Origin of the sequence: Micromonospora fulviviridis (assembly GCF_014648395.1) — a bacterium.
Classification (GTDB): Bacteria; Actinomycetota; Actinomycetes; order Mycobacteriales; family Micromonosporaceae; genus Micromonospora; species Micromonospora fulviviridis.
Genome location: NZ_BMRA01000007.1, coordinates 269195 through 325451, shown reverse-complemented (window position 1 = coordinate 325451; position 56257 = coordinate 269195). Strand labels below are relative to the sequence as shown.

At 75.2% G+C, this 56257-nt stretch carries 50 protein-coding genes and 1 pseudogene; 18 read left to right on the top strand and 33 right to left on the bottom strand.

Going from position 1 to position 56257, the window contains the following annotated elements:
* The first annotated feature begins 332 nt into the window (after positions 1-332).
* Entirely contained in the window at positions 333-1175 is an 843-nt protein-coding gene (locus IEY96_RS20740) for a flagellar basal body-associated FliL family protein (protein ID WP_189196457.1), read from the top strand.
* 63 nt (positions 1176-1238) lie between these two features.
* On the opposite strand, the gene IEY96_RS20735 is transcribed toward IEY96_RS20740, so the two are convergent.
* Positions 1239-1805 carry a snapalysin family zinc-dependent metalloprotease gene (locus IEY96_RS20735; protein ID WP_189196456.1) on the bottom strand — a complete coding sequence of 189 codons (567 nt, stop codon included), beginning with the start codon at positions 1803-1805 and terminating at the stop codon, positions 1239-1241.
* A gap of 217 nt (positions 1806-2022) precedes the next feature.
* Here IEY96_RS20735 and IEY96_RS20730 point away from each other — a divergent pair, with 217 nt between their 5' ends.
* The 3 genes from IEY96_RS20730 (at position 2023) to IEY96_RS20720 (ending at position 5447) form a co-directional block, all read left to right on the top strand.
* Positions 2023-3909: a P-loop ATPase, Sll1717 family gene (locus tag IEY96_RS20730; RefSeq protein WP_189196455.1), complete on the top strand. Its 1887-nt coding sequence runs from the start codon at positions 2023-2025 to the stop codon at positions 3907-3909.
* 99 nt (positions 3910-4008) lie between these two features.
* Positions 4009-4422 carry a hypothetical protein gene (locus IEY96_RS20725; RefSeq protein WP_189196454.1) on the top strand — a complete coding sequence of 138 codons (414 nt, stop codon included), beginning with the start codon at positions 4009-4011 and terminating at the stop codon, positions 4420-4422.
* Between the two features lie 47 nt (positions 4423-4469).
* Positions 4470-5447, top strand: a complete 978-nt coding sequence (locus IEY96_RS20720) for a DUF2804 domain-containing protein (protein WP_189196453.1) — start codon at positions 4470-4472, stop codon at positions 5445-5447.
* 51 nt (positions 5448-5498) lie between these two features.
* Here IEY96_RS20720 and IEY96_RS20715 read toward each other — a convergent pair whose 3' ends face one another.
* From IEY96_RS20715 to IEY96_RS20695, 5 genes are all read right to left on the bottom strand, one after another.
* Positions 5499-6875, bottom strand: coding sequence for a glycosyl hydrolase family 18 protein (locus IEY96_RS20715; RefSeq protein WP_189196452.1), 1377 nt, complete (start codon positions 6873-6875; stop codon positions 5499-5501).
* Between the two features lie 159 nt (positions 6876-7034).
* Complete coding sequence (locus tag IEY96_RS32780; RefSeq protein WP_229791742.1) at positions 7035-7697, bottom strand: galactose-binding domain-containing protein; 663 nt, start codon at positions 7695-7697, stop codon at positions 7035-7037.
* A gap of 334 nt (positions 7698-8031) precedes the next feature.
* Entirely contained in the window at positions 8032-10293 is a 2262-nt protein-coding gene (locus IEY96_RS20705; protein WP_189196451.1) for a catalase, read from the bottom strand.
* A gap of 121 nt (positions 10294-10414) precedes the next feature.
* On the bottom strand, positions 10415-11080 hold the full coding sequence (locus tag IEY96_RS20700; protein ID WP_189196450.1) for a 4'-phosphopantetheinyl transferase family protein: 666 nt from the start codon (positions 11078-11080) through the stop codon (positions 10415-10417).
* On the bottom strand, positions 11077-11910 hold the full coding sequence (locus tag IEY96_RS20695) for a metallophosphoesterase family protein (RefSeq protein WP_189196449.1): 834 nt from the start codon (positions 11908-11910) through the stop codon (positions 11077-11079). The genes IEY96_RS20700 and IEY96_RS20695 overlap by 4 nt, the downstream gene beginning before the upstream one ends.
* Before the next feature lie 157 nt (positions 11911-12067).
* Between IEY96_RS20695 and IEY96_RS20690 the strand changes: the two genes are divergently transcribed.
* Positions 12068-12826, top strand: a complete 759-nt coding sequence (locus IEY96_RS20690) for a hypothetical protein (protein ID WP_189196448.1) — start codon at positions 12068-12070, stop codon at positions 12824-12826.
* Positions 12827-12832: 6 nt separating this feature from the next.
* Here the strand turns inward: IEY96_RS20690 and pip are convergent, their stop codons facing one another.
* From pip to IEY96_RS20675, 3 genes are all read right to left on the bottom strand, one after another.
* Positions 12833-13789 (bottom strand): prolyl aminopeptidase, encoded by a 957-nt coding sequence (gene pip, locus IEY96_RS20685; RefSeq protein ID WP_189196447.1) that lies wholly within the window; start codon positions 13787-13789, stop codon positions 12833-12835.
* A 43-nt stretch (positions 13790-13832) separates the two neighbouring features.
* Positions 13833-14207 carry a hypothetical protein gene (locus IEY96_RS20680; protein ID WP_189196446.1) on the bottom strand — a complete coding sequence of 125 codons (375 nt, stop codon included), beginning with the start codon at positions 14205-14207 and terminating at the stop codon, positions 13833-13835.
* Positions 14208-14291: 84 nt separating this feature from the next.
* Positions 14292-15161: an alpha/beta fold hydrolase gene (locus IEY96_RS20675; protein WP_189196445.1), complete on the bottom strand. Its 870-nt coding sequence runs from the start codon at positions 15159-15161 to the stop codon at positions 14292-14294.
* Between the two features lie 132 nt (positions 15162-15293).
* On the opposite strand from IEY96_RS20675, the gene IEY96_RS20670 reads away from it, so the two are divergent.
* Positions 15294-18620 (top strand): ATP-binding protein, encoded by a 3327-nt coding sequence (locus IEY96_RS20670; protein ID WP_229791741.1) that lies wholly within the window; start codon positions 15294-15296, stop codon positions 18618-18620.
* Positions 18621-18724: 104 nt separating this feature from the next.
* Here IEY96_RS20670 and IEY96_RS20665 read toward each other — a convergent pair whose 3' ends face one another.
* The 4 genes from IEY96_RS20665 to IEY96_RS20650 all read right to left on the bottom strand — a co-directional run bounded on the left by IEY96_RS20665 (position 18725) and on the right by IEY96_RS20650 (position 23349).
* Positions 18725-20242 carry a coiled-coil domain-containing protein gene (locus tag IEY96_RS20665; RefSeq protein WP_189196444.1) on the bottom strand — a complete coding sequence of 506 codons (1518 nt, stop codon included), beginning with the start codon at positions 20240-20242 and terminating at the stop codon, positions 18725-18727.
* A 111-nt stretch (positions 20243-20353) separates the two neighbouring features.
* Positions 20354-21316: an anti-sigma factor RsbA family regulatory protein gene (locus tag IEY96_RS20660; protein WP_189196443.1), complete on the bottom strand. Its 963-nt coding sequence runs from the start codon at positions 21314-21316 to the stop codon at positions 20354-20356.
* Positions 21313-22140, bottom strand: coding sequence for an MEDS and STAS domain-containing protein (locus IEY96_RS20655; protein WP_189196442.1), 828 nt, complete (start codon positions 22138-22140; stop codon positions 21313-21315). The genes IEY96_RS20660 and IEY96_RS20655 overlap by 4 nt, the downstream gene beginning before the upstream one ends.
* A gap of 105 nt (positions 22141-22245) precedes the next feature.
* Positions 22246-23349 (bottom strand): hypothetical protein, encoded by a 1104-nt coding sequence (locus IEY96_RS20650; RefSeq protein WP_189196441.1) that lies wholly within the window; start codon positions 23347-23349, stop codon positions 22246-22248.
* 220 nt (positions 23350-23569) lie between these two features.
* Here IEY96_RS20650 and IEY96_RS20645 point away from each other — a divergent pair, with 220 nt between their 5' ends.
* The gene (locus IEY96_RS20645) at positions 23570-24028 is read left to right on the top strand and encodes a GNAT family N-acetyltransferase (protein ID WP_189196440.1); all 459 of its coding nucleotides are present in this window, start codon (positions 23570-23572) and stop codon (positions 24026-24028) included.
* Positions 24029-24054: 26 nt separating this feature from the next.
* On the opposite strand, the gene IEY96_RS20640 is transcribed toward IEY96_RS20645, so the two are convergent.
* Positions 24055-24570, bottom strand: a complete 516-nt coding sequence (locus tag IEY96_RS20640; protein ID WP_148431019.1) for a 2'-5' RNA ligase family protein — start codon at positions 24568-24570, stop codon at positions 24055-24057.
* 85 nt (positions 24571-24655) lie between these two features.
* Between IEY96_RS20640 and IEY96_RS20635 the strand changes: the two genes are divergently transcribed.
* Positions 24656-25165: a mycothiol transferase gene (locus IEY96_RS20635; protein WP_189196439.1), complete on the top strand. Its 510-nt coding sequence runs from the start codon at positions 24656-24658 to the stop codon at positions 25163-25165.
* Here IEY96_RS20635 and IEY96_RS20630 read toward each other — a convergent pair.
* The gene (locus IEY96_RS20630) at positions 25149-26123 is read right to left on the bottom strand and encodes a glycoside hydrolase family 88 protein (protein WP_229791740.1); all 975 of its coding nucleotides are present in this window, start codon (positions 26121-26123) and stop codon (positions 25149-25151) included. The two genes, IEY96_RS20635 and IEY96_RS20630, sit on opposite strands and share 17 nt — an antisense overlap.
* Before the next feature lie 155 nt (positions 26124-26278).
* On the opposite strand from IEY96_RS20630, the gene IEY96_RS20625 reads away from it, so the two are divergent.
* Entirely contained in the window at positions 26279-26662 is a 384-nt protein-coding gene (locus tag IEY96_RS20625; RefSeq protein WP_189196437.1) for an SCP2 sterol-binding domain-containing protein, read from the top strand.
* Complete coding sequence (locus IEY96_RS20620; protein WP_189196436.1) at positions 26659-28746, top strand: amylo-alpha-1,6-glucosidase; 2088 nt, start codon at positions 26659-26661, stop codon at positions 28744-28746. Before IEY96_RS20625 ends, IEY96_RS20620 begins: the two co-directional genes overlap by 4 nt.
* 25 nt (positions 28747-28771) lie before the next feature.
* Here the strand turns inward: IEY96_RS20620 and IEY96_RS20615 are convergent, their stop codons facing one another.
* From IEY96_RS20615 to IEY96_RS20605, 3 genes are all read right to left on the bottom strand, one after another.
* A complete protein-coding gene (locus IEY96_RS20615) occupies positions 28772-29500 on the bottom strand; it encodes a Pr6Pr family membrane protein (RefSeq protein ID WP_189196435.1) in 729 nt (242 codons plus the stop codon).
* Positions 29501-29608: 108 nt separating this feature from the next.
* Positions 29609-30427: a hypothetical protein gene (locus tag IEY96_RS20610; RefSeq protein ID WP_189196434.1), complete on the bottom strand. Its 819-nt coding sequence runs from the start codon at positions 30425-30427 to the stop codon at positions 29609-29611.
* Positions 30428-30523: 96 nt separating this feature from the next.
* Positions 30524-31030, bottom strand: coding sequence for a DinB family protein (locus IEY96_RS20605; RefSeq protein WP_189196433.1), 507 nt, complete (start codon positions 31028-31030; stop codon positions 30524-30526).
* Positions 31031-31149: 119 nt separating this feature from the next.
* Between IEY96_RS20605 and IEY96_RS20600 the strand changes: the two genes are divergently transcribed.
* Together IEY96_RS20600 and IEY96_RS20595 are read left to right on the top strand one after the other, a co-directional pair.
* Positions 31150-32040: a DUF72 domain-containing protein gene (locus IEY96_RS20600; protein ID WP_189196432.1), complete on the top strand. Its 891-nt coding sequence runs from the start codon at positions 31150-31152 to the stop codon at positions 32038-32040.
* Between the two features lie 60 nt (positions 32041-32100).
* Positions 32101-32304: a GTPase activator gene (locus IEY96_RS20595; protein ID WP_189196431.1), complete on the top strand. Its 204-nt coding sequence runs from the start codon at positions 32101-32103 to the stop codon at positions 32302-32304.
* Positions 32305-32388: 84 nt separating this feature from the next.
* On the opposite strand, the gene IEY96_RS20590 is transcribed toward IEY96_RS20595, so the two are convergent.
* The 12 genes and pseudogenes from IEY96_RS20590 to IEY96_RS20535 all read right to left on the bottom strand — a co-directional run bounded on the left by IEY96_RS20590 (position 32389) and on the right by IEY96_RS20535 (position 44997).
* Positions 32389-32781 (bottom strand): hypothetical protein, encoded by a 393-nt coding sequence (locus IEY96_RS20590; protein WP_189196430.1) that lies wholly within the window; start codon positions 32779-32781, stop codon positions 32389-32391.
* Positions 32782-32912: 131 nt separating this feature from the next.
* Positions 32913-33542, bottom strand: a complete 630-nt coding sequence (locus tag IEY96_RS20585) for a hypothetical protein (RefSeq protein WP_189196429.1) — start codon at positions 33540-33542, stop codon at positions 32913-32915.
* Between the two features lie 124 nt (positions 33543-33666).
* Positions 33667-34524, bottom strand: coding sequence for an alpha/beta hydrolase family protein (locus IEY96_RS20580; RefSeq protein WP_189196428.1), 858 nt, complete (start codon positions 34522-34524; stop codon positions 33667-33669).
* Between the two features lie 9 nt (positions 34525-34533).
* Entirely contained in the window at positions 34534-35529 is a 996-nt protein-coding gene (locus IEY96_RS20575; RefSeq protein WP_189196427.1) for a glycosyltransferase family 9 protein, read from the bottom strand.
* Positions 35526-36221: an SDR family oxidoreductase gene (locus IEY96_RS20570; RefSeq protein WP_373293613.1), complete on the bottom strand. Its 696-nt coding sequence runs from the start codon at positions 36219-36221 to the stop codon at positions 35526-35528. Before IEY96_RS20570 ends, IEY96_RS20575 begins: the two co-directional genes overlap by 4 nt.
* On the bottom strand, positions 36218-37630 hold the full coding sequence (locus IEY96_RS20565) for a PfkB family carbohydrate kinase (protein ID WP_189196426.1): 1413 nt from the start codon (positions 37628-37630) through the stop codon (positions 36218-36220). The genes IEY96_RS20570 and IEY96_RS20565 overlap by 4 nt, the downstream gene beginning before the upstream one ends.
* Positions 37631-37914: 284 nt before the next feature.
* Positions 37915-38481 (bottom strand): annotated as a pseudogene (locus IEY96_RS20560) (D-sedoheptulose-7-phosphate isomerase); the annotation flags it as partial.
* Positions 38481-39698, bottom strand: coding sequence for a glycosyltransferase (locus IEY96_RS20555; RefSeq protein WP_189196425.1), 1218 nt, complete (start codon positions 39696-39698; stop codon positions 38481-38483). The pseudogene IEY96_RS20560 and the gene IEY96_RS20555, both read right to left, overlap by 1 nt.
* Positions 39683-40657, bottom strand: coding sequence for a glycosyltransferase (locus tag IEY96_RS20550; protein ID WP_189196424.1), 975 nt, complete (start codon positions 40655-40657; stop codon positions 39683-39685). Before IEY96_RS20550 ends, IEY96_RS20555 begins: the two co-directional genes overlap by 16 nt.
* A gap of 44 nt (positions 40658-40701) precedes the next feature.
* Complete coding sequence (locus tag IEY96_RS20545) at positions 40702-42279, bottom strand: HAD-IIIA family hydrolase (RefSeq protein WP_229791739.1); 1578 nt, start codon at positions 42277-42279, stop codon at positions 40702-40704.
* 28 nt (positions 42280-42307) lie between these two features.
* Positions 42308-43348 carry a glycosyltransferase family 2 protein gene (locus IEY96_RS20540; protein WP_189196422.1) on the bottom strand — a complete coding sequence of 347 codons (1041 nt, stop codon included), beginning with the start codon at positions 43346-43348 and terminating at the stop codon, positions 42308-42310.
* A complete protein-coding gene (locus IEY96_RS20535; RefSeq protein ID WP_189196421.1) occupies positions 43345-44997 on the bottom strand; it encodes a carbamoyltransferase family protein in 1653 nt (550 codons plus the stop codon). The genes IEY96_RS20540 and IEY96_RS20535 overlap by 4 nt, the downstream gene beginning before the upstream one ends.
* 202 nt (positions 44998-45199) lie before the next feature.
* Here IEY96_RS20535 and IEY96_RS20530 point away from each other — a divergent pair, with 202 nt between their 5' ends.
* The gene (locus IEY96_RS20530; protein WP_189196420.1) at positions 45200-45529 is read left to right on the top strand and encodes a cupin domain-containing protein; all 330 of its coding nucleotides are present in this window, start codon (positions 45200-45202) and stop codon (positions 45527-45529) included.
* 158 nt (positions 45530-45687) lie between these two features.
* Positions 45688-46365, top strand: a complete 678-nt coding sequence (locus tag IEY96_RS20525) for a YwiC-like family protein (RefSeq protein WP_229791738.1) — start codon at positions 45688-45690, stop codon at positions 46363-46365.
* 511 nt (positions 46366-46876) lie between these two features.
* Here IEY96_RS20525 and IEY96_RS20520 read toward each other — a convergent pair.
* Positions 46877-48085 carry a globin domain-containing protein gene (locus IEY96_RS20520; protein WP_229791737.1) on the bottom strand — a complete coding sequence of 403 codons (1209 nt, stop codon included), beginning with the start codon at positions 48083-48085 and terminating at the stop codon, positions 46877-46879.
* A gap of 160 nt (positions 48086-48245) precedes the next feature.
* Here IEY96_RS20520 and IEY96_RS20515 point away from each other — a divergent pair, with 160 nt between their 5' ends.
* Together IEY96_RS20515 and IEY96_RS20510 are read left to right on the top strand one after the other, a co-directional pair.
* The gene (locus IEY96_RS20515) at positions 48246-48683 is read left to right on the top strand and encodes an RrF2 family transcriptional regulator (protein WP_189196419.1); all 438 of its coding nucleotides are present in this window, start codon (positions 48246-48248) and stop codon (positions 48681-48683) included.
* On the top strand, positions 48683-49315 hold the full coding sequence (locus IEY96_RS20510) for a class I SAM-dependent methyltransferase (RefSeq protein ID WP_189196418.1): 633 nt from the start codon (positions 48683-48685) through the stop codon (positions 49313-49315). Before IEY96_RS20515 ends, IEY96_RS20510 begins: the two co-directional genes overlap by 1 nt.
* Before the next feature lie 69 nt (positions 49316-49384).
* Here the strand turns inward: IEY96_RS20510 and IEY96_RS20505 are convergent, their stop codons facing one another.
* Together IEY96_RS20505 and IEY96_RS20500 are read right to left on the bottom strand one after the other, a co-directional pair.
* Complete coding sequence (locus IEY96_RS20505) at positions 49385-50641, bottom strand: SGNH/GDSL hydrolase family protein (protein ID WP_189196417.1); 1257 nt, start codon at positions 50639-50641, stop codon at positions 49385-49387.
* Positions 50642-50762: 121 nt separating this feature from the next.
* Positions 50763-51422: a class I SAM-dependent methyltransferase gene (locus IEY96_RS20500; protein ID WP_229791736.1), complete on the bottom strand. Its 660-nt coding sequence runs from the start codon at positions 51420-51422 to the stop codon at positions 50763-50765.
* A gap of 202 nt (positions 51423-51624) precedes the next feature.
* On the opposite strand from IEY96_RS20500, the gene IEY96_RS20495 reads away from it, so the two are divergent.
* Both IEY96_RS20495 and IEY96_RS20490 read left to right on the top strand, forming a co-directional pair.
* Positions 51625-53682 (top strand): DNA gyrase/topoisomerase IV subunit B, encoded by a 2058-nt coding sequence (locus tag IEY96_RS20495; RefSeq protein WP_505837514.1) that lies wholly within the window; start codon positions 51625-51627, stop codon positions 53680-53682.
* Positions 53683-53713: 31 nt separating this feature from the next.
* Positions 53714-56203: a DNA gyrase/topoisomerase IV subunit A gene (locus tag IEY96_RS20490; protein ID WP_189196415.1), complete on the top strand. Its 2490-nt coding sequence runs from the start codon at positions 53714-53716 to the stop codon at positions 56201-56203.
* The last annotated feature ends 54 nt before the right edge of the window (positions 56204-56257 follow it).

Sequence of the window (56257 nt, the reverse complement as noted above, 5' to 3'; positions counted from 1 at the left end):
GGCGGTGCGCCGCCCCGCCGGGTCGGCGGTGGGACGCGTCCCATCGACCGGAGGTGATGTCCGTCACGTCGGCGGCCGGGTGGGTGGCGGGGGATCGCACCGGCTCGTCGGGCTGCCGAATCGCGCGCCAGCGCCGGTGATCCGGCCGGTCGGCCGGCCCGGAGCGGCCGTCGGGAACCGCCCTGTCCATCACGGACGGATCGGCTTGCCGACACGCACCGTGTCGCACACCGGCCCGGTGCCGCTCGTCGACCAGCGGTGTAATTTACGCCGCTCACTACCCTGTCCGTGATCATTGCCGGGGTACCCGTCGACAGCGATAAGGGCGTCAGATGACCAACAGTTACCCCCCGTACGGGGGGCAGCAGCCGGACCCGAACGTGAACCCCCAGTGGGGGCAGCCGGCCCAGCCCGGGCCGTACCCCGGCTACGGCCAGCCCGGTCAGCCCCCGCAGTTCGGCGCTCCCGTGCCGCCGCCCAAGTCGAACAAGGGCCTGATCATCGGGCTCTCCGCCGGTGCCGCGGTGGTCCTGCTGGCGCTCTGCGGCGGCGGTGTCGGTCTCTTCCTGGCCGCCGGCGACGACAAGCCCGATCCGGTCGCGTCGAGCAGCGGCAACCCGGTCGGCCCGAGCGCCGACCCGTCCGGCGGCGGGCCGGAGTCGGAGACGCCGGCGCCGGACAACAACGCGGTGACGGCCCGCTACTCCAGTGACATGTCCTCGGTCTGCGACGGCAGCCCGATCCTCAACGCCGCTCCGTACACCGCCGGCTCCCCGGCCAAGGCGTACACGTTCGCGAACTCGCCCGACCGACCGTCGTACTGGTCGTCCAAGTCGATCAGCTCGGCCAAGCCGTACTACAGCAAGAGCGCCGACTTCGAGTCGGTCGCGGTGGTCGGCTGCCTGAAGGTCGTGGAGGGCAGCGAGGGTGCGCCCAAGAAGTGCGACTACAAGAACAACGACGGGAAGATCGTCACGGTCTCCTACATCTCCTCGCGCTACGAGCTGACCTTCTACGCGGCGAAGACCGGCGAGAAGATCGGCGACGGCGGCACGGTGAGCGCGCCGGCGAACCGGTGCCCGAGCTTCATCTCGTACAACAAGCTCACCATGAAGTCGTACGCCTCCCCGGACAGCGGCACCATCGAGGCCGCGCTGGACAAGTTCCTGTTCTGAGCCGGGACCGCCCGGCCGGGTCGGCGTCTCCGCCGGCCCGGCCGGGCTTGTCGTTTCCGCCGGTCAGCGCTGGGCGCCCGCCGCCACAGGTGCCGGCCAGCTGTCGGTGAAGACCTGCGGCGTCGTCGCGCTGCGGGCGGCGAAGCCGAACAGCGAGTCGACCCGGGCGGCCTCGGTGGAGCTGGGGTACGGGTTGGTGCAGCTGGTGCCGGCGCTGCCGCCGGACATCAGGATGGCGCAGTTGCCGTTGTAGTTGTCGGGCAGGCCGAGGATGTGCCCGATCTCGTGGGTCATGATGCGCAGCGGCGAGTACTGCTGCGCCTGGTAGTAGTCGATGACCACGCGGCCGTTGCCGAGGCTGGTGCGCTGGGCGTAGGAGCCGCCGCCGTAGGTGTAGTAGATCATCAGGTTCGAGCCGCACTGGGCCATGTTGATGTTGTTCGTGGCGTTGTTCCAGATCGAGGCGGCCTGCACGGCGTAGCTCGCGAACGGCCCGGCCTGGCTGGTGTTGTAGCAGACGTTGCGGACGGCCGCGGCGGCCGGCGCCGCGTCGACGGTGACGGCGCCCAGCGCCGCCAGTGCCGCGGTGGCGACGGTGGCGAGGAACCGGGTGACCTTGGGCAGACGCATCGCTCACTCTCCTTGTGGGACGGGGTCGAGCGGGGACCGGCCCAGCCTATATATCGGTTGAAGTCGATATCAAGCATCGATCGATATCGCTTTATAGGGCGGGTGGACGGTTGCTGTGCCGGCCGGGCCGCGGGCATGGGGGTCTGGCGCTCCGGCCGTGCACTGCCTACCGTGTGCGGTACCGCACGGACCGTGGCGGCGGTGAGGGAGGGTCGACGTGGACGATCCGACGATCGACCTCACCCGGCTCACCTTCGGCCGCGACGACGCCGAGTCCGACATCGCCAGCGGGCTGCTCCGGCAGGGCTTCCTGCCGACCGCCGCGTACGAGGCCGCCCTGCACGGGCGCAAGAGCCTGGTCATCGGCCGCAAGGGCGCCGGCAAGAGCGCCATCTGCCGGCTGCTCGACGGCGGCCCGGACGGCGGCGTGGTGACCAGCCTGATCACGCCGGACGACGCGACGGGCGAGGAGCTGCGCCGCTTCGAGTTGCAGGGGTTGAACCCGGAGACGGCCAAGTCCCTGGTCTGGCGGTACGTCTTCGCCGTGCAGATCAGCCGGCACCTGGTCGGGCACGCCCGGCATCGGCACCGCCGCCGGCTGCGCCGCGCGCCGGAGAACGTCCGCCGGCTGCGGCGCTTCCTCCGCCGCCACCACGAGAGCGGCGACCAGAAGCTGTACGACCGGGTGCTGTCCGGCATGGGCCGGCTGCGCGCCTCCTCGATCGGCGTGGGGGCGCTCGGCGTGAACGGCTCGGTCGAGGTGCAGGCGTCCGAGGGTGCCCGGGCCGCGCGGCAGCTCGACGTGCTGGAGGAGGTGATCGGGCGGGCCATCGCCGAGCTGGCCTGCCCGGCCGACCACCCGACCCTGCTGCTCGCCGTCGACCAGGTGGAGCAGATCTGGTCCAACGACCCGGCCTCCGACGCCATGGTGGTCGGGCTGCTGCTGGCCAGCAAGCACGTGCGCAGCCTGTTCGGCGGCGCGGTCCGCTGCACGCTGTTCCTGCGCAGCGACATCTACGACTCGCTCCAGTTCACCGAGAGCGACAAGTTCCGCGGGGAGGAGGAGCGCATCGACTGGACCCCGGAGCTGCTCGGTGAGGTGCTGCTGCGGCGCGCCTCGGCGTCGCTGGGCCGCCCCGTGCCGGCCGAGGAGCTGTGGGGCCGGGTGCTGCCCGAGGCGGTCGACGGCGAGCCGATCCTGGACTACCTGACCTCGCGGACCCTGCTGCGCCCCCGCGACGTCATCCAGTTCGTCACCCTCTGCCGGGACACCGCGGTGCGGCACGGCCACCGGACGATCTGGACGATGGACGTCCGGGCGGCCGCCCGGGACTTCTCCCGCTGGAAGCTCCAGGACCTCGGCAACGAATACCTCGTCAGCTACCCCTTCCTGACCCGGCTCTACGCGCTGTTCCAGAACACCGGCTACCTGGTCACCCGCAAGGCGCTCCGGGCCCGCTTCGCGGAGGTGCGCGACAGCCTCGTCGAGCAGTTCCCCGAGTACGCGCACGTGCTGGACGCCGACACCGTGATCGACATCCTGTTCGGCCTCGGCTTCCTCGGCGTGCGGCGCGGCGGCGACACGGTCTACGGCGGCACCCGGCGGGAGGTGCTGGAGCCGCACGAGGACGAGTTCCACGTCCACCCGTGCTTCCGGGCCGGGCTCAACGCCCAGGCGCCGGTGAACCTCGGCCACTTCGTGCCGCCGCAGCTCGCCCGGTCGGTCACCGGAAACGTGGGCTACCAGCTCGGCGTCATCGGCAACGTGGTCGGCGCCCGACCGAGCCGCGAGTTCGCCGTGGTCGGCGAGGTCCGCCGCGCCTACCAGCGGGTCCGGGCGGCGTTGGGCGCGGCGGAGCTGCCGGAGAGCGCCCGCCGGGAGGTCTCCGAGCGGTTGTCGGTCATCGAGTTCGTGCCCGGGCGGTCCAGCGTCGGCCTGGCGATCGGGTGGGCCAACGAGGTGGCCGACTTCTTCGAGCAGATCGCCCGTACCCTCGCCGGCAACGGCCTGGCCGACAGCGCGACCGGCGCGGCCCTGGTGCACACCCTGCGGGACGAGGCGACCCGGGTCCGGCGGGCGGTGGCCCGCTCCAGCGACACCTGACGGCGCCCGCGCCGGCCGCCCCCGCGTCCCGGGCATAACCTGCCCGGATCGGGGGTAGAAGGACGTCACTGCACTTCGACCGCAGGAAGGAGGGCGGTCATGCCGTTCCCCAACGGAGCCGACGGTCACCGGAGGCCCACCCCCGCACCGGCCGGCGTCCCGCCCACGTACGTGCGGTACCTGCGCGACCGCCTGTTGGAGGCCGAGGCCGGCCTCACCGCGATGAACGAGCGGTACGAGCGGACCAAAGCAGGTTTCGACCGCTGCTACGCGCGCCGGGGCATCACGCCGGACACCGACATCGTCGGGTACATCAACGCCAAGGCCATGAACCCGGAGCTGAAGTTCTGGTACGCCAAGGTGGAACACTTCCAGCGTGAGCTGGCCGCTTACGGCGCCGCGCTGACCGGGTTGGCGGCGGCCGACCGGATGCTCGCCGTGGACGGCCCGCGGGTGCCCGCGGACCGGCAGCGGGCCCGCACCGGACGCCCGAACCTGAACCGGGTCGGCTGACCGCCGCGGGCGGATCGCGGGCGTGGCCGAGCCGGTAGCCTGCGTCGATGACGCACGAGCGGGAGATCACCGAGCCGGTCGACCTGTGCCGGCCGGACGGGCGGTTGAACCCGGCGGCGGTGGGCTGGAGCCGACGTCCGCTGCACCGGGCGAACCTGCGCGGCTGGGGCCGGGCCAAGCGCTGGGAGTACTGGGGCGTGGTCACCCCGACGCACATCGTCGGCCTGGTCGCCTCGTCGCTGGACTACGCCGGCGTGCACAGCGTCTACCTGCTGGACCGTCGTACCGGTGTCGAGCGGACCACCGAAGCGGTGGTCCCGTTCGCCCGCGGCGCGGTGCTCCCGCCGGTCAGCGGCGCCGGCGAGGTCCGGGCCCGCGGCGGCGGCCTGGTCATCGACGTCGACCAGCGCCCCGACGGCAGCACCATCCGGGCCACCGCGCCCGGCGTCGAGGTCGACCTCGTGGCGCCGCTACGGCCCGGGCACGAGTCGCTGGGCGTGGTGGTGCCGTGGAGCACCCGGCGGTTCCAGTACACGCTCAAGGACGTCGGCCGGCCCGTGCGGGGCACGCTGCGGGTGGACGGCGCGGCGCACCCGGTCGACGCCGAGTCGTTCGCGGTGCTCGACCACGGGCGTGGCAAGTGGCCGTACGCGGTGCGCTGGAACTGGGCGGCCGGCAGCGGGCCGGGCCGGGCGATCCAGCTCGGCGGCCGGTGGACCGACGGGACCGGCGCGACCGAGAACGCGGTCTTCGTCGACGGGCGGCTGCACAAGATCGGCGCCGACCTGGCCTGGCGCTACGACCGCGCCGACTGGCTGCGGCCGTGGCGGATCACCGGCGACCGGGTGGACGTGACGTTCCACCCGTTCCACGAGCGCGTGGCACGCACCAACCTCGTCGTGCTGGCCGGCGAGACCCACCAGTGCTTCGGGCACTTCTCCGGTTGGGCCGCCACCGACGACGGGGACCGGGTGGACCTCGACGGCCTGGTCGGCTGGGCGGAGGAGGCCCGCAACCGCTGGTGACGGCGGAGCCCCGCCGCGCCGGGCCGGCACGGCGGGGCTCCCGGCCGGTGCTCAGGCCGGCAGCCGCCAGACCTGGTTGGCGCCGCCGAAGCAGTCCCAGATCTGCAGCCGGGTGCCGTTGGCGGAGCTGTTGTCGGTGGCGTCCAGGCACTTGTTCGACTGCGGGTTGCGCAGCGTGCCGTTGGACTGGGCCTGCCAGACCTGGGCGCCGGTGCCGTTGCAGTCCCAGAGCTGCACCTTCGCCCCGTTGGCGGTGGAGCCGCTGGTCACGTCGGCGCACTTGCCCAGCGCCCGCAGCGTGCCGTCGCCGGCCACGGTCCAGCTCTGCGCGGCGGTGCCGTTGCAGGTGTACAGCTGGATCGCGGTGCCGTTGGCGGTGCCGGCCGCGGCCACGTCGACGCACTTGCCGCCGATGCCGGTGATCGGGCCGGTACGCCCGCTCGGCGGCGGGGTGCCGCCGCCCATGACGGTGTCGTAGATGGCGCTGACCAGCGAGGTCGCGCCGGTGGTGTCCTGGGACAGCTCCCAGTTCATCATCCCGCCGGCGTTGGCCAGTGCCCACTGCGTCTTGCGCTTCACGGTCGGTACGCCGTTGTAGCACTGCTGCGTGCCGCTCACCGTGGTGCAGTCGCGGTTGGCGTTGGCCGGGTCCATGCCGACCAGCGCGGCGTAGGTGTAGTAGCCGGGCCGGCTGTAGAAGGGGACGCCGAGCACCGCCTTGGCGGCGGGCAGGCCACGCGACTTCCAGAGGTTCACGCTGTTGACCGACCAGTCGTAGTTGGCGTGCGGGCTGCCGCCGTCGTACGCCATGATGTTCAGCCAGTCGACGGAGCCGAAGACCGCCGGCGGCACGCCGTCGACGTAGTAGCCCTCGGAGACCACGGCGGCGGTGAGCAGCTTGCCGCGGCTGTGCAGCGCGCTGCCGAGCTGCTGCATGAGCAGCGTGTAGTTGTTGGCCGAGGCGCCCGGGTCGGGATACTCCCAGTCGATGTCGACGCCGTCGAGGTTGTACTGGTTGACGAAGTTGACCACGTTGGTGACGAACGCGCCGCGGGCGCCGGAGTTGGCGGCGAGCGCCTCGAACGCGGAGTCGTCGCCGTCGTTCCAGCCGCCGATCGCGATCGACACCTTGACGTTGTTGGCGTGCCCGAGCGACACGAGCGAGGAGAGCTTGCTGGGGTTCTCCACCGGGCGCAGGCTGCCGTCGTTGTTGGGCAGCGCGAACGCGTAGTTGACGTGGGTGAGCTTGCCGTACTGGATGCTGTTGACGCTGCCGCTCCAGGACGGCATGTAGCCGACGCTCTTGAAGTTGTTGGGCAGGACGACGGCCTGGGCGGCGGCCGGCGTCAGGGCGAGCGTCGCGGTGGCGGTGGCCAGGGCGAGCAGGCCGGCGGCCACGGCTCGGCGGCGGGGGCGCGGTGTGGACATCGAGGGCCTTCCCGGTGCAGGGGGCGCCGTACCGCCCGGCCGGCGCTGGTCGGGGCCGGCGCCGGCCGGGCGTACGGGTCGGACAGGGGATGGTCTTCCTCGAGGTAGGCCAAATATTAAAGAGCATTAACTAAGCCGTCAATGATGTGTTTCGATGGATCAGCCGGCGTGGACCTCCAGCTGGGCGAGCTGGCCCGCCGGCCAGCCGGTGTTGCCGGTGAAACGGACCTGCACGTAGCGGGCCGGGGTGGCCGTGAAGGTCAGCGTGACCTGGTTGCCGGTCGCCGGGTCGAACAGCCGGCCGCCGCCGGCGACCAGGGTGCTCCAGCTTCCGCCGTCGGTGCTGCCCAGCACGGAGAGGGTCTGGGTGCGCGCCTGCCAGGCCGGGGAGGGTGGCAGGCGGAGCACGACCCGCCCGACCGGGGTGGCCGCGCCGAGGTCCACCTGGACCCACTGGGGGAAGGCGTTGTTGGCGCTCTCCCAGTAGGTGTCGGGGTTGCCGTCCACCACGTTCCCGCTGCCGTAGCTCTGGGTGTGGCTGCTCTCGGCCGTCGGCCGACCCCGGGCCAGGTCGGTCTGCGCCGCCGGGTCGGTGGTCACCGTGACCGCGTTCGACGGCGCCGAGACGGCCCCGGTGGTGTCCCGGGCGACGACCGTGAAGGTGTACGCGGTGGCGGGGCTGAGCCCCGTGACGGTGGCCGAGGTGCCGGTGACCGACGCGACCGTGCTGCCGCCCTGGCGTACCTGGTAGCCGGCGATCCCGTCGGCGTCGGTGGCCGCCGTCCAGGCCAGCGACACGCTGGTGGCGGTCCGCCCGATCACCGCCAGGGCGCCCGGGGCGGTCGGCGGGGTGGACGTGCCGGTGGCCGCGTACGCCTCGACCTGCGCGAGTTGGCCGCGGGCCAGGCGGTGTTGCCGGCGACGGTGACCCGGACGTGGCGGACCGTGGTGGTCGGCACGGCGACGGTGGCGGTGTTGCCGGACGCCGGGTCGAACCGGACGCCGGCCGGTGCGGCCAGGGTGGTGAAGGTGGCGCCGTCGGCGCTGCCCTGCGGGTGGCCGGCGCCGGGGACGGCGGGTGGGGGCCCGTACCCGGGCGGCCCGTACCGGCGGAAGGGCGGCCCCCCACTCGGGGGACCGCCCTTCCGGCGTTGGTTCAGGCGACCGAGGCGGGGAACCGCTCCCACACCCGGTGCGCCGCCATCAGCTGCTGCACCGCGCCGAAGACCTCGCCGCCGGAGTCGCCGGTGACCACGCCGGGCGAGCCGGCCACCCCGGCCTGCCGGAGCACCTCGGCTCCGGCGCCCCAGGCGCCGATCGCCTTCGCGTGCCGCCAGGCCTCCTCGACCAGCAGCAGCACCCGGGGGTCGAGGGTGGCGGAGTCGGCCGCGCCCGCCTTGGCGTCCCGGGCGGGCAGCGCGTCCGGCGCCGGCGCCGGGGCCCCGGCCAGCAGGATCGCGTCGAACTCCACCGACCGGCCGGTGGCGAAGGTGCGCTGCACGGGCAGGTCGCCCACCGTGCCGCCGTGCGCGGCGATCAGCAGCGGCACCATCCCGGCGGCGAACACCGCCCGGCGGACCTGGCCGACCCCGTCGAGGTCGCTGTCCGCATCGACCACGATGCCGACCATCCGGCCGTCGGCCGGCCACTCCCGGCCGACCTGCGACAGCGCCGGGCTCGGCTGCACCTCGGCCAGCGGCACGGTCGGCTTCGGCGCGGGCAGGCCCAGGCCGGTGGCGACCTGCTCGCACAGCACCGGGTCGATGTTGGCCAGGCACTGGAGCTGCCGCTCCTTGATCGCCTGGTGGTAGCACTTGCCCAGCTCGAAGGTGTACGCCCGGATGATGTGCTCCTTCTCCACCGGCGACATGCTCAGCCAGAACAGCCGGACCTGGCTGAAGTGGTCGTCGAACGAGGCCGGGGCCGCCCGTACCTTCGGGGCCTCCGCGACCGTGACCGGCGTGTCGACGAACGCGTTCTCCCGGTCGCCGGCGGGGAAGGGGTTGCCGCCGTCGAGCGAGTTCGGCCGGTAGGGCGCCACGCCCGCGTGCACCGCGTGCTGGTGGAAGCCGTCCCGGAGCATGTCGTTGACCTCGGCGTGCGGCCGGTTGACCGGGATCTGGGTGAAGTTCGGCCCGCCGAGCCGGGTGAGCTGCGTGTCGAGGTACGAGAAGAGCCGGCCCTGCAACAGCGGGTCGTTGGTGACGTCGATGCCCGGCGGCAGGTGCCCGAGGTGGAAGGCGACCTGCTCGGTCTCGGCGAAGAAGTTCCGCGGCGTCCGGTTGAGGGTGAGCCGGCCGACCGGCTGCACCGGCGCCAGCTCCTCCGGCACGATCTTCGTGGGGTCGAGCAGGTCGATCCCCGCGAAGGTCTCCTCCGGGGTGTCCGGGAAGACCTGGATGCCCAGCTCCCACTCCGGGTACGCCCCGGACTCGATGGCGTCGTAGAGGTCGCGGCGGTGGAAGTCGGGGTCGACGCCGCTGATCATCTGCGCCTCCTCCCAGGTCAGGGAGTGCACGCCCAGCTTCGGCTTCCAGTGGAACTTGGCCAGCACCGTCGCCCCGGCCTCGTCGACCAGGCGGAACGTGTGGACGCCGAAGCCCTCCATCGTCCGGTAGGAGCGGGGGATGCCGCGGTCGGACATGTTCCAGATGGTGTGGTGCTGCGCCTCGGTGTGCAGGGAGACGAAGTCCCAGAAGGTGTCGTGCGCGCTCTGCGCCTGCGGGATCTCCCGGTCCGGGTGCGGCTTGCCGGCGTGGATGATGTCCGGGAACTTGATCGCGTCCTGGATGAAGAACACCGGCATGTTGTTGCCGACCAGGTCGAAGGTGCCCTCGTCGGTGTAGAACTTGGTGGCGAAGCCGCGGGTGTCGCGGACCGTGTCCGCCGACCCGCGCGAGCCGAGCACGGTGGAGAACCGGACGAAGACCGGCGTCTCCCGGCCCTTCTTCAGGAAGCCCGCCCGGGTGACCTCCTCGGCGGTGCCGTAGGCGACGAAGACCCCGTGTGCGCCGGCGCCGCGCGCGTGCACCACCCGCTCCGGGATGCGCTCGTGGTCGAAGTGGGTGATCTTCTCGCGCAGGTGGTGGTCCTGGAGCAGCACCGGGCCGCGCGGCCCGGCCTTGAGCGAGTGGTCCGTGTCGCGCAGCCGCGCCCCGTTGGCGGTGGTGAGGAAGGCTCCCTGCTGCCCCTTCGCGATCTTCGGCACGCCGGTCTCGGCGCCGGTCGGGGTACGGGTGTCCGGGGCGCCCTGCTCCTCCTTCGGCGGCAGCGGGCCGTGCGGCGTCGTCGGCTCCTCGAGCGGCGGTGGGGCGCTGCCCGGCGCGCCGGGCACATCCGGGGTCAGGATGTCGGTGACCTTTTCCGTGGCGGCCTCCACGACATCCTTGACGACCTTGGCGGGCTTGCTGGAATCCATCGGGACCTGTCCTCCGTGGGGCAAAATGACCGGGCCCTCTGGGCCCTACCCTCGGCAGGAGCGGGCAAACGCGGATCACTCGGGCGGAAGCCGTCATGCCCGGCCCTCGAACGCAACCGGGTCAGGGCTGTCGGGGCACGGCCACCGCCGTGACGACCAGCCCGTCGGCGACCAGCCAGCGGCCGTGCAGCGCGGCCAGCGGCGAGCCGCCGTCCACGCGGGTGGCGTCGACCAGCACCCGGGCCGTGAAGCTCCCCGCGGCCGGGTCGACGGAGAGTTCGGCGTCCTCGAAGCCCAGCCAGCGCCCGGTCAGCGGATACCAGGCCTTGTAGACGGACTCCTTGGCGCTGAACAGCAGCCGGTCCCAGTGCAGCCCCGGACGGGCGGCGCGCAGCCGGGCCAGCGTCTCCGGCTCGCCGGCCGTCGTGACCACCTCGGCGACGCCGTCCGGCAGCGGCTCGTGCGGCTCGGCGTCGATGCCGAGTCCGGCCAGCGCGGTGTCCCGGGCGACCGCCGCGGCGCGGTAGCCGGCGCAGTGGGTGATGCTGCCGACCACGCCCGCCGGCCACAGCGGCTCCCGCTTCGGGCCGGGGCGGATCGGCGCCGGGGCGTACCCGAGGCGGGCCAGGGCCTCCCGGGCGCAGCGGCGGGCCGTGACGAACTCGCGGCGGCGGGCCTCCACGGCGCGGACGAGCAGGTCCTCCTCGCCCGGGTACGGGGCCTCGCCAGGGATGTCGGAGAACGCCTCGACGGGCACCGCCGTCGACGGGAGCAGGATCTCGATCACGCGGCGCCGCCCAGGATGCGCCGCATCGGCCGCGGCTCGCCGCCCCGCCGGCCCCACTCGCGCGGGTAGCCCAGCGACACCTCCTCGAAGCGCACCCCGTCGTAGTGGGTGGTGCGGGGGATGTGCAGGTGCCCGTAGACCGCCACCGCGGCGCGGTGCCGCAGGTGCCAGTCGGCCGTGCGGTCGGTGCCGCACCACTGGGCGAACTCGGGATACCAGAGCACGTCGGTGGGCTGGCGGACCAGCGGCCAGTGGTTGACCAGCACGGTCGGCAGCGCCGGGTCGACGGCGGCCAGCCGCCGCTCGGTCACGGCGATCCGCTCCCAGCACCACGACTCCCGGTCCGGGTGCGGGTCGGGGTGCAGCAGCATCTCGTCGGTGCACACCACCCCCGCCGCGTACGCCGCGCGCAGCGACTCCTCCTTGGAGTTCGTGCCGGGGGCGCGGAACGAGTAGTCGTAGAGCAGGAACAGCGGCGCCACGGTGACCGGCCCACCCTCGCCGTGCCACACCGGATAGTCGTCCTCCGGGGTGAGCACGCCCAGGTCGCGGCACATGCCGACCAGCGCGTCGTAGCGGGCCCGGCCGCGCAGCGTCACCGGGTCGGCCGGGTGGGTCCACAGCTCGTGGTTGCCGGGCACCCAGACGACCCGGGCGAAGCGGTCGCGGAGCTGCCGCAACGTCCGCTCGATGTCCGCGAACACCTCGCCGACGTCGCCGGCCACGATCAGCCAGTCGTCCGCCGACTCCGGCCGCAGGCCGTCGACGACCGCGCGGTTCTCGGCGTACGACACATGGAGGTCACTGACCGCGAACAGCGCACCCGTCACCCCGTCGATCTTGCCAGCGCCGCACCGGGATGGACAGCCGCGACTTGAGCGGTGTCGGGGGTCCGACGCAGAATGGCCGGCATCGGTGTCGCGACCCCGGCGGCGGTGCAGGGCCGCACGGGCTGAAACGTCGACTCTTCACGGAAGGGACGACGGCATGCACCCGATGCTGCGTCGGCTCGACGACCTCGCCGCCCACCTCGCCACCCGGCCGGACGCCGTGGCGCTGCTCGGCCTCGGCTCCGCCGGTGTCGACCGGGACCGGCTCGACGACCACTCCGACCTGGACTTCTTCCTCGTCGTCGCCGACGGCGCGGTGGGCCGCTACGTCGACTCGATCGACTGGCTGGCCGCGCCCTGCCCGGTGGCGTACAGCTTCGCCAACGAGCGCAACGGCCGCAAGGCGCGCTACGCCGACGGGATCTTCGTCGAGTACGCGGTCTTCACCGTGGCCGAGCTGGCCCGGTTGCCGTTCACCGGCGCCCGGGTGGTCTGGCAGCGCCCCGACGCGCCGGCCGGGCTGGCCGGCAGCGGTGCGCCGCCGCGCCCCGCCACGCCGTACGACACGGTGGAGTTCCACCTCAACGAGGCGCTCACCAACCTCTACGTGGGCCTGCACCGGGAGGTGCGCGGGGAACGGCTGACCGCGGCGCGGTTCATCCAGTCGTACGCGGTGGACCGGGTGCTCGCCCTCCTGCGGCTCACCGAGCCGTCGGCCGCGCACCGGCGGGACCCGTTCGACCCGAGCCGCCGGGTCGAGCAGGCGTACCCGCCGGAGGTGCTGCCGCTGGCGGCCATGGTGCCCGGCTACCGGCACAACCGGGCGGCCGCCCGGGCCACCCTCGACTGGCTGGCGGCCCGGTTCCCGCTCGACCCGGCCATCGCCGACCCGATCCGGGCGCTGCTCGCGGCGTAGGCCGGCTCAGCCGAGCAGGTCGGCGAAGCGGTCGGTGGCTCGGAGCAGCTCGCGGGCGATGCCCGGCTCGGCGGCGGAGTGGCCGGCGTCGGGCACGATCCGCAGCTCGGCCTCGGGCCAGCGCCGGGCCAGGTCGTACGCGGACACCGGCGGGCAGCACAGGTCGTAGCGGCCGTTGATGATCACGGCCGGCAGGTGGCGGATCCGGTCCACGCCGTCGAGCAGTTGCGTCTCGGTGAGGAACCCGCCGTGCACGGCGTAGTGCGACAGGATCCGGGCGATCGGCAGCGCCTGCTCCTCGGCGGTGAAGTGGGCGAGCACCCCGGGGTCGGGGCGCAGCGAGGAGTTGACCGCCTCCCAGCGCCCCCAGGCGACCGCGCAGGCCCGCGCCTCGGCCTCGTCGGGCCCGTGCAGCCGCCGGTGGTACGCGGCCAGCACGTCGTCCCGCTCGGCGGCGGGGATCGGGGCGACGAAGCGTTCCCACTCGTCCGGCTGGAGGTGGCGCAGGCCGCCCTGGTAGAACCAGTCCCGCTCGCTGCGCCGCAGGAGCAGCACCCCGCGCAGGATCAGCCCGGTGACCCGGTCCGGGTGGGCCTGGGCGTACGCCAGGCCGAGGGTGACCCCCCACGACCCGCCGAACACCAGCCAGGAGTCGATCCCGAGCCGTTCCCGGATCGTCTCCAGGTCGGCCACCAGGTGCCCGGTGGTGTTGGCCCGCAGCTCACCGAACGGGGTGCTGCGCCCCGCGCCGCGCTGGTCGAACAGCACGGCGCGGTAGCGTCGCGGGTCGAAGAACCGCCGCGCCGCCGGCACCAGGCCGCCGCCGGGCCCGCCGTGCAGGAAGACCACGGGTACGCCGTCCGGCGTGCCCACCTCCTCCACGTAGAGCTGGTGGCCGTCGCCGACGGCGATCCGGTGGGTGGCGTACGGCTCGACGGGCGGGTGGAGGCGCGGCTCGGTCATGCCGCACCATCCTGCCCGCCCGCCGCCGATCGTGCGGGGACGGTCAGCAGGCGATGTTGCTGCCGAGGTTGTCCAGCAGGGCGTCGGCGACCCAGCCGGACACCCCGGTGGTGGTGTCCTTCAGGTAGGTCCAGGTGTAGGTGGTGTGCCCGTTCGCGCTCACCCGGTCGCCGCTGGCGAAGCAGTGGAAGTCGACGCTGTGGCTGAGCTGGCCGTAGCCGAGCGAGCCGCAGGTGGTGTGCGGGCCGGTGCGGATGTTGACGTTGGTCGCGTTGAAGAGCGTGCCGAACTTGGTGTCGATGTTGGAGTGCGAGTGGCTGCAGGTCGCGCTGGCCGGGCCCGCCACGCTCACCACCGCGACACCGGTGCAGCCGACCGTCAGTGTGACCGCTGCCGCGATCGAGGAAACCTTCCGCATGCCGATCAACCCCCCGAACCTCAGACCACACGTAAAGTGATCCGAATATTTACATCTTTCACGGTGCTGGGCAAGGGTGCTCCCTCACCGGGCCAGCAGCGCGCGCAACTCCTTCACGACCTCGGCCGGCGCCTCCTCGGCCATGAAGTGGCCGTACGACACCGGCACGTGCCGCAGGTCCGGCGCCCAGGCCCGCCAGCGCGCCGCCGCGTCGAAACCGAGCGCGGCGCCCCAGTCCTGCTGGAGCACGGTGACCGGCATCCGCAGCACGGTGCCCGCCGCCCGGTCCGCCTCGTCGTGCGCGAGGTCGACGCCGGCCGACGCCCGGTAGTCCGCCACGATCGAGGGCACCGCCGCCCGGCAGGCCCGCAGGTACGCGGCCCGCACGTCGGCGGGGATCGCGTCCGGGTCGCCGGCCCACAGGTCGAGGAAGTGCCCGAAGAACTCGTCCGGCGCGGCGCCGATGAGCCGCTCGGGCAGGCCCGGCGGCTGGGCCATCAGGTAGAGGTGGAAGCCGACGGCGGCGGTGACGCCGTGCAGCACCTCCCAGGAGTCGAGGGTGGGCAGCACGTCCAGCGCGGCCAGGTGGGTGACCGTCTCCGGGTGGTCCAGGCCGGCGCGGATCGCCACGAGGGCGCCCCGGTCGTGCCCGGCCAGGGCGAACCGCTCGTGCCCCAGCGCCCGGGCCAGCGCCACCACGTCGGCGGCCATCGTCCGCTTGGCGTACGCGGTGCCGTCGGTGTCGACGGGCTTGTCGCTGTCGCCGTAGCCGCGCAGGTCGGGGCAGATGACCGTGTGGTCGGCGGCGAGGTCCGCGGCGACGTGGCGCCACATCAGGTGGGTCTGCGGGAAGCCGTGCAGCAGCACCACCGGGCTGCCGCTGCCGCCCACCGCGGCGTGCAGGGCGACGCCGTCGGCGACGGTGACGCGGTGCTGCGCGAATCCGTTGATCATGAGGGGTCCTCTCCGGGTGTGATCGGGTACCCGTCGAGCCTGCCCGGGGCCGGTCAGTGGCCGATCAGCATCGGATGAGTGCCCTGGTCGGGCCGCCGGTGCGGGCGCACCGGGCTGCCTAGAGTGGGCGGGGTGACCAGCCCGCCGCGCGTACCCGGAGTGACCTTCGGGGTGCTCGGGCCGCTGGTGGCGGCCGGCGACCGCGGCCCGGTGGCGCTGCGGGGCGCCCGCCAGCGCGCGGTGCTGGCCCGCCTGCTGGTCGCCGGGGGCCGGGTCGTGCCGGTCGACCGGCTCGTCGACGACCTGTGGGCGGAGCCGCCGCAGGGCGCGGTCGGCGCGGTCCGGACCTTCGTGGCCGACCTGCGCCGGGCCCTGGAGCCCGACCGGCCGCCGCGACAGCCGGCCCGGCTGCTGGTCACGGCCCCACCCGGGTACGCGCTCGCGGCCGCCCCCGAGGCGGTCGACGCGGGCCGGTTCGAGGCGGCCGTCGGGGCGGCGGGGGAGCTGCTGGCGGCCGGGCGGCCCGGCCCGGCGCTGGCCGCCCTGGACGACGCGCTCGCCCTCTGGCGCGGCCCCGCCTACGCGGAGTTCGCGGGCGAGCCCTGGGCGCGGGCGGAGATCGACCGGCTGGACGAGCTGCGGAATCTCGCCGTCGCGCGGCGCGCCGAGGCGCTGCTGGCCCTGGGCCGGGCCGCCGAGGCCGCCAGCGACCTGCGCGCCCAGGCCGCCGCCCAGCCGCTGCGGGAGGAGAACTGGCGGCTGCTCGCGGTCGCCCTCTACCGGGCGGGCCGGCAGGGCGACGCGCTCGCCGCGCTGCGGGAGGCCCGAGCGGTGCTGGTCCGGGAGCTGGGGGTGGACCCCGGGCCCCGGCTGCGCCGGCTGGAGGCCGACATCCTCGCCCAGGCCCCGCACCTCGACCCGACGCAGCCCACCGCGGTCCCTCCGCCCACCCGGCTCCCGGTGCCCGCCCCCGTTGCGCCGCCCGCCCCGGTCCCGCCGCCGGCCCCGGTTCCGGTGACCGACGGGGGAGCGGCGCAGGAGCGGCGGCCCTTCGTGGGGCGGGTGGCCGAGCTGGCGAGCCTGACGGGGCTCGCCGGGGAGGTGGCCCGGCGCGGGCGGCCCGCCCTCGCGCTGGTCTCCGGCGATGCCGGCGCGGGAAAGACCGCGTTCGTCGAGGCGCTGGCCGACCGGCTCGCCGCCGGCGGCTGGACCTGCGCCGTCGGACGGGTCCCCGAGTACGAGGGCGCCCCGGCCGCCTGGCCGTGGACGCAGCTCGCCGCCGCCCTGCCCGACGCGGCGGAACGGGCGGAACCGGCGGTCGCCGCGGTGGCCGGCGGGTCCTCCGGCGCGCCGGTTCCCGGTGGCGTGTCCGACCGGCCGGTCGGTGACGCTCCGGCGGACGTGCCGGGCGCCGACGAGCCGGCCGTGGCCCGGTACCGGCTGCACCGGATCGCGGGCACCCGGCTCGGCGCGGCGGCGCGGCGCGGGCCGGTGCTGCTGGTCCTCGACGACCTGCACCGGGCCGACGAGGACACCCTCGACCTGCTGACCGCGCTGTTCACCGGGCCGGAGCCGGTGACCGGGCCGGTGCTGGCGGTCGGCACGTACCGGGCCACCGGGATCACCCCGGCGCTGACCGGGGCCCTGGCCCGCCTCGCCCGCACCGAACCGGTCCGGGTCTACCTGGGCGGGCTCGCCGAGGCGGAGACCGCCGACCTGGTCCGGGCGGTCGCCGGGCCGGCCGACGAGGACACCGTGCGGGTGCTGCACCGGCGCAGCGGCGGCAACCCGTTCTTCGCCCGGGAACTGGCCCGGCTGCTCGCCGCCGAGGGGGCCGCCGCGCTCGACACCGTCCCGGCCGGCGTGCGGGACGTCATCCGGCACCGCCTGGCGCAGCTGCCCGGGCCGACCCGGACCGTGCTGCGGCAGGCCGCGGTGCTCGGCCGTGACCTCGACGCGGACGTGCTGGCCGCGCTGGCCGGCGAGGAGGCCATGCTGGACGCCGTGGACCGGGCCGCGCAGGCCGGCTTCCTCACCCCCGACGGCACCCGCTTCGGCCACATCCTGGTCCGCGACACCCTCTACACCGACCTGTCCGCCCCGCGCCGGGCCCGCTGGCACGCCGCCGTCGGGGCGGCGCTCGAACGGCTCCGGCCCGACGACGTCGCCGCCCTCGCCCACCACTTCGGACAGGCCCCCGGTCCGGACGCCGCGACCCGAGCCGCCCGGTACGCCGCTGCCGCCGCGCAACGGGCCGAGCGGCGCAGCCACCCACACGAGGCGGCCCGGCTCTGGCAGCAGGCCGTCGCCGCCCACGACCGGGCCGGCGGGAACGACCTACGCGGGCGGCTGGCGGCGGTCATCGGCTGGGGCCGCAACCTCGCCGTAACCGGCCACCTCGACCGCACCCGCGGGCTGCGGGCCGAGGCGGTCGCCACCGTCGAACGGCTCGCCGACCCCGGGCTCACCGCGGACGTGCTGGCCGCGTTCGACGTGCCGGCCGTCTGGACCCGCAACGACGACGAGGAGCTGTCCCGGCGCATCGTCGCCGCCGCCGAGGCCGCCCTCGCCGCGCTCCCCGCCGACCAGGCCGCCCGGCGCGGCCGGCTGCTCTGCACCCTCGCCCTGGAGCTGCGCGGAGAGACCGGCGACCGGGGCCGGCGCGCGGCCACCGAGGCGGAGGGGATCGCCCGCCGGCTCGGTGACCCGGCGCTGCTGGCCTTCGCGCTCAACGCCCGCTTCATGCACTCGTTCGACCGGGCCGGCCGGTCCCCGGAACGCGCCCGCGTCGGCGCCGAACTGGTCGACCTGGCCGCCCGGCACGGGCTGGTCACCTTCGAGGTGCTCGGGCACCTCATCGCACTCCAGGCGCACTGCGCCCGCGCCGACCTCGCCGCCGCCGACGCCCACGCGGCCGCCGCCGACCGGCTCGCCGCCCGCTACGAGCTGCCGCTGGTCGGCGTCTTCACCGCCTGGTACGCCGCCCTCCGGCTCGCCGTCGCGGGCCGCCGCGCCGAGGCCGAGGCGGCGTACCGGGCGGCGGCCGTCCGGCTCGACGCCGGGCAGATGCCGGGCATGGCGGGCGGGCTGCTGCCGTTCGCCCTGCTCTGCCTGCGCCTGTCCACCGGGGACGACCTCGCTCCGGCGCTGGGCGACGCCGCCGCCACCGGCCCGTACGCGCCGTGGGTCCGGCCGCTGGCGCTGCTCGCCGCGGGAAGCCGGGGCGAGGCTGCCGCCGCGCTGCGCTCCCTGCCGGAGTCGCCGCACGATCTGCTGCGCGAGGCCCGGCTGTGCGTCGCCGCCCGGGCCGCCCTCGTCCTCGACGACCGGCCCACCATGGCGCGGCTGCACGCCGCGCTGCGCCCCGCCGCCGACGAGCTGGCCGGCGCGGGCAGCGGCGTGCTCACGGCGGGTCCGGTGGCCGGCTACCTCGCCGACCTGGCCGCCGCCCTCGCCTGACCGCGCCACCTCATCCGCGCGTGCCGCCGGCTCGCCGAGCTGGTCGACCCGGCAGCCCGGGACACCGCCAGGCCGCCGGCCGGCGGTCCTCGCGCGAGAGCGGGTCAGGCGTTGGCGGGCACGCCGCCGTCCGGACCGGCCGCCGGCTCCGCGGTGCCCTCCGCCTCGGGTGCGGGCCGCTGTGCGGGGGCGCGCACCGCGAACGCGTCGAAGCTCGGCCGGTCCAGGGAGGCCCGCTCCAGGAACGGCTCGGCGCGGGGGCGCTCCCCGTCGGCCGGCTCGGCGGGCTCGGGGTCGGTCGTCAGGACGGCCGGGTCGACCAGCACGGCCGGGGCGGGCACCACCACCGGGGTGGCCTCCGCGGGCGCGGCGACCGGGCGCGGCGTCACCTGCGGGTACTCGGCCGTCTCCACGCCGCCCGCGGCGGCCGCCATGACCGCCGCGGCGGCCAGGTCGGCGACCCGCTTGGCCTCCCGCTGCACCCGGGCCCGGGTCTCCTTGGCGTGCTGCTCGGCCAGGTCCGCCGCCCGGCGCGCCTCGTCCAGCCGCTTGGTCTCGGCGGCCAGGTCCCGGCGTACCTCGACCAGCTGCTCCTCCAGCGCGGCGCCCTGCTGCTCGATCGTGCCGATCTCCCGGCGGGTGCTCTCCAGCTGCTGCTCGACCGTCTCCAGCTCGGCCTGGAGCTGGGTGAGGGCCTCCTGCCGCTGCTGGACCTCCTGCTGCACCGTGGCGAGCTGCTCCTGGTGCGCCGCCGTCTCCTCGTCGGCCCGCTCGCGGACCTCGGTGGCGTACTGCTGGGCCTCGGCGACCAGGGCGGCGATGTCCCGTTCGGCGGCGCTGGCCCGATCGGCCAGTTCCTGCTCGGCGGCGGCCCGCCGCTCGTCCAGCTCGCGGGCCATGGTGGCCTGCCACTGGGCCAGCTCCTGCTGGGCCTTGCTCCGGTTGGCCTGCACCTCCTGCTGGATCTGCGTACGCGCCGCCTTCACCAGCGCCTCCGACGCGGAGCGCGCCTGCTCGACCTGCTGGGCGCTCTGCTCGGCGATCCGCTTCGCCTCCTGCTGGGCCCGGTCGTGGGCGGCCTGCCCCTCGGTGCGCAGCTTCTCCGTCAGCTCCCGGATCGCGGTCAGCTCCGCCTGCGCGGCGGTCCGCCGCTCCTCGTCCGCCTTCTCCTGCTCGGCCCGGCGGGTGGACAGCTCCTCGGCCAGCTCGCGCCGCTCCCGCTCGGCCTCCTCGCGCGCGGTGGCCAGCACCTTCTCCGCCTGCGCCTGCAGGTCGGCGGCGCGCTTGGTGGCCGCCTCGGTGATCTGCCCGGCCTGCCGCTCGGCCAGGTCGAGGATCTGGTCGACCATCGGGCCGAGGTCGCGGAAGGACGCCCGGTCCACCTGCGTGGGGCGCTGGCGCAGCTCGGCGGCCTCGGTCTGCGCCCGCTGCGCCTGCACGGTCAGCTCCCGGACCTGCGCGTACGCCCGGTCCCGGTCGGCCGTCAAGGCGGTCAGCTCGCCGTCCATCTGCTCGACGTACCGGTCCACCTGGCGTTTGTCGTAGCCACGCAGCGCCGGGTCGAACCTCGGTCGCGCGGACACGTCGTCGTGGGGTGCGAACGGTTCCTCGCCGTTGGACATGCGCCATCCTCCGTCGGTTCGCCAGCGCCAGGCCGGCGGATGACCGCCCCGCAGGGCATGATGAGGCGCAACGGTACCGCCGTCGGCGCGCGGCTTCCGCCCCGCCCCGCCTCAGACCGGGAAGTGCGGGTTCCCCGCGGTCAACCGGATGGTGAAGCCGTCGGCGTCCCGGTGCAGCGCCACATGGTCGCAGGACTGGTGGCTGATCCACAATCCCAGGCCGCCGGCGGCGCCGTTGCCGGCCGGCAGCAACCCGGCGTACGGGTCGGTGGGGCCGGGGCCGCGGTCCTGCACGGTGACCACGATCCGGTCCGCGGCGCTCCATACCCGCACCCGCACCGGCGGCACGCCGTGCCGCAGCGCGTTGCTCACCACCTCGCTGACCGACACGACCAGGTCGTCGACGCCGTCGGCGGGAAGCTGGCCCCGGTGGGCGGCGCGTACCGCGTCCCGGGCCTCGGCGGGGGTCGGGTCGGTCAGCTCGACGGTCGGCGCCGTCCGCTGCACCGGGTCGGGCAGCATCAGTCGCTGCTCGGTCAGATATTTCGGCGGCTCGGTGTAGTCGTCGGTCGGCACGTGGCTGCCGTCCGGCTGCGCCACCCGGGGATGGGTCCGCGTCACCTCCGCCAGCACCCGGGGCGCGGTGGTCCGGGTGTCGTACGCGCACATGCTCCACAGCGGGAAGTCGTCGTAGGCGTGGTTGATGGCCGACTCGTAGCGGGCCCACCAGTCCCAGGTGGCGCCGAGCACGGCCTGCGGCAGCTCGCCGACGATGCGGATCTGCCGGGCGCCGTCGGCCACGTACGAGGCGAGCAGCTTGCGGTAGGAGCGGATCGCGGCGGTGGGTCGGGCGTAGACGTCGCCGCCGGGCAGGAAGGTGACCTTGGCGCCGCCGGGCAGGGCGCGGCGGACCAGCTCCCCGTTGCGCGCGCCGAGGCCCACCACGGTCGGCTCGCCGGCCTCGACCCCGCCGAGCAGGAACGGCAGCACCACGGCCAGCAGGTGCTCGTCCGAGTCGTAGAGGATCGCCTCGTGGTAGTAGCCCACGTGACCGGCGGCGGCTCCCGTCCTCATCGGAGCACCTCCACCCGCACCTCGTCGAGGTCCAACAGCTCGACCAGCCGGGCCGCGGCGGAGCGCGAGGTGCGCAGTACGACGGTGGCGTCGTGCCGGCGGGCGTGCTCGCCCAGGTGCAGCAGGCTGCGGTGGTCGACGAAACGCAGCCCGGTCGCGTCGAGTACGAGCCGGCCGTCGACCGGTCGCGGGTCGGCCCGGTGCAGCGCGGCGGCGAAGAGCCGGTGGTTGGACGGGTCCAGCTCGCCGGCGAGCTGGACGACCGCCTCGCCGCCCCCGGCGTGCAGCCGGAACAGCACATCGGTGTTGGTCTCGGGGTGCATGCAGGCCAGCTCGGCGATCGCCGCCTCGCTCAGCTCACGGCGGTCGTAGGCGCAGACGGCCGACATGGGGTGGTGTCGCATCCAGCGGTCGATGAGGTGCTCGTACCGGGTGAAGGCGTCCCGCTGGGCGACGCTGCGGACCAGCGCGGTGGCCTCGGCGAACACCCGCAGGCCGGTGTAGCCGGCGGCCAGCGCGTCGGTGGTGGCCGTCGCGTATGCCCGGACCTGCTTCTGCGGGTCCACGATCTCGTCGTGGCGGTAGGCGTGCTCCACCGGGAGCAGCCGGAGCGCCCGCCGGCGCAGCGCGTCGTCGCGACCGGGCAGGCGGTCCAGCCGGCGGGCGAGGGAATCGGGGTCACCGGGGGCGACCAGCCAGACCTGCTCGCCCGCCGCGAGGCCCGCGGCCAGGTGGGCGACCGCCCAGGCGTCCAGCGCCGCCGGGTCGTCGTAGGCGAGGCACACGTGACCGTACGCGGTCGACGACGCGCTGTTGCTGGTCACTCGGTCTGCCCCACGCGGCCAGTCTAGGCACACCCGGCGCCGGGGGCCTTCCGGCGGCCACCCCACCCCGGCCCGGCGGGGCCGCACCGGGCTGGGCGGGGCGCCTCAGGCGAGTTGGAGGTTCCGCCAGGCGGTCGACTCCAGCGGCGGGTCGCCCAGTTCGAACTCGGCCCAGTTGTTCCAGTAGGCGACCGCGTCCACGTCGTTCTCCTGGCGCAGCCAGGTCACGTGGTCCTTGATCGCCTGGGCCCGGCCGGCGCCGGTGGTGTCGGCCGTGGTGCGGCTCAGCCCGTACTCGGGCACCAGCAACCGGATTCCCGGGTACGCGGCGCGCACCTTGCCGAACGCCACCCCGAACATCCGGGACGCCGGCCAGTACGTCGCGGTGTCCCGGGAGTAGCAGTCCACGCCGTAGTGGGTCATGCCCGGGTAGCCCCAGTCCGCCGGATTGCCGCGCCCCTCGTCCAGCCAGTAGCGGGTGACGATCGGGCCGTGCCCGAGGACCCACCGCCGGTTCCTGTGGGCCGCGACGATCTGCGCCACCCGGGTCGCCGTGGTCCGGTACGTGGCCGGCGTCACGTCGCCCATCGGCTCGTGGTACCAGGTCAGGTAGATCGGCCGGCTCAGCCCGTCCAGCCAGCCGGTCAACTGCTCGACGTCGTCCTTCCACGAGACGTGCATGACGGCCGCCGGGGCGTCGACGAACTTGCCGGCGTTCAGCGGCGGCAGCTCCGGCAGGGCGTCCGCGTCGCCGCCGTCCGTGCCGAAGTCGCGCATGTAGCGGATGCCCGGGTACTCGGCCACCGCCCGCTGGGTCCGCGCCCCCTTCTCGGCGCTCATCCCAACCAGCAGCGGCACGGTCAGGGTGGTGGTGCCGGTGCCGGTCCGGCCCGCGGCGTCCCGGGCCGTGGCGGTCAGCGTGACCGTGCCCCGGCCGGCCAGCACGGTCACCGTGAAGCGGGTCGGGTCGGTGGGGTTCGGCGTGACGGTCACCCCGGGCGCGGTGCTGCCGAGCTGGACGGTCAGCGGCACGCTCAGGTCCACCCGGACCGGGCTGTCCCAGGCGGCGCCGGTGGGGTCGCTGACCCGGCCGGAGAGGGTCAGCAGTCGCGAGTCGGGATGGTAGGCGTCCACCCGGACGGTGGTGGACTGCCCGGGCAGCAGGACGGTCGCTTCGGCGGTGACGGAACGGATGACGGGTGCGGCCATGGGATGCCTCCGTAAGGCGTGCTCGTGGCGCTCCGGCCGCACGTCCTCGGGTGGCCAGGACGGCCTTGACCTGCGCTTTTACCAGCTTGCGTCGGTTCGGCGGCATCGCCATCACCGGCAGCAGATGGCGAAAAACCCGGTCCGGCGGACGCGGGGAGCCGCCGCCCGGCGGCCCGGAAACCACTGGCCCCCGCCCGGTGCGGCCCGCATCCTGGACGGCGTGTCGATCACCGTACGGGAGCTGACCGGGGCGGACTGGCCGCGGCTGTGGCCGATGCTGCGGGACATGGGCGTCGGCGACGAGCCCGCCGAGGTCCACCGGGAGCGCTTCCTGCTGCTGCTCGCCGACCCCCGCTGGGCGCTGCTCGGCGCGGTGGACGACGACGGGCCGGCCGGGTACGCCGCCGCCCAGGACCACGGCCCGCACCTGCGCTCCGGCGACGCGCACCGCACCGTCCGCCTGCACGACCTGTACGTGTGCCCGGACCGGCGCCGGCGGGGCGTGGGCCGCGCGCTGCTCGCGGCGGTGTCGGAGTGGGCGGCCCGACGGGCCCGCCACCTGGAGTGGCAGGCCCACCGCGAGCGCGCGGCGCCCTTCTACGAGCGGCTCGGGCACCGCGGCCAGCCCTGCCCGCAGCCCGACTACCCGACCTTCCTGGTGGATTTCGGACCGCGCTGACCGCGTGCGGTTGGTCGGGGCGTAGGTCAGCCGAGCGGGTGGGAGATGCCCCGGGCGTGGTCGGTGACGGCCGCGCCGACCACGGTGGCCGTCAGCGGCAGCACCTCGAGGCAGCGGCGCACCGCCGCGGCCATCAGCGCGTTCGGCACCCGCATGGAGAGCGTGCAGTGCGGCACCCAGCGGCCCGGCTGGTAGTGCTCCACCAGCCCGATGCCGGCCCGGGCCAGCCGCTCGTGCACCGCGCCGTGGTGGGCCAGCAGCTCCGGCGTGGGGGCCGGCCCGAGCCAGAGCACCCGCCCGACGAACTGCCCGGCGTGCTGGAACTCCAGCCGCAGCGGTGCGGCCACCACCATCCCGGCGAGCGCCTCGGCGACCCGGTGCGGGTCGAGCCGCGGTGCGACCGCCAGCGAGACGTGCGGCCGGTGCCGCTGCTCCAGCAGCGACCGCATGCTCTGCACGCCCTCGGCCTCCAACGCGTCCCAGAGCACCCGGATGCGCCGGGTGGCGTCGGTGTCGAGATACAGCTCCAGCGCCGCGACCACGCGATCACCCTAAGGGGGTGAGGTTTGCCGCCGGGCCAGCGCGGTACTGCCCGGGTGGCACCGACGGCGGAGGAGCGTGGGACCCGTGGACGTGAACGACCTGCTGACCGAGGCGTACGGCCGGCTGCCGGATCTGGTGGCCGGGGCGCTCGACGGGCTCGGCCCGGAACAGCTGCGGCAGGCCCCGGCCGCCGGTTCGAACCCGGTGGGGTGGCTGGTCTGGCACCTGAGCCGGCTCCAGGACCACCACGTCGCCGACGTGATGGGGGAGGAGCAGCTCTGGGTCACCGGCGACTGGGCGGGGCGGTGCGGGCTGACCGCCGACCCGGACGACACGGGCTTCGCGCACGGCCCCGAGCAGGTCGCCGGCGTGCGGCCGGAGAGCGGCGGGGTCCTGCTCGACTACCACCGGGCGGTGGTCGACCGGACGCTGGCGTACCTGCGCGGGCTGGGCCCGGGGGACCTGGACCGGGTGGTCGACGAGAACTGGGACCCGCCGGTCACCCTCGGCGTGCGGCTGGTGAGCGTGCTCGACGACGACCTCCAGCACGTCGGCCAGGCCGCGTACGTGCGCGGGCTCATCCAGCGGGGCTGACCGCCGCCCGGGCCCGGTCCAGCGCGGCCTGCCCGAGCAGGTGGAACGCCTGCGCCTCAGGGGAGGTGCCCGGCCGGGCGAAGTCCGGCGCGCCGCTGACCCCGGCCACCCGCCCGCGGCGGTCGACCCGTCGGCTCGCCGCCGCCAGCAGTTCCGCGCCGGTGCCCAGCCAGGACGCCGGCAGCCAGCCGTCGGCCACCCCGGTCAGCGCCGCGTACCCGAGCAGCTGCGCGGTGTTCGCCTCGCGGAACGAGCCCGGGTCGTCGAGCACGTCGGGAAAGAGCCCGTCGTCGCCCCGGTACGCCAGGCAGGCGTCCAGCACCGTGCGGGCGTGGCCGGCCAGTTCGGCGCGGAGCCCGGCCGGCCAGTCCGGCGCGAGCCGCAGCGCCCGGGCGATCCCCGCGACCACCCAGCCGTTGCCGGTGCCCCACGGCTGTGGCCGGTCCAGCTCGCCCCGGTCCTCGTCCCAGCGGGCCGCGTAGAGGCCGGTGCGCGGGTCGAACAACCGGCGGCGGTGCCCGTCGACCTGCGCGGCCGCCAGGTCCGTCCGGCCGGCCAACGCGAGCAGCGGCACCACCATGTACACCGTGTCCGCCCACACCTGGCGGCCGTCGAGCAGGTGGAACAGGGTGCCGTCGGCGGCCCGGGGCGCCCGGGTGACCAGCCAGTCGAGCTGCGCGTCCAGCGCGGCGGTGAAGCGCGGATCCCCGTCGGTCGTGGCCGCGTACCGGACCACCTCGCCGCAGGCCGCGCCGTTGACCGCGCCGGCCTCGCCGGACACGTCGCCGAGCCGCCCGTCCGGGTGCTGCCGGGTCACCGCCGCGTCGGCGACCAGCACGGCCAGGTCACCGAGCCCGAGGTCGAGCAGGGCGTGCCCGGTCACCCCCTGCTCCCAGGACTGGCGCTGCATGGCCAGCAGCGCGGCGAGCACCCGATCGGTCGTGGCGTCCCCGGTCATCCCCATCGCTCCGGACTACCCGACTTCCGCCCCGCGCGCCAGCCCTGCTCTCACCCGCACGAGGTGATTTGGACTCACCCGGCCGGCGGGGAGGCTGCGGGAGCGGGCGGAGCCGCCCGGCGGTGAGCCGCGACGACGGACACGGGGAGGGACCGATGAGCGCCTCGGCTGCGGAGTACCTGGATCGGAAGGTCGCCGGCCGGCATCCCGACCTGCCGGAGACCACCGCCGGCACGCTGCGGTTGGACCTGCAGGACGGGGCGCGGACCGAACACTGGTATCTGACCATCGACGACCAGGAGGTCCGGGTGGCCCGCCTGGCCGACGAGGCCCAGCTGGTGGTCCGTGCCGACCGGGAGGTGTTCGACCGGATGGTCGCCGGCCGGCTGCACCCGGCCGCGGCGCTGCTGCGCAACGACCTCACCGCGCAGGGCGACCTGCGGCTGCTGCTGTCGCTGCGCCGGATCTTCCCGGGTCCGCCCGACGCCCGGCATCCCCGCGAGGTGGCCGGCGGGTGGAGCCGGGTGGGAATGCGATGAAGCAGGAGTTGGTGCACGTCCTCGCCGGCAACGCGTTCGCGCTCGGCGACGCACAGGGCGACATGGAGGTCGACCCGTACGCCCCGATCGGCCTGTTCTCGTTCGACACCCGCTTCCTGTCCCGCTGGGTGCTCACCGTCAACGGGGAGCGGCTGCACGCCCTGTCCCGGGACGAGCTGGCCTACTTCGAGACCCGGTTCGTGCTGGTCCCCGGCGCCGCCAGCCACTACGTGGACGCCGACGTCTCGGTGATCCGGCACCGGTCCATCAACGACAGCTTCAACGAGCGCCTCACCGTGCTCAACCACGCCGCCGAGCCCGCCGAGTTCACCGTGCGGATGGAGATCGGCAGCGACTTCGCCGACACCGCCGAGATCCTCCGCCCCGCGCCACGCCGGCCGGTGCTGACCGCCGACCCGGCCCAGCGGCAGCTGCGAATCTGCCACCAGCGGGACCGGTTCACCCGGGAGACCATCGTCTCCAGCACCGCGCCGGTGGAGGTCGACGAGCGGGGTATGACCTTCCGGATCCGGGTCGCCCCGAACGGCGCGTGGCACACCGACCTGCAGGTAGCCATGATCATCCACGGCGCCGGGGGACGTGATCTGCGAGCCAGTCTGGAGGCCCACCGCCAGCACGTCCACCAGGACATGCGCGAGGACCTCGCCCGCTGGTTCGACCACGCGCCGCAGCTCATCGCCGAACGGGAACCCCTGATGTCGGCGTACCGGCAGGCGCTGACCGACCTGGCCTCGCTGCGGTACGAGCCGCTGTCGTACACCGATCGGGTGCCGGTGGGCGGGCTGCCCTGGGCCATGGCGCTGTACGGCCGGGACGCCCTCATCACCTGCCTGGCGACGCTGCCGTTCACCCCGGAGCTGACCCCGGCGACGCTGCGCCTGCTCGCCCTGCTCCAGGGCGGGCGGCTCGACGACTACCACGACGAGGAGCCCGGGAAGATCCTCTCCGAGCTGCGGTACGGCGAGCAGGCCGCCTTCGGCGAGCAGCCCACGGCGCTCTACTACGGCGCGGCCGACACCACGCCGCTGTTCGTGATCCTGCTCGACGAGTACGAGCGCTGGACCGGCGACGCCGACCTGGTCCGGCAGTTGCGCCACCCGGCCCGGATGGCGCTGGACTGGCTCGACGAGTACGGCGACTCCACCGGCGACGGCTACCTGCGCTACCAGCCGCGCAACACGGTCAACGGGGTGGCCAACCAGACCTGGCGCAACTCGCCGGGGGCCATCGTCGACCGACACGCCGTCGAGCCGCCGTACCCCCGGGCGACCTGCGAGTTGCAGGGGTACGCGTACGACGCGAAGGTCCGGGGTGCCCGGCTGGCCCGGGAGATCTGGGGCGACCCCGGGTACGCCGACCGGCTGGAGGCCGAGGCCGCGCGGCTGCGCGAGCGGTTCGACCGGGACTTCTGGCTGCCGGACCGGGGCTATTACGCGCTGGCCCTCACCCCGGACGGGCAGCCGGTGGACGCGCTCACCTCCCACCTCGGGCACCTGCTGTGGAGCGGCATCGTCGAGCCCGAGCGGGCCGACGCGGTCGCCGCGCACCTGTCCAGTCCGGAACTCTTCTCCGGCTGGGGAGTGCGCACGTACGCCACCGGGCAGCGGCCGTACAACCCGGTCGGCGCCCATCTCGGCGCGGTCTGGCCGTCGGACAACGCGCTCGTCGCGGCGGGCCTGCGCCGCTACGGGTACGACGCCGAGGCGGCCCAGGTCGTGGCCGGCATCTTCGCCGTGGCGGAGACGCTCGGCGGCTCGGTGCCGGAGGTGATCGCCGGCTACCCGCGCGACGTCACGAAGTACCCGGTCCAGCTGCCGGCGGCCGGCCGGCCGCAGTCGTGGGCCTCCGGCGGCCTGCTGATGCTGATCGCCACCATGCTCGGGCTGCGTCCGTGCGGGGAGAACCTGCTGGTGAACCCGTGCGTCCCCGACGGGTACGGCCGGATCGAGCTGCTGGATGTGCCGGGGCGCTGGGGGCGGGCCGACTCCTACGGCCGCGACCGCACCACGGGCCGGCGGATCCGGGTCGGTGGCCCGGCCGGTGAGCGGCGCGCCGCCGGGTGACCGTAGAGCGTCCGGCCGCCGCCGGTCAGCGTGGCCCTGCCGTGCTCTGCTCCGGCGTCGCGGCGGAGGCCGCGCCCTGCTCGGGCGTGGCGGCGGAGGTCGGGGCCGGCTCGGCCGGCACGGCGCGGGCCCGGCCGGCCAGCCCCCGGTCGACGCCGACGAGGAGGAGCCCGAGCAGCCAGAACGCGACGGCGAAGAAGAGCGCGCTCAGCCCCACGCCGCCGTAGCCGAGCTGCCCGGCGTCGAGGAACGGGTACGGGTAGCGGTGCACGACGAGCCCCCGCACCAGGGCGAACCCGAGGTACGCCAGCGGGAACGCCAGCCACCAGGCGGCGTACCGCGGGCGCAGCCGGCCACGGCGGTCGAACAGCGCCCAGTCGGCGATCGCGAGCAGCGGCACCACGGTGTGCAGGAACTGGTTGCCCCACCACTCGCCCGGCTCCCGGTGCGGCTGGACCATGGCGAACGGGCTGGCCGGGTTGGCGAGCACCAGGTGGTAGACGGTGCCCGTGATGGTGATGTAGAGCGTCACGGCGCCCTTGAGCGCGCTCGGCGGCTCCGGTCGGCCCTGCCAGGCCCGCCAGGCGGCGTAGCCGGCGAAGACGCCGACGGCCACGTTGCTCTGGATGGTGAAGTACGGCAGCAGGCCGGTCACCGTGGCCGGGCCCAGCGCGGTGAGCACGATGCCGGCCACCACGCCGAGCACGACGGCCAGCCGGAAGAGGATCGCCAGTCGGCGACGCCGCGGAGTCACCGGGGCAAGCTATCAGCCGGTGCGGTGCCGGTCACCGGCCCGACCGGCCGGCCCCGGATCCGGCGCGGGCCGGGCAGCCCCAGCCGGGCGTGGGCGTCCCGGCGGGCGTCAGCGCGGGGAGGGGCGGACCGAGTCGGGCTTCTGCGCCGGCGGGTCGCCCGGGTCGGTGGTCGGCGCGAAACCGGCCGTCGGGCTGCTGGGCGCGGGCACCGGCTGACCGGTGACCCGTGCGGTCGACTCGGTGCCGGGCCGGTGCGTCGGGTCTGGGCTCGGCTGGGGCGGGGTCTTGTCGGCGCCGGGCTTGGTCGGCTTGTCCTTCCCGTGGAGCAGCCCCTCGCAGTAGCTGGCGACCTGGTCTCGCCCGCCAGCGGCCGAGACCAGGTCGGCGAAGGGAGGGGCATCCAGGGCTCGGCCCCGGTCCGCCTCGTTCTTGGCCCGATAGGCGGTGCAGAGCCCGGCCACCGCGGACGGGCTGCCCGACCCGTCGGTCGGGGCGGCGGCCGGGGTGGCCGGCTGGCTCGGCCCGGCGGACTGCGTGGGCCGGCCGTCGGCCCCGGTGCTCGGGCTCGCGGTGGTGTCCGCGCCACCGCCGCCGCCCAGCGGGCCGGGCAGGTGGCCGGTCACGGCGGCGAGCGCGACGCCGCCGGTGGCGGTGGCCAGCAGGGCGCCCAGGGCGAGCTTCGCGCCGAGCAGCCCGGCGCGGAGCCGTCGCTCGGGACGGGACACCGTCACCGGGACCGCGTCGCCGGCCTGCGCCATGCGGAACGCCTCGAGGGCGGCCCCCTCACCACTGAGTTCGTGCGGGCGGGGAGCGGCGCGGACGGCGGCGAGGAACCGGACCAGCGCATCCGGACCGTCCTGCGCGTCGGCGGCGGGACCGACGAGCAGGCGCTCGACGGTCTCCTGGTCCATGCGGTGTCCGTTCATCTCGTGTCCCTCAGCGCCGCCACCGGTCGTGGCGTCACACGAGAAACCACCGCCTACCCCTGTTGGGGTGGGTGAGATCGGTCACCTCGCGGCCCGTCACCCCATGGTCTTCGCTCCGTCGATGGACTCGCGGATGATGTCGGCGTGCCCGGCGTGCTGCGCGGTCTCGGCGATGAGGTGCAGCAGCACCCGGCGCACCGTCCAGCTCGCGCCCGGCTCGAACCAGGGCGCGCTCGGCAACGGGTGCGCGGCGTCGAGGTCGAGGGTGGCGACCAGCCCGTCCGTCTCGGCGGCCACCCGGTCGAACTCGGCGAGAAGCCCGGCCAGGGTCTCGCCCTCGGTCATCCGGAACTGGCCGGCCCAGTCGACCGGCTCGCTCTGCATGGCCGCGGCGCCACCGACCGCGAACCGCAGCCACCGGTGCTCGGTGCCGGCCACGTGCTTGATGAGGCCACCGAGACAGAGCTCGCTGGCCGTGCTGCGCCGCGCGGCCTGCTCGTCGTCGAGACCCGCCACGGTCTGCCGGAGGAAGCCGCGGTGCCGCTGGAGGGTGGCGAGCAGATCGGCCCGCTCGCCGGTGAGGACCTGATCGGAGACGCTCATGCCGCCTGCCTTTCGTCGAGACCCGGGGACACCGTACGGCCCACCGCCGACACTTTCCCGGTTCCACACCGGACCGTCCCGGGTTGCCGATTCGTCCGGATCGCGGTGCACTGAATTACATGGGTGTCATCAAGGTGGGCACGTCCTCCTGGGCCGACCAGATGCTGGTCCGCTCCGGCTGGTATCCCCGCGCGGCCAACACCCCGGCCGGTCGCCTCGGCTGGTACGCGGAGCACTTCGGTCTGGTCGAGGTGGACACGTCGTACTACGCGATCCCGGCGCCGGAGACCGTCGAGGGCTGGGCGGCCGCCACCCCGCCCGGCTTCACCTTCGACGTCAAGGCGTTCCGCCTCTTCACCGGGCACCACACCCCGGTCGACGCGCTGCCCCGGGAGCTGCGCCCCGCCGGCGGCCCGAGCCGGATCCGCTGGCGGGACCTGTCCGCCGGGGCGTACGACGAACTCTGGGACCGGTTCCAGGCGGCGCTGGCGCCGCTCGCGGCGGCCGACCGGCTCGGCGCCGTGCTGCTCCAGTTCCCACCCTGGCTGGCCCGCGGCGACGCGGCCAAGCGGCGGATCCTGTCCGCGGCCCTCCGCTGCCGGCCCTGGCCGGTCAGCGTCGAGCTGCGGCACTCCTCCTGGTTCACCGAGGACGCCGTGGTGGACACGGTGACGTTCCTGCGCGAGCACGGGCTCGGGTACGTCTGCGTGGACATGCCCCAGGGGCACGCCTCCTCGGTGCCGCCGATCCTCGTCGCCACCACCGACCTCGCGGTGGTGCGGTTCCACGGGCACAGCACCGCCTGGGAGAGCGGCGACAAGCAGGACAAATTCCGCTACGCCTACGGCGAGGAGGAGCTGCGGCGCTGGTCCGTGCTGCTGCGCGAGCTGGCCGACCAGTGCGCCGAGCTGCACGTGCTGCTCAACAACTGCTGCGGCGACCAGGCCCAACGGGACGCCGGCCGGCTCGCCGGGCTGCTCGGCGTCGCACCCGCCGCCGCCCGGGCCTGAGGTTTCCGCCGCAACCTCCCGGGTACCGGCGGTGCCGAGGGACGACAGCGAGGGGGACGCGTGGACGAGCGGCGGGACGAGCCCGGTGGCCTGGCCCGGGACGACCGGGATCCCCGGGCGACCCGGGAGGCCGAGGAGGCGCACGGCGGCAGCATGGCCCCGGGTCTGGTGGACGACACCGGCCACCCGGTGGCCGAACCGCCCGTGCCGGACAACGAGCCGTCGGCGCTGGGCCGGCCGGGGGAGGACGGCACCGGTTCCTGAACGGACGGGCCGACGCCCGGGGCGGTGAGGCGCCCCGGGCGTCGGTCGTCTTCGGGTCCGCATCGCCGCGCCGGGCGGTGCGGGTCAGCCGCGCCAGCTGACCCCTTCGGGGCGCATGCCGGTGGCCTCCTCCAGCGCGTTGTCCCCGAGGTCCCCGTCGGCGCGGTCGTCGGGAAAGGTCCGTCCGGACGGCGCCGGATCCGGCGGCGCGCCGGGTCCCGCCTCGGTGGTCCGGGTGGGTTCCACCGGGCCGAACCCGTGCCGGCCGGCCTTCGGCCCGCCCGGCCCGGCGCCCGCCGCCCGGCGTTCGCCCCGCCGGCCCTCGGGGACGGCGGTCTCCTCGCTGCCCTCGTCCATCGGGTCGTCCTCGCCCGCGCCCCACGGCGGGTCCGCGTCGAAGCCGTCGGTGGTGCCCCACGGCGTGGCCGCCTCGGGCCCCCGCCCCTCGCCCCTACCCGATCGGTCCTTGCTGGTCATGGCCACCTCACCTGGCTGGATTCCCCGTGCCCGCGTTGATTGCCCGCCACCGGTCCGGTCATGCGCCGGACCCCGGGTGCGCCGCGCGGCCGGCGCCCCACCCGGATGTGGGCCGCCGGCCGCGGGACGGATCACCGACCGGCCATGGCCATCGGTCGTTTGGTCGCGCCCATCCCGGCCATCTTGCCGATCGCCGCGGGGGCGCTCGCCAGTCCGCCGGCCCGGCCGAGCAGGCCCCGGAACACCTGTCCGGGCTTCTGCTGCTCACCCATGTACGCCGACACCACCACCAGAGCGCCGGTCATCGCCGGGATGGCCCACTGGAGCAGCTTCATCTGCCGCTGCGAGGACGCGACGTTCGCCGGCGTCTGGTAGCTGGGCTCGGTGGTCCCCTCGACGGGCGGCCCGCCCGCCTTCTGCAGCCGCATGCCGAGCAGCCGGCTGTAGCCGGTCACGGCCAGCGCGCCCACGGTCAGCGCGGTCTTGATCGTGCTCATCTTCGCCACCCCGGCCTGGCTGGCCACCCGTGGGCTCTCGGTCACCAGCTCGCCGACCGCGCCGGCCAGGTGCGCGCCGATCGCCGCCGCGTTGACCGGGGTCCACCGCGCCCAGCCGGCCGAGGCGACCGGCAGCCGCTGGGTCGAGTCGTCGATCTTTGCCGCCGCGCCGTTGACGCCGAGCGCGCCCATCAGTGAGCCGCCGAACCAGGCCGCCAGGCCCAGATCGTGCATCGAGCGCAACGCGGTGTGCCGTTCGGACATCTGATCCCCCTCCGCCGTGTTCGGGCGGTGCGGCTTACCCACCTTCGGCGCGGCTACGCACGCGTTTTCCGGGCGGCGGATCCGCCCGCCCGATTCCGGCCCGGGCGTCCGGCGCGTCCCGGGATCAGCGCCGCGGCAGCGCGGCGGCGAACGCGGCGACCCGGGCGGCCAGCGGGGCGGCGGCGCGTACCCAGGTGAAATGGTCCAGCGGGGCGCCCGCCTCGGCGACGGTGTAGCGGTGCCGGGTCACCGGGGCGGCGGCGAGCTTGCCGCAGAGGTGGTCCAGCGTCTCGTGCGGCATGTACTGGTCGTCGTCGACGCTGACCGCGAGCACCGGCGTGCGGACCCGCCGGACGGCCGCCTCGGCGTCCACCCCGTCGAGCACCGGGAAGCGGCCGGTCCGGGCGGTGTACGCCCAGTCCCGGATCACCCCGCGCGCCTGCCGGCCGCCGAACCCCCAGCCCGGCCAGACGCCGAGCAGCCGGGCGACCGCCGCGATGCCCTGGGTGTACGGCAGCACGCCCCAGCCGCGCAGCCCCGGGTACCCCCGCCACCAGGGGATGCCCACCGCCACCAGGGCCAGCCCGTCCACCCGGTCGGCGTCGTGCAGCGCCTGGTGCAGCACCGCGACCTGCCCGCCCAGCGAGTGCCCGAGCAGCAGCCGGGTCCGGCCGTCCAGCCGGGGCTTGAGCGCGTCGAGCACCGCGCCGACATCGGTGGCCAGCTCGGCGTAGCCGTACCGGCAGCTGCGGGCGGGGGTCGGCGTGCTCTCGCCGGTGCCGCGCAGGTCGACCACCACGACGGCCAGCCCGGCCTCGCGCAACGCGGCGGCGAACGGCCGGTAGTAGCGGGCGCGGACCCCCATGGCGGGCCAGATCACCACCACCGGCGCGCCGGGTGGCCCGTCCGGCTCCGGGTGGACCTGGACGCCGATCCGCGCCCCGTCGACCTCAACGAACTCCTGCGTGTAGTCCCCGCTCACCGGCTCAGCCTACGGCCGGAAGCTACCGGCGGGTAGCAAGGGGTCCGCCGCCTGCGCCGGGATCCGGCGCCCGACCACCGACCGCGCGGCCACGGTCACCCGGTCCACGGCCGCCAGCACCGCCGCCACGTCCAGCTCGGCCAGCGCCGGGTGCACCGCCGGGCCGTCCCCGGCCCGGCGCGGTCCGACCCAGAGCGCCTCGTGCCACGGCCGGTCCGGCGGCGGCCCCCACCATCCGGGCGGCACCGGGCCGAAGAGCAGCACCGACGGGGTGCCGAAGGCGGTGGCCAGGTGACCGACCCCGGTGTCTCCGCACAGCACCAGGCGGGCGTGGGCGACCAGCGCGGCCAGCTCGCCGACGTCGGTCGCGCCGGCCAGCACGGCGTCGCCCGGCAACCCGGCCCGGCGGGCCACCTCGGCGGCGATGTCCCGCTCGCCGGGACCGCCGGTGACCACCACCCGGTGGCCCCGCCCGGACAGCTCCCGCGCCACCGCGGCGAAGCGCTCCGGCGGCCAGCGCCGCTGCGCCGCCTTGGCGCCCGGATGCACCACCGTCACCCCGGTCGGCAGCCCACCGGCCTCGGGCCGGCGCAGCGCCAGGTCGGTGCGGTCGGCGGGGATGCCGTACCAGCCCAGCATCCGGCACCACCGGTCCACCTCGTGCTCCTCGGCCCGCCACGGTGGACCGTCGTGCCACCCGGCGTCGGCGTTGGCGAAGGCCAGCAGCCGCCGCGGCCGGGCCCCGGCCAGCATCCGGTGCGACTGCGGCCCCCGGCCGTGCAGGTTCACCGCCACCGCGGGCTGCGGGCCGGACCACCCGAGGTGGCCCAGCCCGTCCGCGAAGACCTGCCGGTCCACGACCCCGATGAGGTCCACCAGCGGCGCCAGCCAGCGCGGCGCGACCAGCGCCAGCTCGGCACCGGGGTACGCGGCACGCAGCGCGCGCAGCGCCGGCACCCCGGTGGCGAGGTCGCCGACGCCGAGCGCCCGGAGCACGAGGATCACGGGTACGAGGACTCCTGCTCGGCGCAGACCACCAGCTCGCGTACCGCGCAGCCGGGCGGCTGGGAGAGGGCGAACATGACCGCCTCGGCGGTGTCCGCCGGGTCGTTGAGGATCGCGTCCGGGCCGGGCCGGTACCGCTCGTCCCGGTCGTCGAAGAACGCCGTCCGCATGCCGCCCGGGATCAGCAGCGTGACGCCGACCGTCCCGGCCAGTTCGGCGGCGAGCGCCCGGGTGAACCCGACCACCCCGAACTTCGCCGCGCAGTACGCCGTCGCGTCGCTGACCGCCTTGACGCCCAGCGTCGACGCCACGGTCACCACCGTGCCGTGCGCCCGCTCCAGGTACGGCACTGCGGCCCGGATCACCGCGGCGGTGCCGAGCAGGTTGATGGTCACGATCCGGTCCCAGGTCGCGCCGTCCACGTCGGCCAGCCGGCCGGGCACGTCCATGCCGGCGGCGGTCACCACGCCGTCCAGCCCGCCGGCCTGCTCGGCGAGCTGCCGGGTGGCCGCCTCGGCGGCCCGGGTGTCGGCCAGGTCGCACTCGACCCAGGGCACCCCGTCGGCCGGCGCCTGCCGGTCCAGCACGTACGGCCGTCCGCCGGCCTTGGCCACCGCGGTCACCACCGCCGCGCCCAGGCCGCTCGACCCGCCGGTGACCAGAATGGCCCGACCGTTCATGTCCCTGCTCATACTGCTCCCTTGACGAGGTGGAGGCCGCGCTGGCGCGCGGCCGAGATGGTGCCGGTGGTGGACCGGCCGGCCAGGAAGGGCACGGTGACGACCCGCCCGCCCCAGCGGCGCACCAGCTCCGCCTCGGGCAGCTCGGGCGCGCCGTCCCCGGCGTAGTCGCCGCCCTTGACCCACACGTCCGGGCGCAGCCGGGCGAGCACCTGGTGCGGGGTGGGCTCGTCGAAGACCACCACGGCGTCGACGCAGTCCAGGGCGGCCAGCAGCCGGGCCCGGTCCTGCTCCGGGTGGACGGGGCGCTCCGGCCCCTTGAGGCCCCGGACGCTGCGGTCGGAGTTGAGGCAGACGACCAGGCAGTCGCCCAGGCGGCGGGCCGCCTGGAGGGTGGCCAGGTGCCCGGCGTGGAGGATGTCGAAGCAGCCGCCCGTGGCGACCACCGTGCCCCCGTCGGCGCGTACCTCGGCCGCCAGCTCCTCGGCGGTACGCGGGGCGGACGGCGTGGGCCGCGGCTCCGGCGTCCGGTGCAGCCCGGCCGCCCCGCCGGCCGCCACGTACGCGGACGCGGCCGCGACCGCCGCCTCCACCGCCTCGGCGGTCGACGCGCCGTCGCCCAGCGCCAGCGCGGCGGTGGCGGCGAACCGGTCCCCGGCGCCGCAGGTGTCCTCCACGTGCTCCACGGTGGACGGCGGCGGCACGACCAGCGGGGTGCTGCCGGAGTGGCAGAGCACGGCGCCGTCCGGACCCATGGTCACGGCGACCGCGCTGACCCGCCACCGGCGGCGCAGCTCGTGCCCGGCCCGGGTGGCGGTGGAGAGCCCCGAGCCGGTGCCCGCGTCCCCGGTGAGCCCGCGCAGCTCGCCGAGGTTCGGTGTGGTCAGCCGGGCCCCGGCCACCGCGGCCGGGCCGCGCGGGTGCGGGTCCCAGACCACCGGGGCGGGCGTCTCGGCCAGCGCGGCGCGCAGCGCGGGTTGCCGGGCCAGGCCGCGACCGTAGTCGCTGACCAGGATGGCCCGGGCCCGGGAGAGCAGCTCGAGAACCGCCTCCGAGGGCTGGCCCGGCGCCTGCGGCTCGCCGCCCCGGTCCAGCCGGAGCAGGGTCTGCCCGCCGGCGCGGAGCCGGATCTTCTCGGCCGTCGCGCCGGGCAGGCGCATCGGGTAGACCGCCACCCCCGCCTCGGTCAGCAGTTCGGCGAGGCGCGCCCCGCCGGCGTCGTCGGCGAGCGCGGTGACCAGCGCCACCTCGGTGTCCGGGGCGACGGCGAGCAGCGCGGCCAGTCCGGCCCCGCCGGGCCGGTCGGTCGCCGTGCGCTCGTCCAGCACGGGCACCGGGGCGTCCGGGCAGATCCGGCTGACCGCGCCCGTCACGTCCCGGTCCAGCAGCGCGTCGCCGACCACCACGAGCGGCCCGCTCACGGCTCCACCCACCCGGTGCCGGTGGAGCGGTTCCGGCCGTGCCCGTTGCCGTTGGCACCGGCGTGCCCGTTGCGGCCGTGCCCGTTCGCGTGCTGGGCGCCGGTGAACGGCGCCACGCCGTCCACCGTGGCCAGGACCAGGCCGTCCCGGCCCGCCCCGTCGTGCCGGTCACGGCCGTCGTGCGCCGCCGCCGGCTGGGCGGGGCGCGGGGCCGGCGGGGCCCACCGGGCGTACGTGCCGGCCCGCGGCGCCGGCACCGACGCGGTCGGCAGCTGCCGGATCAGCGGCAGCGCCTGGTCGACGTACTCGCACAGCACGTGCGTGGAGACCAGGTGCAGCTCCTGCACGACCTGGCTGTCCGGGGACGGCACGGCGAGCACGTCGTGGCACACGTCGGCGAGCGGGTTGGGGGCGGGGCCGGTGAAGGCCCAGCAGCGCAGGCCGGTGTCGTGTCCGGCGCGGGCGGCGGTGAGGAGGTTGGTGCTGGTGCCGCTGGTGGACATGAGCAGGAGGATGTCGTCGGGTCGGCCGTGGGCGCGGACCTGGCGGGCGAAGACCTCGTCGTAGCCGTAGTCGTTGCCGATGGCGGTGAGGGCGGAGGTTTCGGCGTGCAGGGCGATGGCGGACAGTGGTTCGCGGTCGTCGCGGAGCTTGCCGACGAGTTCGGCGGTGAGGTGCTGGGCCTCGGCGGCGCTGCCGCCGTTGCCGGCGACCAGCAGCCGGCCGCCCCGGGCCAGCGTCCAGGCCAGCTCGGTGCCCCAGCCGGCCAGCCGCTCGGCCTCCCGCCGGTACGGCAGCAGCGCCGCGGCCAGCCCGGACAGGTGGGCGTCGAGGGTGTCGTCGTGGCTCATCAGGCCACCGCCGGCGCCGGCCGGGAGGCCGTGGTCAGCGTGGCGTAGACCGCGCCGAGCTGTTCGGCGCAGCGCTTCCAGGAGTACCGGCTGCGGATCCGGTCCAGCGCCGCCGTGGCGTACGCGAACCGCCGCACCTTGTCGGCCAGCAGCCGGCGCAGCGCGGTGCCGAGCGCGCGGGGGTCGCGCGGCGGCACGAGGTCACCGGTGAGCCCGTCCACGACGGTGTCGGCGATACCGCCCACGTTCGTGCCGACCACCGGCACCCCGCAGGCCATCCCCTCCAGGGGAGTGAGCCCGAACGGCTCGTACCAGGGGGCGGCGACCAGCACGTCCGCCGAGCGGTACCAGGCGCCCATCTCCTCGCGCGGCACCGCGCCGACCAGCTTCACCCGGTCGGCCACGCCGCACGACTCGGCCAGCGCGGAGAGCCGCCGGGCGAACGAGTCGGCCGCGAGCAGGTCGGCCGGCGGGCCGCCGACCACCACGCACTCGGCGTCCGGCACCGCGGGCAGCGCCCGGACCACCTCCAGGAAGCCCTTGCGCTCGACCATCCGGCCGACGGTGAGGATGCGGGGGCGGGCCGGGTCGCGCGGGGCGACCGGGCCGTCGGGACGGAACACCGCCTGGTTGACACCGGACGGGACCAGCGCCATCCGGGACCGGGGCACGCCCATCCGGACCAGCTCGGCGACCTCGTCCTCGCACTGCACGATCACCCGGTCCACGGCCCGGCCGAGCGTCCGCTCGTAGCCGATCCGCCCTGGTGGACTGGTGTCCTTCGCGCCCTGGTGCCGGCGCTTGACCGTGCCGAGCGCGTGGTAGGTCAGCACCGTGGGCACCCCGGTCCGCCGGCCGGCGTGCACCGTGGCCAGCCCGCTCATCCAGAAGTGCGCGTGCGCCACGTCCGGGGTCCAGCCGCCGCGCCGCCAGGTGTCGGCCAGCCAGCTGCCGAACTCGCCCATGTACGGCAGCAGCTCGTCCTTCGGCACCCGGTGGGCCGGGCCGGCCGGCACGTGGCACACCTGGTAGCCGTCCGCGGTGGCCACCGCCTCGGGCAGGGCGGTGGAGTCCCGACGGGTGTAGACGCGGACGTCGTGCCCCTCGCCGACCAGCGCGGCCGCGAGTTCCGCCACGTGGGTGTTCTGCCCGCCGGCGTCCTCCTCGCCGAGGACGGCGAGCGGGCTGGCGTGCTCCGAAATCATCGCGATGCGCATGTCTCCTCCTCCATGAGCCGGTCCCAGTCGGCGAGGAACCGGTCGAGCCCGAAGCGTTCCTTCGTCACCTCGCGTGCCCGCGCCCCCAGCCGGTACGCCGCGTCGCGGTCCTCGGCGAGCCAGCGGGCCGCCTCGATGAGGGTGTCCACGCGGGTGGACAGCACCCCCGCGTCGGGCGGCACGGCGTCCACGGCCTCGGTGGTGGCCAGCGCGACCACCGGCATGCCGATGGTCATCGCCTCGATCAGGCTCAGCCCGAGCGACGTCCAGCGGCACAGGTGCAGGTACGCCCGCCGCCGGGCCACCTCGGCGTGCATCCGCTCCTGCGGCAGGTCGTCGTGCGTGGCCAGCCGATCCGCCGGCAGCCCGAGCCGCTCGGGCAGCCCGGCCACCCCCATGCCGAAGACGTCCAGCGGGGCGACCGCGGCGAAGCGCGGCATCAGGTCGGTGCCGGTGACCCGCCAGCGGCGTACCGGCTCGTTGGTGACCACGGCGAGCCGGTCCAGCTCGCCGGTCCACTCCACCTTCGGCGGCACGATGCCGTGTTCGACGACTGCGGTGCGGGTGCCGCCGTTGTCCCAGAACAGCTCGTTGAAGTGGGTGACGTGGGTGAGCAGCAGGTCGTCCCGGTCGGCCATCGGGTGGCGGGTGTCCGGCACGTCGCCCTTCGGGGTGTTGTGCTCGACGTAGATCGCCGGCAGGTCCCGGCCGGGCCGGCGGCCCAGCCACCGCTCGGCCAGCTCCAGCTCCTCGGGCCGTTGCAGGACGACCAGGTCGACCTCGGTCCGTCCGAGCTCCTCCGGGGTCACCTCGACGGCGTTCTCCGGCCAGGCGTAGGTGCGCGCCCGGCCCAGCCCGTACGGGCCGCGGTCGGGCGTGACCGGCACCAGGTACCGGTGTCTCCCGTGGACGAACGACGTGGTCCAGGAGCCGTGCACGTGCCAGAGCAGAACGTTCATCTCTCTCCTCGTCGGCGGCGGGGCGGGGCGGGGTTCGGGTGGATTCAGCCGGGGGCGAGCCGGCGGACGGCGGCGACCACCTGGGCGGGGTCGACGCCGCTCAGGCAGGGATGCCCGGGGACGGGGCAGCGGGCCGCGCGGGTGTCCCGGCAGGCCGCCCCGGCGTCGCCGAGACGGACCGTCGGCACCCGGTAGGGCGCCCACTGGCCGAACGGGACGGTCGGGGCGAAGAGACTGACCACCGGGGTGCCGAGGGCGGCCGCGAGGTGGGCCGGCCCGGTGTTGCCGACGACCAGGCAGCGGGCCCCGGCGAGGATCCGGGCGAGGCCGGCCAGGTCGCTCGTCCCGCCGAGGTCGGTGCCGCCGGCGGCGGCGACCCGGGCGGTCAGCTCCCGTTCACCGGGCCCACCGGTGACGAGCACCCGGTGCCCGTCGGCGGCGAGCGCGGCCACGATCTCGGCGCAGCGCTCGGGCGGGCAGGCCCGGGCCGGCACCGACGCGCCGGGGTGCACCACCAGGTAGTCGCCGGCGGGCAGGTCGACGGCGGGCGCGGGCAGGTCGGCGCGGAGCCGCAGCACCGGCTCGTCGCCGGCGGCCAGGGCGAAGCCGGCCGCGGCGGCCAGGGAGAGCGCCCGCTCCGGCTCGGGCACCCCGACCGGCACCCGGTGCCGGACGTCCAGCAGGGATCCGGGGTAGTCGTCGCTGATCGCGCTGATCCGGGGCACGCCGGCCATCCGCAGCAGCAGGGCGAGGGGGAGCGGCGACTGGTGGAACGAGGTGAAGACGACCGCCTCGTCGGCCCCCACCACGGCCAGCCGCGCGGTGAGCCGGCGCATGTCGTCGGGGTCCACCGGCTCGGGGGAACCGTCGATCCAGGGCAGCGGCCATTCGATGATCTCGTCGACGCCGGGCAGCAGCTCCGCGGCCGCCCGGCCGCGTGGCCCGCAGAGCAGCACCACCCGTTCCGCCCCGGCCGCCACCGCGCGGATGCCGGGGCCGGTGACCAGGACGTCGCCGGCCGAGTCGCTGCGCACCACCAGGACCGTGCCGGCCCGCCCGGTACGCGGCACCACCGGCCGTACCGCCCGGTCCCGGCGCAGGATCTCGGCCACCGCGCCGGGCAGGTCCCGGGCGACGGCCGGCGCCTCGGCGACCTCCTCGGTGCGGGTGACCGGGGTCGGCACCAGGATGCCGGTGGCTCCGGCGGCGAGCGCGGCGGCCATGTCGCGGCCGATGTCGCCGACCAGCACGCAGCGCCGGGGCGCGGTGTCGAGCGCCCGGGCGGCCTCGTGCACCAGCCCCGGGGCCGGCTTGCGGCAGGCGCAGCCGTCGGTGTCGTCGTGCGGGCAGATCGCCCAGTGGTCGAAGGGGCCGAGCAGCTCCTCGATCCGGGCGTGCACCGCGTGCATCTGGCGCTCGGTGAAGTAGCCCCGGGCCAGGCCGGACTGGTTGGTCACCACGGCCAGCCGGAGCCCGGCCGCGCGCAGCCGGTCCAGCGCCTCGCGGGCGCCGGGCAGCGGTCGGACCTTCTCCGGGTCGCCGTTGTAGGGCACGTCCTCGACCAGGGTGCCGTCACGGTCGAGCAGCACCGCGTCGTACAGGGCGGTACCGGATGGGGTCATGGCCGAGAAGTTGCCCTGGGACAAGGACCTAAACATCCCGTCCCGCCCTCGGGACCGGCGCCGTGACCACGGCACCGGAGGGGACGGCGCGGGCGCGCCACCAGCCGCGTACCCAGTGGACGACCGCGAGCGGCGGGATGAGCGCGCTGGTCACCAGCATGGTGGCGACCTCGTCGGGGGTGCGCGGGCCGGGCGCGACGCGGGCCCGGGTGAACTCGGCGGTGCCGGCCGCCCAGCCGAGCGCGGCCAGGCCGCCGAGCACGTCGAGCGCCCGCCGGGCGCGGGGAGAGCGCAGGGGAGCGGCGCGCAGCGCCGCGGCGGCCAGAGCCACGGTGCCGGCCGCGGTGACCGCCATGTGCCGGGGCCGCCGCCCCGGGGGCAGGTCGAGGTCGGCGCGCCAGTCGCGGCCGTAGAGCCGGCGCAGCAGCGCGTCGTCGGCGTTGCCGCGCTGGGTGCGCAGGCTGACCCAGCGGCCCTCCGGCCGGACCGGATGGGTGACCCGGCGCCGGCCCTGAACCAGGTGCCAGCCGGCGCGCCGGACCCGGTGGGCCAGCTCGGCGTCCTCCCGGTAGGCGCGGGGGAAGCGTTCGTCGAAACCGCCGACGGCGGCCAGGGCCGTCCGGCGGTAGGCCATGTCCGCGGTGATCCACTTCCCCTCGGCCAGGCCGGCGGTGCCGCGCTCCCAGTCCGTGGGGCGCCGGTGCGCGGGCAGCGGTACGTCCACGACGCCCTGCACGCCGCCGGTCCCGCCGGGCACCGCGAGGTCGGCGCGCAACCGCCGGACCCAGCCCGGCGCCGGCACCACGTCGTCGTCGAGGAAGACCACCCACTCGCCGCGCGCGGCCCGCCAGCCCAGGTTGCGGGCCGCCGCCGGGCCCGCGCCGCGCCCGGTCAGCACCTTCGTGTACGCCGCGAGCGCCCCCGGCACGGCCAGCTCGCCGGTGTCGTCGCGCCGGTCGTCGACCAGCAGCAGCTCGGCCCCGGGCAGCTCGTCGAGCTGGCCGGTCAGGGCGTCGAGCAGGGTGGCCAGGCTGGGCCGCCCCAGCGTGGGCACCACCACGCTGATCATCGGGCGCCGCCCAACGCGCGGCGGTGCACCGCGAACGGGCCGAGGGCGAGCAGGTCCACCGGGGCGGAGCCGAACAGCTCCATGGCCTCGCGCGGGGTGTCCACCATGGGCCGCCCGGCGGTGTTCAGCGAGGTGTTCACCACCACCGGCAGCCCGGTGCGCCGCTCGAACTCGGCCAGCAGCTCGGCCACCACCGGTTCGGTCTCCGGGTGCACGGTCTGCACCCGGGCGGTCCCGTCGACGTGGGTGACCGCCGGGATCCGGTCCCGCCACTCCGGCTTCACCCGGTGCACGAAGAGCATGTACGGGCTGGGGTACACCCCGTCGAACAGCTCCGCGAAGCGTTCCGCGCGGACCATCGGGGCGATCGGCCGGAACTGCTCGCGGCCCTTGACGTCGTTCATCCGGCGGGTGGTGTCCGGGTCGCCGGGGTGGGCCAGCAGGGACCGGTGGCCGAGCGCCCGCGGGCCGTACTCGCTGCGCCCCTGGTACCAGGCGACGATCCCGTTGTCGGCGAGCACCCGGGCCGCCTCGGCGGCGATCGACGCCGGCCGGGTGTACGGCAGCGCCGCCCGGCGCAGCTCCGCCTCCAGCTCCTCGTCCGACCAGCCCCGGCCCAGGTCGGCGCCGGCCATCGGGACGGACCGGTCGCCCAGCTCGCCGGCCACGTGCAGCGCGGCGCCGAGCGCGGTGCCCGCGTCGCCGGCCGCCGGCTGCACCCAGATGTCCCGGTACGGCCCCTCGGCCGCGAGCCGGGCGTTGGCCACGCAGTTCAACGCCACCCCGCCGGCCATGGCCAGGGTGGTGGCGCCGCCGGAGGCGTCGTACAGCCAGCGGGACAGGTCCAGGACGACCTCCTCGAGCCGCGCCTGCACGCTGGACGCCAGGTCGGCGTGCTCCTCGGCCAGCTCGCCGCCGGCGGCGACCGCCTTGGCCATGCTCGTCCAGTCGATCCGCTCGACCTGGAAGCCGCCGTCGTCGGTGACCCGGACCAGGTCGCGGAGCAGGCCCAGGTGCCGGGGCTGCCCGTAGGAGGCCAGCGCCATCACCTTGTACTCGTCGCTGGAGTGCAGGAAGCCCAGGTGCCGGGTGAGGTCCTCGTAGAGCAGGCCGAGCGAGTGGGGCAGCTGCTGGGAGTGCAGCGGCGACAGCCGGCCGTCGCGGTAGACGCCGGCCAGGTGGCTGGCCACCTCGCCGCGGCCGTCGAGCACCAGCACCGCGGTGTCGTCGCCGGCCGGCGGGGCGGCCAGGCCGGCGGAGGCCGCGTGCGCGACGTGGTGCGGCACGAACCGCACCTTCTCCGGGTCGAGCCCGGGCAGGGCGGCGGCCAGGAACTGCGGGGCCCGCCGGGCGTAGTCGACCCGCAGCCAGTCCCAGGGGTCGCTGAGGCCCAGCTCAGCCGAGTCGCGGCAGAGGCCGGGGTCGAAGGAGTACGCGACCGCGTCGAGGCCGTCCACGTCGATCCCGGCGCTGGCCAGGCACCACGCGGCGGACAGCTCGGGCAGCTCCCAGGCGGAGAAGGGGACCGGCCGCTTGCCGTGCTTGCGGCGGCTGAACCGCTCCTCTTCGGCGGCGGCCACCACCCGGCCGTCGACCACCAGGGCGGCCGCGGGGTCGTGGAAGATCGCGTTGATTCCAAGGACGCGCATGGGTGGTCCGTACCCTGGCGACCACTACCTAACCTGTAGATCATCGACTTCTCGGAGAGGTCGAATCTCCGTTGTGGAGTTTCCAATTCGGGACCAAAGCCCCTGGTCGGGGCGGTGAGAAGCGGCGAAGCTGGGCAAAGCGGCGCAGTGGGCTCCAGCGCCCCCCGCACCCGCAACGATCCGACCGGGAGGTGTTTGTACCGTGTCCCCGTTCGCACTGTCCGTGCTCGCCGAGGAGCAGCTCACCCTGGCCCGGGCCACCGACAGCGGGCGCAGCGCCCGAACCCTGCACGGCGGTCCGACCACCCGGCTGCGCCAGACGCTGGTCGCGCTGGTCGCCGGCCACGCCCTTGCGGAGCACGCCAGCCCCGGCGACGCGACGCTCCAGGTGCTGCGCGGACGGGTCCGCCTGGTCGCCGACGACCGCTCCTGGCCGGGCTCGGCGGGAGACCTGCTGGTGATCCCGGACGCCCACCACTCGCTGCACGCCGACGAGGACGCGGTGGTGCTGCTCACGGTCGCCCGCGGATGAGCGCCGTCCGGCCGTTGCGCTCCACGGGGCACCGCGCCCGCCGCCGACCCCGCCTCCCGTCAGCCCGCCGCCGATCCCGCTTCCGGTCGGCTGACCGTGCGGCCCGGTCGGCCGGCCGGCGGCACCGCTGGCTGCCGCCGCAGCACGGTGCCTGGGCGATGCTGCTCCTGCCGTACCTCGCGGCGGTCGGCGTGACCGGTCCACGCTGGCCGCACCTGCCCGTGCTCGGCGTCGGGCTCGCCGGTTACCTGTTCTCGTACTACGCCCTGCTCGCGGTGAAGACCGGCCGCACCGACCGGGTACGCCCGCAACTACTGGTCTACGGCGGGGCGACCGCGCTGCTCGGGGCGCCGGTGCTGCTCGCCCGCCCCGCCGTCCTCGGCTACGTCCCGCTCTACGCCGTGCTGCTCGCGGTCAACGTCGGCCACGCCCGGCGTCGCCGCGAACGGGCCCTGCTCAACGACCTCGCCTCGGTGGCGCAGAGCCTGCTCATGGTGTTCCTGGTGGCCACCGTGGCCGAGGTCCCGCCGGCCGACATGGTCGGGGTGGCGGCGGCGGTCGGCACGTACCTGGTCGGCACGGTGCTCTACGTCAAGACGATGATCCGGGAGCGCGGGAGCGCCCGGTACCGGTGGGCCTCGCTGGCGTACCACCTGGTGGCGCTCGTGGTGGCGGTGGCCGCCGGATGGGGGCCGGCGCTGGCGGCGGTCTTCGCGCTGTTGCTGCTCCGGGCGGGGGTGCTGCCCGGCCGGCGGCTCACCCCGGTGCGGGTCGGACTGATCGAGATGGTCGGCACCCTGCTGGTCCTCGCCGCGGTGGTCACCCGCTGGGCCTGACCGGGCACGCAGCCCCGCCGTCAGCAACGCCCCCGCACCGACCACACGCGAGGGCTGGCCTGCGGCACGCCGGATGTCCCGATGCCGCCCCCCGGGGCCGGGTCCCGCGACCCTGAGTGACTGCCGCCTCCGACGACCGCGGTTACGAAGCGTGATGGCTCTGCTGTTGGCCGCATCCGGGGTGACCGCCAGCAGCCGCTGGCTGAGCAGCGAAAACCCGCGTCGTGGCTCCCCCCGCCCCACCACCTCCCTGCCGCCTTTGCTCTGCAGCCCTATACGCAGCGGCAACCCTCCGTGATCGATGCGTATGGGGCTGCAGAGCAAAGCGAGTCTGGCAGGGGTGCCGAGGTGGGGGCAGTCCTTACGGAGCGTGGCCACAGTTGGCGTGTGGTGGGGCCGGTCGTCGTGCGAGCCGGGTGGCGGGTCGGACCAGGACGGGCTCTCCGGGATGGCGCGGGGCCGGTGTCGGGCGCTGCCCGACACCGGCCCCGGTCGCCGCGGTCGACGAGCCTCAGCGCAGCATGCCCGGACCGAACACCTCGTACGCGATCCGCTCGGCCGGCACGCCACGGCGCAGCAGGCCGCCCCGGACCAGGGTCATGAAGGGCACCGGCCCGCACAGGTGCACGTACGCGTCGGGGGCGAGCGGGACCAGCGCCGGGTCGACGAGCCCCTCGGCGATCTCCGCCTTGATCCCGGCCAGTTCGGCGCCGGCGGCGTCCTCGTACCAGAGGCGCACCGACAGGTTCGGCAGCCGCTCCTGGAGCGCGGGCAGTTCGTGGCGCAGCGCGTGCGCGGCGCCGCTCCTGTCGGCGTGCACCAACGTCACCGGCCGCTCGGGCTCGGTGGAGGCCAGGTGCGCCAGCGCCGACATGGCCGGGGTCAGCCCGATGCCGGCGCTGACCAGCAGCAGCGGCTCTCCGCCGCCGAGGGCGCTGACCTCGCCGAACGGCGGGCTGAGCCGGAGCGTTTCGCCGACGGCCACCCGCTCGTGCAGAAAACCGGAGACCATGCCGTCGGGCGCGCCGCCGGTGCCGCGTACCCGCTTCACGGTGATCCGCCAGTGGTCGGCGCCGGGCCGGCCGGAGAGGCTGTACTGCCGGATCTGCTGGCCACGACCGCCGTCCAGGTCGACGGCGACGGAGGTGTACTGACCGGCGGTGAAGCCGGGCACCGGACCGCCGTCGGCGGGGACCAGGGTGAACGACACCACGTCGGGGGTCTCCGCCGTCTTGTCCGTGACCCGCCAGTCGCGCCACACCGACCCGTTCTCCGGCACCCCGGCCTCGGTGTAGAGGCGCGCCTCCCGGGCGACCAGCTCGCAGGCCAGCAGCCAGTACACCTCGTCCCAGGCCGCCGCGACCTCGGGGGTGATCGCCTCGCCGAGCACCTCGGCCACCGCGGCCATCAGGTGCCGGCCGACGATCGTGTACTGGGTGGCGGTGATCCCCAGGGAGACGTGCTTGTGCGCGATCCGGTCCAGAATCGGCCCCCACGGCACCGTGCTGCCCCCGGTCAGGTGCTCGGCGTACGCGACCACGGCGCCGGCAAGCGCCGCCTTCTGCGTGCCGGTGGCCTGGTTGCTCCGGTTGAAGATGTTCAGAAGCTCCGGGTGGGCGGCGAACATGCGCTGGTAGAACCGGCCGGTGATCGCCTCGCCGTGTGCCTGCACGGCGGGCAGGGTCGCCGTCACCACCGCTGCTGAGGATTCCGAAAGCACGATTACTCCTTGTGGCGTCGAACTGGTCGATCCCCACTGAACAGGAGTTCAAAATTCCTCTTCAGGGTCGAAGGTCCCGGGGCCGCGGTAGCGCTCGTCACACTCCGGAACGGCGGTTCGACCCGTGTCGCGACGAGCGACCGCTGGCTAGGGTCGAGGCGTGAAGCTCAACCGGTCGACCGACATGGCGCTGCGCATCGCCATGCTGACCGCCGCCTCCCCGGCCCGGACGACCGTGGACGAGCTCGCCACCCAACTCGCGCTCCCGCGCAGCCACGTGGCCAAGGTGGTGCAGCGGTTGCAGCGGATCGGCGTGCTGGTCACCATCCGGGGCCGCTCCGGCGGGGTGGCCTTCGCCGAGCACGCCGGAGAGCTGACCGTGGGCCACGTGGTCCGGGCCTTCGAGGGCGACGACGAGGTGGTCAACTGCGAGCAGCCGGCCTGCCCGCTGATCGCCGGCTGCCGGCTGCGCGGCGAGTTGCGCCGGGCCCAGGCCGCCTTCCTCGCCGTGCTCGACGGCGTACGCCTCGGCGACCTGGCCGACGGCGCGGCCGGTCCGCTGCTGCTCGCCCTCGGCGCCCCACCGGTGCCTACCTGATGGCCGTCTCGAATCCGATCTTCGCCCGGGTCTTCGCCCGGGCCAGCGTCGCCATGGACCGGGCCGGCGCCGCCGAGCACCGGCGCCGCCTGGTGGCCGGGTTGCGCGGCCGGGTGGTCGAGGTGGGCGCCGGCAACGGGCGGAACCTGCCGCACTATCCGCCGGCCGTGACCGGGGTGCTCGCCGTGGAGCCGGAGCCCCGGTTGCGCGCCGCCCTCCAGGCCGCCGCGCCCGACGCCCCGGTGCCGGTGACCGTGGCCGCCGGCCTGGCGGAGGCCCTGCCGGTCGCCGACGCGAGCGCCGACGCGGTGGTGCTGTCGCTGGTGCTCTGCTCGGTGCCCGACCAGGCGGTGGCGCTGCGCGAGGCGCGCCGGGTGCTCCGGCCGGGCGGGCAGCTCCGCTTCTACGAGCACGTCGTCGCGGAGACCCCCGGGCTGCGCCGGGTCCAGCGCGCGGCGGACGCCACGCTCTGGCCGCTGTGCTGCGCCGGCTGCCACACGGCGCGGGACACCGTGGCGGCGATCCGGGCGGCCGGCTTCACGGTGGTCGAGCTGGACCGGTTCCGGTTCCCGCCGACCGGGATCCCGGGTCCCGCGGCACCGCACGTGCTCGGCACGGCCGTGTGCCCCTGAGCCCTGCCTCCGGGCTCCGGCCCGACCCGTCGTGGGGCGCCCCCGACCGGGGACGCCCCACGACGCGGGTCAGCTCACCGTGATCGTGCCGTCCGGGGCGCGGACGCAGGACACCGCCCGGGCGCCGGTCGCGGCGGCGCCGGTCAGGCAGCGGCCGAGCACCCGGTGGCCGGCGGCGCTCGGGTGCCAGGACTCCTGGCAGGTCTGGAAGTAGGTGCCGCAGGCGTTCGCGATCCGCTGGATGTCGAGCTTGTCGTAGCCGGAGAGGCTGGTCACGAAGACACCGGTCGGGCCGTCCATGAGCCGGATCGGGGTGGCCAGGGCGTTGCCCGGGCTGCCCGCCGACTCGCAGAGCCGGGCGCCGTCGAAGGCGCGCTGCACGTTGAGGTAGACCAGGTCGTCCTGCGGGAACTCGGCGGCCAGGGTGGTCCGGACCGAGCTGACCAGAGTGCCGAGGCCCTGGGAGAAGCGCTGGCCCGGCGCGAGGCTGCCCCGGTGGATCGGGCAGCCGGCCGCGTACCGCTCGGCGCCGAGGGCGCGGAACTTGTCCCGGGTGTCGTCCCGGTCGTCCTCGGTCCAGTAGGGCGAGGCGAGGTCGGTGGGGAGCGGGTTGGTGTAGTCCTGGAACACCACGCGGTGCTGGCCGTCGGCGTCGACCTGGTCGAGGGTGGTGAGCAGTTGCCGGACCGCCGTGGTGGTCTCCGCGGTCGCGGCGCTGAACTGCGCGGCGGTGGCCAGGTCGGCGTCCGTGCACGGCTCCTGCTCGACCGGCCCGCCGAGGTACGCCCAGAACTCCCACCAGCCGGTCCAGGCGTCGGCGATGAAGCGGTTGGCGCACTTCTCCGCCACGCTGCCGAAGGTGAACGAGCTGTTGTTCGAGCCGAGGCCGACGAGCACCAGGTCGATGTCGTGGGTCCGCGCCACCGCCCGGAGCTGGTCGAGCTGGGCGCTGACCTGCCGGCCCTTGGTCCGGGTCGCGGAGGCGCCGGCGATGTCGTAGGGCTGCCCGCCCGAGCAGGCCAGGTTGAAGCGGGCCGCGATGTCCGGCAGGTCGGCCTGGAAGAGTGAGGCGTTCGGCGAGCGGTGGCAGAAGTACGCGTTGCTGTTCGGCGCCGACCAGCCGGGGAAGCCCTGGGCGACCCCGTTGACGTCGACCACCGGCGCGTACGCCCCGGCGCCCTCGCCACTGATGAAGCTGTCGCCCAGCGCCACCGCGGCGGTGGGCAGGGCGGCCGTGGCGGGCCCGGCGGGCGCCACGGCGGCCGGCAGCGCCACCGCGGCGACGGCCAGCGCCGCAGCGAGCGCGGCACGACGGAACAGGGACATGGCCCGACCCCCTCACACATCGAAATGTGAAAGATCCTCTGAGGAGGCGATCAGACCATGGCCGTGTGACGCACGTCAATGGCCCGACGCGCGGGGCGCGTCGGGCGGTGGGCGGGGTGGATCAGGCGGGCCGGCGGAACTCCGCGCGCCAGCGGAGCCCGCCGTCCGGGGCGATGATCTCCTCGGTCCGTGCCGGGACGAGCGGCCCGGCGGCGAAGGCGTCCAGCTCGGCCCGGGTCAGCGGCCAGGGCGGTCCCTCGACCTCCTCCTCGTCGTCGCGCCGGCCGGCCGCGATCACCAGCAGGGTCCCGCCGGGTGCGACCAGCGGGCCCACCGCCGGGATCGCCCGCGCCCGGATCCCGGCCGGCAGGGCCTGCACGTTCATGCTCTCCAGCACCAGGTCGAACCCGTCGAGCCAGGCGTCCGGCGGGTCGAGGAGGTCGGCGGTCTCGTACCGGACCGGAGAGCCGGCATGGCGGCGGCGGGCGGTCCGCACCGCGGTGGGGGAGATGTCGAAGGCGACGGTGGCGAAGCCCAGCCGGGCCAGGTGCTCGGCGTCCCGGCCGAAGCCGCAGCCGACCACCAGGGCGCGGCGGCCGGCCGCGTCCGGCCGGGCCCGGTCGGTCCACTCGGCGAGCAGCGAGTGCGGGGTGTCCCGGTCCCACGGCACCACGGCCGCGCCCCGTTCGGCCTCGGCGTAGAGCCGCTCGAAGCGGTCGCCCGGGTCGTCCCCGGCGGCCGTCGGGGAAGACATCCGGCTGTTCACGGCGTTGTCCCGCACGGACGCCTCCTCGCTCCAGCCCCCTCACCGAGGGCGGTGGCACAGACCGCCCGGAGCCTAACCGGACAACGCACCGCACGGGTGCCACAGCTCTGTCGGAGCGCCGGGCTAGGCTCGCTGCGGCGCGCCGCCCGTGGCGATCGAGTTGGGGAATCGACACGGTGACCGGCACCACACCGCCGAGACCTGGGAGTACGACCAGTTGACCGCACAGCCTGAGACCCTGTACGGGGCCGACGACCTGACGCACCTGGAGGGCCTCGATGCCGTCCGGAAGCGCCCCGGCATGTACATCGGCTCGACCGACAGCCGTGGCGTGGGTCACCTCGTCAACGAGATCCTCGACAACTCGACCGACGAGGGTGTCGGGGGTCACGCCACGAAGGTCGACGTGATCCTGCACGCCGACGGCTCGGTTCGGGTGGACGACGACGGTCGCGGCATCCCGACCGACGTGCACGCGAAGTCCGGCATCTCCGGCGTGGAGCTGGTGCTGACCCGGCTGCACGCGGGCGGCAAGTTCGGCGGCTCCGGCTACAAGACCTCCGGCGGCCTGCACGGCGTGGGCGCCTCGGCGGTCAACGCGCTCTCCCGGCGGTTCGACGTCACCGTCCGCCGCGGCGGCAAGGTCCACGCGATGTCGTTCCGCCACGGCGTACCCGGGATCTTCGACGGCGACGGCCCGGACGCGCCGTTCACCCCGGGCCCCGGCCTGCAGATCGTCGGCGCCATGAAGCGCGGCCAGCGCACCGGCACCTCGATCCGCTGGTGGCACGACCCGCGCTACTTCGAGACCGGCGCCGCGCTCGACACCGAGGCGGTCCGGCTCAAGCTGCGCAACACCGCCTTCCTGGTGCCCGGCGTGGCCTACCGGCTGCGCGACGAGACCGGCGAGAAGGCCGTCGAGGAGAGCTTCCACTTCCCCAACGGCCTCACCGACATGGTGGAATACCTCGCCCCGGCCGGCGACCGCCCGGTCTCGGGCACCCTTCTGGTCACCGGCGAGGGGACCTACCGGGAGAACGCCGCGGACGCCAACGGCGTCATGCAGTCCAACGTGCAGCGCCGGGCCGAGGTCGAGGTGGCGTTCCGCTGGGGCACCGGCTACGAGCGCACCGTCGAGTGTTTCACCAACACCATCCGCAACGCCCACGGCGGCACCCACCGCAAGGGCTTCGAGCGGGCCCTGGCCCGCACCCTGGCGGAGGCCGCCCGCAACACCCGTGGCCTGCTCAAGCCCAAGGAGGACGCGCCCACCCTGGACGACGTCCTGGAGGGCATGACCGCCGTGGTGCACGTGCGGATCCCGGAGCCGCAGTTCACCTCGCAGACCAAGGACGAGCTCTCCACCGCGGGCATCACCAAGGTGCTCCAGGGCCTCGTCGAGGCGCACCTCAAGGCGTGGCTGGAGGACCGGAAGACCAAGGCCGAGGCCCGGACGGTGCTCCAGAAGATCGTCGACGCGGCCCGGGTCCGGCTCACCCAGAAGCAGCAGAAGGACGCCGCCCGGCGCAAGACCGCCCTGGAGGGCGCGTCGATGCCGGCCAAGCTGGTCGACTGCCGGGCCACCGGGGTGGACCGCAGCGAGCTGTTCATCGTCGAGGGCGACAGCGCGCTCGGCACCAGCCGGATGGCCCGCTCCTCGGAATACCAGGCCCTGCTGCCGATCCGCGGCAAGATCCTCAACGTGCAGAAGGCGAACCTCCAGCAGGTGCTGGACAACGCCGAGTGCGCGGCGATCGTGCAGGTGCTCGGCGCCGGCTCGGGGCGTACCTTCGACCTCTCCGCGCTGCGCTACGGCCGGGTGCTCATCATGGCCGACGCGGACGTGGACGGCGCGCACATCCGGACCCTGCTCATCACGCTCTTCGCCCGCTACATGCGACCGCTGATCGAGGCGGGCCGGCTCTACGCGGCCATGCCGCCCCTGCACAAGATCACCACAAAGGGGCGCAACCCGCAGACCGTCTACACCTACACCCAGGCCGAGATGGAGGCGACGGTCCGCAAGCTGGAGAAGGCCGGCAAGCAGATCGTCACGCCCATCCCGCGGTTCAAGGGTCTCGGTGAGATGGACGCGGACGAGCTCTGGGAGACGACCATGAACCCGGCCACCCGGGCGGTCCGCCGGATCACCCTCGACGACGTCGAGGCCGCCGAGCGGATCCTCGAGCTGCTCATGGGGGAGAAGGTCGAGCCCCGCCGCAACTGGCTCATCGACTCGGCCGACCGCGTCGACCGCGACGCCATCGACGCCTGACCACCGGGTTCTTCGAAGGGAAAGCTGAACCATGGCACGCCGCAAGGACGACCGCGCCAAGGCGGACCTCTCCGCCTTCGACCAGGCCGGCGCCCGGGTCTTCGACAACCCGCTGGTCACCGAGGTCTCGGACTCCTACCTGGAGTACGCCTTCTCGGTCATCCACTCCCGGGCCCTGCCGGACGCTCGCGACGGGCTCAAGCCGGTGCACCGGCGCATCCTCTGGTCCATGTACGAGCAGGGCCACCGCCCCGACCGGGGCCACGTGAAGTCGGCCCGGATCGTCGGCGACGTGATGGGTAAGTACCACCCGCACGGCGACGCGGCGATCTACGACGCGATGGTCCGGCTCGCCCAGGACTTCTCGCTCAACGTGCCGCTCATCGACGGGCACGGCAACTTCGGCTCGCCCGACGACGGCCCGGCCGCCGCCCGCTACACCGAGGCGCGGATGTCCCGCGAGGCCATGCTGCTCGTCGGCGAGCTGGGCGAGGACACCGTCGACGTCGAGCCCAACTACGACGGCTCGCTGACCCAGCCCACCGTGCTGCCGGCGGCCTTCCCCAACCTGCTGGTCAACGGCGCGTCCGGGATCGCGGTCGGGATGGCCACCAACATGATCCCGCACAACCTGGCCGAGGTGGTCCAGGCGGCTCGCTGGCTGATCAACCACCCGGACGCCACGCTGGACAAGCTCATGGAGTTCGTCCCCGGCCCCGACCTGCCCACCGGCGGGCTGCTGCTCGGCCTCGACGAGGTGCGCCGGGCGTACGAGACCGGGCGCGGCGTCGTGCGGATGCGCGCCCGGGTGGAGACCGGCCCGCTGGAGGGCAGCCGGGGCCGGCAGGCCATCACGGTCACCGAGCTGCCCTACGGGGTGGGCGCGGAGAAGGTCATCGCGGCCATCACCAACGAGGTCAACAAGACCAAGCGGCTGACCGGCATCGCCGACGTCAAGGACCTCACCGACCGGGAGAACGGCACCCGGCTGGTCGTCGAGTGCAAGGTCGGGGTCAACCCGCAGGCGCTGCTGGCCGACCTCTACCGGCTCACCCCGCTGGAGCAGTCCTTCGGCGTGAACAACCTGGTCCTGGTGGACGGCCAGCCGCAGACCCTGGGCCTCAAGCAGCTGCTGGAGGTCTTCCTGGCCCACCGCTACGAGGTGGTGACCCGGCGCAGCGCGTACCGCAAGCGCAAGCGCGAGGAGCGGCTGCACCTGGTCGACGGCCTGCTGATCGCCCTGCTCGACATCGACAAGGTGGTCAAGCTGATCCGGGCCAGCGAGGACGCCCAGGCCGCCAAGGACGGCCTGATGCAGAAGTTCAAGCTCTCCGAGATCCAGGCCACCTACATCCTGGACACCCCGCTGCGCCGGCTCACGAAGTACGACCGGCTGGAGCTGGAGGCCGAGCAGGAGAAGCTGCGCGGCGAGATCGCCGAGCTGTCGAAGATCCTCGACGACCCGAAGGTGCTGCGGAAGCTGGTCTCCGACGAGCTGGCCGCCGTGGTGAAGCAGTCCGGCGCCGACCGCCGCACCACCCTGGTCGACGGCGACCTCAAGGAGGTCCTGGCGGCCTCCGTGCCGGCCGGCCCGCTGGAGGTCGCCGACGACCCCTGCCAGGTCATCCTCTCCGCCACCGGGCTGGTCGCCCGGACCGCGGCCGAGTCGGAGGAGGCCGCCGAGGCGCGCCGGCGCAGCGGCCGGGTCAAGCACGACGCGGTACGCGCCGTGGTGCACTCCACCGCCCGCGGCCGGGTGCTCCTGGTGACCAGCGCCGGGCGGGCCTTCAAGATCGACGTGCTCCCGCTGCCGGTGCTGCCCGAGCAGTCCGGCACGGTGTCGCTGCGCGGCGGCATGTCCGCGGCCGAACTGGTGCCGCTGGAGCCCGGCGAGACGGTCGTCGGGCTGGCCCCGCTCGGCCCGTCCGCCGAGGGCTCACCCGGTTTGGCGCTCGGCACCCGGCACGGCGTGGTGAAGGTCTGCGCGCCCGAGTGGCCGGTCCGCTCGGACGAGTTCGAGGTGATCTCGCTGCGCGACGGCGACGAGGTGGTCGGGGCGACCTGGCTCACCGACGGGGCGGAGACCCTGGCGTTCGTCTCGTCGGAGGCGTCACTGCTGCGCTTCGCGGCGTCCGTGGTCCGGCCGCAGGGCATCAAGGGCGGCGGCATGGCCGGCATCAACCTGCCGGCCGGGGCGCGGGTGGTCTTCTTCGGCGCGATCCGCACCGACGACCCGGGTCACGGCGAGCCCATGGTGGTCACCTCGACGGGCGCCACGGTCAAGGTGACGCCCTTCAAGGCGTACCCGGCGAAGGGGCGGGCGACCGGCGGCGTGCGCGCCCAGCGGTTCCTCAAGGGCGAGCTGGACCTGGCCGTGGCCTGGATCGGCCCGCGCCCGGTCGGCGCCACCGCCACCGGCGACGCGGTCGAGCTGCCGCCGGCCGACCCCCGCCGCGACGGCTCCGGCTTCGCGGTGATGCTCGGCCCCACGGTGATCGGCCACCAGATCGACCGCGACTGACCCGACCCGCGGCGGCCCGGCGGCACCACCGCCGGGCCGCTGCCGTCCCACCAC

Excerpts from the sequence above, each read along its gene's own strand:
- IEY96_RS20740 (WP_189196457.1), top strand. The coding sequence starts at position 333 with ATGACCAACAGTTACCCCCCGTACGGGGGGCAGCAGCCGGACCCGAAC.
- IEY96_RS20735 (WP_189196456.1), bottom strand. The coding sequence starts at position 1,805 with ATGCGTCTGCCCAAGGTCACCCGGTTCCTCGCCACCGTCGCCACCGCG.
- IEY96_RS20725 (WP_189196454.1), top strand. The coding sequence starts at position 4,009 with ATGCCGTTCCCCAACGGAGCCGACGGTCACCGGAGGCCCACCCCCGCA.
- IEY96_RS20720 (WP_189196453.1), top strand. The coding sequence starts at position 4,470 with ATGACGCACGAGCGGGAGATCACCGAGCCGGTCGACCTGTGCCGGCCG.
- IEY96_RS20715 (WP_189196452.1), bottom strand. The coding sequence starts at position 6,875 with ATGTCCACACCGCGCCCCCGCCGCCGAGCCGTGGCCGCCGGCCTGCTC.
- IEY96_RS20705 (WP_189196451.1), bottom strand. The coding sequence starts at position 10,293 with ATGGATTCCAGCAAGCCCGCCAAGGTCGTCAAGGATGTCGTGGAGGCC.
- IEY96_RS20690 (WP_189196448.1), top strand. The coding sequence starts at position 12,068 with ATGCACCCGATGCTGCGTCGGCTCGACGACCTCGCCGCCCACCTCGCC.
- pip (WP_189196447.1), bottom strand. The coding sequence starts at position 13,789 with ATGACCGAGCCGCGCCTCCACCCGCCCGTCGAGCCGTACGCCACCCAC.
- IEY96_RS20680 (WP_189196446.1), bottom strand. The coding sequence starts at position 14,207 with ATGCGGAAGGTTTCCTCGATCGCGGCAGCGGTCACACTGACGGTCGGC.
- IEY96_RS20675 (WP_189196445.1), bottom strand. The coding sequence starts at position 15,161 with ATGATCAACGGATTCGCGCAGCACCGCGTCACCGTCGCCGACGGCGTC.
- IEY96_RS20665 (WP_189196444.1), bottom strand. The coding sequence starts at position 20,242 with ATGTCCAACGGCGAGGAACCGTTCGCACCCCACGACGACGTGTCCGCG.
- IEY96_RS20660 (WP_189196443.1), bottom strand. The coding sequence starts at position 21,316 with ATGAGGACGGGAGCCGCCGCCGGTCACGTGGGCTACTACCACGAGGCG.
- IEY96_RS20650 (WP_189196441.1), bottom strand. The coding sequence starts at position 23,349 with ATGGCCGCACCCGTCATCCGTTCCGTCACCGCCGAAGCGACCGTCCTG.
- IEY96_RS20630 (WP_229791740.1), bottom strand. The coding sequence starts at position 26,123 with ATGACCGGGGACGCCACGACCGATCGGGTGCTCGCCGCGCTGCTGGCC.
- IEY96_RS20625 (WP_189196437.1), top strand. The coding sequence starts at position 26,279 with ATGAGCGCCTCGGCTGCGGAGTACCTGGATCGGAAGGTCGCCGGCCGG.
- IEY96_RS20620 (WP_189196436.1), top strand. The coding sequence starts at position 26,659 with ATGAAGCAGGAGTTGGTGCACGTCCTCGCCGGCAACGCGTTCGCGCTC.
- IEY96_RS20610 (WP_189196434.1), bottom strand. The coding sequence starts at position 30,427 with ATGAACGGACACCGCATGGACCAGGAGACCGTCGAGCGCCTGCTCGTC.
- IEY96_RS20605 (WP_189196433.1), bottom strand. The coding sequence starts at position 31,030 with ATGAGCGTCTCCGATCAGGTCCTCACCGGCGAGCGGGCCGATCTGCTC.
- IEY96_RS20600 (WP_189196432.1), top strand. The coding sequence starts at position 31,150 with ATGGGTGTCATCAAGGTGGGCACGTCCTCCTGGGCCGACCAGATGCTG.
- IEY96_RS20590 (WP_189196430.1), bottom strand. The coding sequence starts at position 32,781 with ATGACCAGCAAGGACCGATCGGGTAGGGGCGAGGGGCGGGGGCCCGAG.
- IEY96_RS20585 (WP_189196429.1), bottom strand. The coding sequence starts at position 33,542 with ATGTCCGAACGGCACACCGCGTTGCGCTCGATGCACGATCTGGGCCTG.
- IEY96_RS20570 (WP_373293613.1), bottom strand. The coding sequence starts at position 36,221 with ATGAGCAGGGACATGAACGGTCGGGCCATTCTGGTCACCGGCGGGTCG.
- IEY96_RS20555 (WP_189196425.1), bottom strand. The coding sequence starts at position 39,698 with ATGCGCATCGCGATGATTTCGGAGCACGCCAGCCCGCTCGCCGTCCTC.
- IEY96_RS20550 (WP_189196424.1), bottom strand. The coding sequence starts at position 40,657 with ATGAACGTTCTGCTCTGGCACGTGCACGGCTCCTGGACCACGTCGTTC.
- IEY96_RS20545 (WP_229791739.1), bottom strand. The coding sequence starts at position 42,279 with ATGACCCCATCCGGTACCGCCCTGTACGACGCGGTGCTGCTCGACCGT.
- IEY96_RS20540 (WP_189196422.1), bottom strand. The coding sequence starts at position 43,348 with ATGATCAGCGTGGTGGTGCCCACGCTGGGGCGGCCCAGCCTGGCCACC.
- IEY96_RS20535 (WP_189196421.1), bottom strand. The coding sequence starts at position 44,997 with ATGCGCGTCCTTGGAATCAACGCGATCTTCCACGACCCCGCGGCCGCC.
- IEY96_RS20525 (WP_229791738.1), top strand. The coding sequence starts at position 45,688 with ATGCTGCTCCTGCCGTACCTCGCGGCGGTCGGCGTGACCGGTCCACGC.
- IEY96_RS20510 (WP_189196418.1), top strand. The coding sequence starts at position 48,683 with ATGGCCGTCTCGAATCCGATCTTCGCCCGGGTCTTCGCCCGGGCCAGC.
- IEY96_RS20505 (WP_189196417.1), bottom strand. The coding sequence starts at position 50,641 with ATGTCCCTGTTCCGTCGTGCCGCGCTCGCTGCGGCGCTGGCCGTCGCC.
- IEY96_RS20490 (WP_189196415.1), top strand. The coding sequence starts at position 53,714 with ATGGCACGCCGCAAGGACGACCGCGCCAAGGCGGACCTCTCCGCCTTC.